This is a genomic window from Sphingomonas sp. OK281 (assembly GCF_900115295.1).
In the GTDB taxonomy this organism is placed as follows: domain Bacteria; phylum Pseudomonadota; class Alphaproteobacteria; order Sphingomonadales; family Sphingomonadaceae; genus Sphingomonas.
On record NZ_FOVZ01000007.1, the window covers coordinates 1 to 57671 of the forward strand.

General features: G+C 61.2%; 40 protein-coding genes and 4 pseudogenes (1 of these 44 running past the window's edge). 21 read left to right on the forward strand and 23 right to left on the reverse strand.

The genetic code is table 11. The annotated features are described in order from the left end of the window. Positions 1–182 (forward strand): integrase core domain-containing protein (locus tag BM244_RS23645; RefSeq protein ID WP_254784626.1); only part of this gene is annotated, 182 nt, incomplete at its 5' end. Between the two features lie 137 nt (positions 183–319). After that, the gene (locus tag BM244_RS22780; RefSeq protein ID WP_139226978.1) at positions 320–1303 is read left to right on the forward strand and encodes a HupA family protein; all 984 of its coding nucleotides are present in this window, start codon (positions 320–322) and stop codon (positions 1301–1303) included. A gap of 326 nt (positions 1304–1629) precedes the next feature. Here the strand turns inward: BM244_RS22780 and BM244_RS23885 are convergent, their stop codons facing one another. Both BM244_RS23885 and BM244_RS19625 read right to left on the reverse strand, forming a co-directional pair. Continuing rightward, positions 1630–1746 (reverse strand): hypothetical protein, encoded by a 117-nt coding sequence (locus BM244_RS23885; RefSeq protein WP_368086095.1) that lies wholly within the window; start codon positions 1744–1746, stop codon positions 1630–1632. 242 nt (positions 1747–1988) lie between these two features. Beyond that, on the reverse strand, positions 1989–2258 hold the full coding sequence (locus BM244_RS19625; RefSeq protein ID WP_093400619.1) for a hypothetical protein: 270 nt from the start codon (positions 2256–2258) through the stop codon (positions 1989–1991). Between the two features lie 182 nt (positions 2259–2440). Between BM244_RS19625 and BM244_RS19630 the strand changes: the two genes are divergently transcribed. Together BM244_RS19630 and BM244_RS19635 are read left to right on the forward strand one after the other, a co-directional pair. Then, positions 2441–2776, forward strand: a complete 336-nt coding sequence (locus tag BM244_RS19630) for a hypothetical protein (RefSeq protein WP_093400620.1) — start codon at positions 2441–2443, stop codon at positions 2774–2776. Between the two features lie 3 nt (positions 2777–2779). Then, positions 2780–3439: an SOS response-associated peptidase family protein gene (locus BM244_RS19635; protein WP_093400621.1), complete on the forward strand. Its 660-nt coding sequence runs from the start codon at positions 2780–2782 to the stop codon at positions 3437–3439. Positions 3440–3460: 21 nt separating this feature from the next. Here BM244_RS19635 and BM244_RS19640 read toward each other — a convergent pair whose 3' ends face one another. The 4 genes and pseudogenes from BM244_RS19640 to BM244_RS23890 all read right to left on the reverse strand — a co-directional run. After that, a complete protein-coding gene (locus BM244_RS19640) occupies positions 3461–3805 on the reverse strand; it encodes a hypothetical protein (protein ID WP_093400622.1) in 345 nt (114 codons plus the stop codon). An 87-nt stretch (positions 3806–3892) separates the two neighbouring features. Beyond that, positions 3893–4420 (reverse strand): ion channel, encoded by a 528-nt coding sequence (locus tag BM244_RS19645; RefSeq protein ID WP_093400623.1) that lies wholly within the window; start codon positions 4418–4420, stop codon positions 3893–3895. 106 nt (positions 4421–4526) lie between these two features. Next, positions 4527–4679: a DUF4113 domain-containing protein gene (locus tag BM244_RS19650; RefSeq protein ID WP_093400624.1), complete on the reverse strand. Its 153-nt coding sequence runs from the start codon at positions 4677–4679 to the stop codon at positions 4527–4529. Between the two features lie 129 nt (positions 4680–4808). Beyond that, positions 4809–4973, reverse strand: a pseudogene (locus BM244_RS23890) (Y-family DNA polymerase); the annotation flags it as partial. Positions 4974–5885: 912 nt separating this feature from the next. Between BM244_RS23890 and BM244_RS19660 the strand changes: the two are divergent. Further along, on the forward strand, positions 5886–6800 hold the full coding sequence (locus tag BM244_RS19660) for a hypothetical protein (RefSeq protein ID WP_254784627.1): 915 nt from the start codon (positions 5886–5888) through the stop codon (positions 6798–6800). Here BM244_RS19660 and BM244_RS23270 read toward each other — a convergent pair. The 9 genes and pseudogenes from BM244_RS23270 to BM244_RS19700 all read right to left on the reverse strand — a co-directional run bounded on the left by BM244_RS23270 (position 6797) and on the right by BM244_RS19700 (position 18673). Continuing rightward, a complete protein-coding gene (locus tag BM244_RS23270; protein ID WP_175518316.1) occupies positions 6797–7249 on the reverse strand; it encodes a hypothetical protein in 453 nt (150 codons plus the stop codon). The two genes, BM244_RS19660 and BM244_RS23270, sit on opposite strands and share 4 nt — an antisense overlap. Positions 7250–7509: 260 nt before the next feature. Continuing rightward, entirely contained in the window at positions 7510–8013 is a 504-nt protein-coding gene (locus BM244_RS19665; protein ID WP_093400626.1) for a DUF4262 domain-containing protein, read from the reverse strand. A gap of 410 nt (positions 8014–8423) precedes the next feature. Then, positions 8424–9575, reverse strand: a complete 1152-nt coding sequence (locus BM244_RS19675) for an FAD-dependent oxidoreductase (RefSeq protein ID WP_093400627.1) — start codon at positions 9573–9575, stop codon at positions 8424–8426. Between the two features lie 339 nt (positions 9576–9914). Continuing rightward, positions 9915–11021 (reverse strand): serine hydrolase domain-containing protein, encoded by a 1107-nt coding sequence (locus tag BM244_RS19680; RefSeq protein ID WP_175518317.1) that lies wholly within the window; start codon positions 11019–11021, stop codon positions 9915–9917. Positions 11022–11357: 336 nt separating this feature from the next. Beyond that, on the reverse strand, positions 11358–11870 hold the full coding sequence (locus BM244_RS23410) for an alpha-amylase family protein (protein WP_217649171.1): 513 nt from the start codon (positions 11868–11870) through the stop codon (positions 11358–11360). After that, positions 11855–12441: pseudogene (locus BM244_RS23895) on the reverse strand (hypothetical protein). Before BM244_RS23895 ends, BM244_RS23410 begins: the two are co-directional and overlap by 16 nt. 180 nt (positions 12442–12621) lie before the next feature. Then, a complete protein-coding gene (locus tag BM244_RS19690) occupies positions 12622–13872 on the reverse strand; it encodes an ROK family transcriptional regulator (protein ID WP_093400629.1) in 1251 nt (416 codons plus the stop codon). Continuing rightward, complete coding sequence (locus BM244_RS19695) at positions 13865–15436, reverse strand: tryptophan halogenase family protein (RefSeq protein WP_254784630.1); 1572 nt, start codon at positions 15434–15436, stop codon at positions 13865–13867. The genes BM244_RS19690 and BM244_RS19695 overlap by 8 nt, the downstream gene beginning before the upstream one ends. Before the next feature lie 87 nt (positions 15437–15523). Next, positions 15524–18673, reverse strand: coding sequence for a TonB-dependent receptor (locus BM244_RS19700; protein WP_254784631.1), 3150 nt, complete (start codon positions 18671–18673; stop codon positions 15524–15526). Positions 18674–18962: 289 nt separating this feature from the next. Between BM244_RS19700 and BM244_RS19705 the strand changes: the two genes are divergently transcribed. Together BM244_RS19705 and BM244_RS19710 are read left to right on the forward strand one after the other, a co-directional pair. Continuing rightward, the gene (locus BM244_RS19705; RefSeq protein ID WP_254784632.1) at positions 18963–19913 is read left to right on the forward strand and encodes an ROK family protein; all 951 of its coding nucleotides are present in this window, start codon (positions 18963–18965) and stop codon (positions 19911–19913) included. Positions 19914–19995: 82 nt separating this feature from the next. Next, the gene (locus BM244_RS19710; protein WP_217649174.1) at positions 19996–23481 is read left to right on the forward strand and encodes a glycosyl hydrolase 2 galactose-binding domain-containing protein; all 3486 of its coding nucleotides are present in this window, start codon (positions 19996–19998) and stop codon (positions 23479–23481) included. 78 nt (positions 23482–23559) lie between these two features. Here BM244_RS19710 and BM244_RS19715 read toward each other — a convergent pair whose 3' ends face one another. Continuing rightward, on the reverse strand, positions 23560–24597 hold the full coding sequence (locus BM244_RS19715; RefSeq protein ID WP_175518318.1) for a cupin-like domain-containing protein: 1038 nt from the start codon (positions 24595–24597) through the stop codon (positions 23560–23562). Between the two features lie 445 nt (positions 24598–25042). Between BM244_RS19715 and BM244_RS19720 the strand changes: the two genes are divergently transcribed. Further along, the gene (locus BM244_RS19720; RefSeq protein WP_139226981.1) at positions 25043–25750 is read left to right on the forward strand and encodes a hypothetical protein; all 708 of its coding nucleotides are present in this window, start codon (positions 25043–25045) and stop codon (positions 25748–25750) included. A gap of 499 nt (positions 25751–26249) precedes the next feature. On the opposite strand, the gene BM244_RS19725 is transcribed toward BM244_RS19720, so the two are convergent. Both BM244_RS19725 and BM244_RS19730 read right to left on the reverse strand, forming a co-directional pair. After that, entirely contained in the window at positions 26250–27728 is a 1479-nt protein-coding gene (locus tag BM244_RS19725) for a S41 family peptidase (RefSeq protein ID WP_093400633.1), read from the reverse strand. A gap of 45 nt (positions 27729–27773) precedes the next feature. Beyond that, a complete protein-coding gene (locus BM244_RS19730; RefSeq protein ID WP_093400634.1) occupies positions 27774–28871 on the reverse strand; it encodes an AraC family transcriptional regulator in 1098 nt (365 codons plus the stop codon). Between the two features lie 268 nt (positions 28872–29139). On the opposite strand from BM244_RS19730, the gene BM244_RS19735 reads away from it, so the two are divergent. After that, a complete protein-coding gene (locus tag BM244_RS19735; protein ID WP_093400635.1) occupies positions 29140–29943 on the forward strand; it encodes a DUF3592 domain-containing protein in 804 nt (267 codons plus the stop codon). A gap of 235 nt (positions 29944–30178) precedes the next feature. Here BM244_RS19735 and BM244_RS19740 read toward each other — a convergent pair whose 3' ends face one another. Further along, positions 30179–30646, reverse strand: a complete 468-nt coding sequence (locus BM244_RS19740) for an NUDIX hydrolase (RefSeq protein ID WP_093400636.1) — start codon at positions 30644–30646, stop codon at positions 30179–30181. Between the two features lie 99 nt (positions 30647–30745). Beyond that, entirely contained in the window at positions 30746–33256 is a 2511-nt protein-coding gene (locus BM244_RS19745) for a TonB-dependent receptor domain-containing protein (protein ID WP_254784635.1), read from the reverse strand. 671 nt (positions 33257–33927) lie between these two features. Here BM244_RS19745 and BM244_RS19750 point away from each other — a divergent pair. Both BM244_RS19750 and BM244_RS19755 read left to right on the forward strand, forming a co-directional pair. Beyond that, complete coding sequence (locus BM244_RS19750; RefSeq protein WP_139226982.1) at positions 33928–35094, forward strand: hypothetical protein; 1167 nt, start codon at positions 33928–33930, stop codon at positions 35092–35094. Between the two features lie 269 nt (positions 35095–35363). Continuing rightward, a pseudogene (locus tag BM244_RS19755) lies at positions 35364–36109 on the forward strand (IS5 family transposase). Positions 36110–36529: 420 nt separating this feature from the next. Here the strand turns inward: BM244_RS19755 and BM244_RS19760 are convergent. From BM244_RS19760 to BM244_RS23900, 3 genes are all read right to left on the reverse strand, one after another. Then, positions 36530–37294, reverse strand: a complete 765-nt coding sequence (locus BM244_RS19760; protein WP_093400638.1) for a response regulator transcription factor — start codon at positions 37292–37294, stop codon at positions 36530–36532. Positions 37295–37438: 144 nt separating this feature from the next. Next, positions 37439–40483 (reverse strand): TonB-dependent receptor domain-containing protein, encoded by a 3045-nt coding sequence (locus tag BM244_RS19765; protein WP_093400639.1) that lies wholly within the window; start codon positions 40481–40483, stop codon positions 37439–37441. A gap of 828 nt (positions 40484–41311) precedes the next feature. Beyond that, a complete protein-coding gene (locus BM244_RS23900; protein ID WP_368086096.1) occupies positions 41312–41923 on the reverse strand; it encodes a GGDEF domain-containing protein in 612 nt (203 codons plus the stop codon). Between BM244_RS23900 and BM244_RS23660 the strand changes: the two genes are divergently transcribed. The 10 genes and pseudogenes from BM244_RS23660 to BM244_RS19815 all read left to right on the forward strand — a co-directional run. Continuing rightward, positions 41808–42248 (forward strand): hypothetical protein, encoded by a 441-nt coding sequence (locus tag BM244_RS23660; protein ID WP_254784636.1) that lies wholly within the window; start codon positions 41808–41810, stop codon positions 42246–42248. The genes BM244_RS23900 and BM244_RS23660 overlap by 116 nt on opposite strands. A 308-nt stretch (positions 42249–42556) precedes the next feature. Beyond that, positions 42557–42850 (forward strand): hypothetical protein, encoded by a 294-nt coding sequence (locus BM244_RS19775; RefSeq protein WP_093400641.1) that lies wholly within the window; start codon positions 42557–42559, stop codon positions 42848–42850. Beyond that, positions 42850–43566 (forward strand): cellulose synthase operon protein YhjQ/BcsQ, encoded by a 717-nt coding sequence (locus BM244_RS19780; protein WP_093400642.1) that lies wholly within the window; start codon positions 42850–42852, stop codon positions 43564–43566. The genes BM244_RS19775 and BM244_RS19780 overlap by 1 nt, the downstream gene beginning before the upstream one ends. Beyond that, positions 43563–47915: a UDP-forming cellulose synthase catalytic subunit gene (gene bcsA, locus BM244_RS19785; protein ID WP_093400643.1), complete on the forward strand. Its 4353-nt coding sequence runs from the start codon at positions 43563–43565 to the stop codon at positions 47913–47915. Before BM244_RS19780 ends, bcsA begins: the two co-directional genes overlap by 4 nt. Further along, positions 47912–51268, forward strand: coding sequence for a cellulose synthase subunit BcsC-related outer membrane protein (locus tag BM244_RS19790; protein WP_093400644.1), 3357 nt, complete (start codon positions 47912–47914; stop codon positions 51266–51268). The genes bcsA and BM244_RS19790 overlap by 4 nt, the downstream gene beginning before the upstream one ends. Positions 51269–51273: 5 nt before the next feature. Beyond that, positions 51274–51720, forward strand: a complete 447-nt coding sequence (locus tag BM244_RS19795) for a cellulose biosynthesis protein BcsD (RefSeq protein ID WP_175518319.1) — start codon at positions 51274–51276, stop codon at positions 51718–51720. A 22-nt stretch (positions 51721–51742) separates the two neighbouring features. Further along, the gene (locus BM244_RS19800; RefSeq protein ID WP_302847305.1) at positions 51743–52771 is read left to right on the forward strand and encodes a family 8 glycosyl hydrolase; all 1029 of its coding nucleotides are present in this window, start codon (positions 51743–51745) and stop codon (positions 52769–52771) included. 195 nt (positions 52772–52966) lie between these two features. After that, positions 52967–53262, forward strand: a pseudogene (locus tag BM244_RS23665) (integrase); the annotation flags it as partial. Between the two features lie 522 nt (positions 53263–53784). Further along, entirely contained in the window at positions 53785–56760 is a 2976-nt protein-coding gene (locus tag BM244_RS19810; protein WP_175518321.1) for a TonB-dependent receptor, read from the forward strand. Positions 56761–56931: 171 nt separating this feature from the next. Further along, positions 56932–57671: the start of a glycoside hydrolase family 127 protein gene (locus BM244_RS19815; RefSeq protein ID WP_093400707.1), read on the forward strand. 2074 nt of this gene lie beyond the right edge of the window; 740 of the gene's 2814 nt are visible here — the first part of the coding sequence; it begins with the start codon at positions 56932–56934; its stop codon lies off the right edge, out of view.

The following is a 57671-nucleotide window of genomic DNA, read 5'->3' on the forward strand; positions in this document are numbered from 1 at the left end:
AGTGTCTGAACGAACACCTGTTCCCCTCGCTGGCTGCGGCGAGACGGATCATCGAGGCATGGCGGACGGACTACAACACCGTGCGTCCGCACAGCGGTCTTGGCGGGATGGCTCCCGCCGAGTTTACGAACCGCCCCCGCCAGGGGCATTTGGACACCGAAGCTAAGTTATCAACGGCCTGAAAACGGGGAGCAGGTCAAATTCTTACCATAGCCGCGATTTGTAAGAGTCTTCGTATGACGGTCGTCTCCGCAACCGAAGATCGTATCCAAGAATGGTCGATGCGGAACGCAATCGACTAAATAAACAGGGGAAACCAATGCGACGTTCAATACTTGCCGTAGGAATGCTGGCGCTTGCCTCGTGCGGGTCAGGCGGTGGTAACGATCCGGGCAATGTAGCAGTCGTTCCTGGGCCGACCCCAACTCCCGCGCCTACCCCTGCACCCACACCGACCCCTTCACCCACACCGACCCCTACGCCCAGCGACACTAGTGTTACGCAATTTGATCAGCTGGTAGGGACGACGACGCTTCAGGCAGCCAACACCAGCACCTGGACAGAACGCAACCCTCCTCAGAACCTTGGTGTCAACGCGTTTGGCACCGCAATCCCGTACCAGTATAATCAACAGACAAAGGCGATCTCTGCGATAGACACAGGTGGTCTTCCGAAGCCGGTTTTTGTCGCTGGTGACCTCGATGCGACCGCGCCGGCGGGGACGATCCGTTACGCAAAGGCGAATGGCGAGCAACTAATTCTCGCTCAGCCTGCCCCCGGGGGCACCGGGTTGCGCTGGACCCGTTTCATCGAACATTCCTATACACCCGTTGGCCGCCCTACACGGGTCATCGCTATTACCGGTGTTCCGACACCCGTGAGCCAGATCCCTACTAGCGGGTCCGTAACTTTCACCCGTTCGATCGTCGTAGGCGATGCTTACGTACTGGAAAATAGCAACACGGTGGTGACCAGGTACGATCTAAGTCCAAGCATTCTATCTGCTTCAATTGATTACACGACGCGACGAATTAGCTTTTCTCTTCAATTAATAGGACGAGCAGCAGGCAATAGTGAAACGGTTTCTATTGTAACGTTTTCCGGAACGACCGACTTTGATGGAAGTACGCCGGCAGTAACTATTTCGTCGACATACTATGCGAAAGACCCTCTCTTTGCAATTGCAGCTGCGCTTTTCGGGACAAGGGCAGCTGAAGGAGCCGGCGTTTTTCAGTACGACGGAACGAGCGCTGACGCAAAAAGCTACCTGCGCCTGAATGGGCGTTTAGCGGTAGCAAATTGATCAGCGAATTATGAGAAGGCGTCTTCACTTTCTACTTTTGTCAAATTAGTTGCAAAATCCCGGTCTTGTAGAGACACCCTCTACAAGACCGAACGGCAGCAATTTCTAGCCGGACGCTACCAAATGCCTATGACCGTTACCCTCTTATCCGACCTCCTCTTGTAGAAAGCCTGTCTACAATACCGGCAGCGTGAGCGTGCTGCCGTCTTTGTCGCTCTGATCCCGCAAACGGGCGCTTAGCGCGTTGCAACCGAGACCGAACCGAGAACCAGCCGCCATAGGCACCAAGAGCAAGCCGTTCCGTTCCTTCGTAGAAGGTGAAACCGTCAGTGATGGCCGCAAGGTAGGCGTCGCCCATGCTGCACGACGTCCTCAAAGGCTTGGCGCTGACCGTGTTCGGCAACTGCCCGTCGGGCGGCAGCCCTCAACTGCTCCTGCGGCATCGTGAGCCCCACAAAAGCCTAACCTTGAGCTTGCTCGGTCAAATCCGCGATCCGCTCTGCGGTGATCACACTCGCCATCACGCCATTGTGTGGGGCGACGGGTAGCATCGCACGAACTCCGCCTCGATCGGCGCGGGCACGTTTCCGACGGCGGACCGTCCAACGAAAAGGGCACCCAAGTTTCCTCAGGCGCCCTTCCAGTTCGAGCTGTGCTTGGGAGCGGCTCGTTCTGTCTCGTGAAATCAGATACCGTTTGACAGGTTGGTGTCGGGATCGTTCGTCCGCATATCTTCGGCTTGGTTCTGACCGGTTGCGCGAACTGCATCCGCCTTGTTTTCAAGACTTGCTTCGGCGGCATCGTTGCCGACGTTGTCCGCAGCGTCTTCCAGGTTGTCTGCGACGGCTTCGGTGTTGGACTCGATGTTGTCTGCCGCCTGCTCACGTGGGCTGGAATTGCATGCCGACAGCGAGACGAGCCCTGCCGCCATCGCGATAACAATTGCCTTCTTCATTTTTTCATCCCTTTTCAATTAGAGATCATCAATAGCTGCTGCGCCGTTTAGTTCCCTACAGTCCCAACCAGCTGTCAGTTCTTTGGATAGACGACAGGCGGCGCGCGGTCCGACCTGTTACCCAAATACGTGCCTCAGCACGCATATTGCGCCGCACGACGAACCGGGCTTAGGCTCGCGCGATGGAAAACATCGCATCGCCACTCGACCTGTTCACCCTCCTTGAAATCGCGCTGGAGGAGCGCAACGAAGCCGCCGACGCCTTCGACGTGTTCAAGCAGGACGCCGTTATGGCACATGCGCCGGCTCCCGGCGAAGAGCCCGCGATCACAAGCGAAGACGCTGCAGACGCGGCTGCCGGCGAAGTCGATGAGTTCAGTGCGGAAGTTCGAGACTTGTTGAACAGCGCCTCGGACGCGGAACTAACTGGCGCCTATGAGCAGTCCGGCGGCGAGGTTGGGCACCCGGTGGCCGAGGCGTTGCTCGGCGAGATCAAGCGTCGCGGTCTCGGAAACTGATCAATGTGTAATCGCGCCCGGTTCGACGGCGAGCCTGAGACAATCACCGAACGTTTCGGCGCAGAATGGCTCGCCGACAAGCCCATGGACAATCGGTTCGATCCGAAGGAACTGCGCCCGTTCGGTCGGGCGTACGTTGTGCGGAACGAAGCTGATCGACGCGGGGTCGACGTGATGGAATGGGACGTCCTGGCGGGGCAGGCGAAGCAGGCCGGACGCAAGGTCGCACAGACGAACGTGCGCACCCTACACCTACCCCAGTGGCGATCTCTCGTCAGCGATCCGGTCAATCGGTGCCTGATCCCGCTAACAGAGTTTTGCGAATGGGCCCGCGAACCAACCAACCTCGGCGACGGCAAGAAGCCGATCAAGGGAGAGATGTGGTTTGGAGTGAGTGATCAGCCCGTGTTCGCGATAGCTGGCTTCTGGCGACTAGTCGGCGACCAGCGCTACTTCGCGATGGTCACCTGTGACGCCAACGAACTGGTGGCGCCGATACATCCCAAGGCGATGATCACGATCCTACGGCCGGATGATCACGAGCGTTGGTTGACCGGGAGCTATGACGACGTCCTGGCGTTGCAGCGTCCATATCCGGCGGACCAGATGACGGTCCGCGGGCCGCTATTTCCAACGCGTACGCCGACGTCTCGATTGATTTAAACATGGCCGGCCTGATCTGCCTCAGGTTTTAGTCAGACCAGGTTGGGCCGGATCGACATCCACCTCTGTGTCGCTCGGTTCAAAGCGGATCGTCCAACGGGGATACCCCTCCGGCGAAATTTCGATGTCAGGTAGGCCGATAGGATCAGTTCCAGTTTCCACCCAGCCGGCACCGTGGCACCGATCGCATGCCGTTCGCTTGCATCGGAAGCTGACGAGATCGATCTCGGTATTCCACTGCCCTCGGCCCTTGCAGACCGGACACATGGCATCGAGGCTGCCGTTGCGGGGCTGGAGAGGGACGATGTCGAACGCATGCGGGCTGTTAGGACCGTCGCAGTAAGCGATATTGCTGGCGTGGGGCATGTGATCTCATTTCTAAGTTTCGGACTCTAACGCCGGGTTTCGCCGAGTAGGTCCCGCTACGCTGTCATCTACCGTCGGAAAATGGTCTCATCTATCGCCGTCTGAATGTTGTTCAGCTTCCGCCCAGGGTGTCAGAGCCAGCCGTTGCCGGAACTCATCGAGGCATTGGGCGCGACGGGCCGGCTCCTCATCGTGTAGGTAGCGCCGCATGTCGGCCTCAAGTCGGGCTGCAGCGGCAAAGCTCCCGTCTTTGGTCGGCGTTATCATTCCCCGGATCGCCGCGATGTCCTCCTTCAGCTGCTCCTGCTCACCGTGGGTGAATGCATCGCTGTCCACGATCAACTTGGCCGACATGATTGCCGTCATCATCGGGAATGCGAATCCTGGACCGAAGTGCATGAGGAAGAGCGCCACGGCCCGACCGGTTTTCGTAACGGGGTAGATGTCCCCATAGCCTGTGGTGGTCGCTGTCGTGAATGCCCACCAGAAAGAGTCCACCGCGTCATACTTACCCTCGGCGATTTCAAATATGATCGCTGACGTAGTGACGGTGACGAAGTAGATGACCGCGACGAGGAGAAACGACCGGCCCATTAGCGATGCGAGTTTCTTCATAGCCCACCCTCGTTGACGCCCGCCCCCGGACAGCTGCGGTGAAGCGTATCGCTGTTCGCGTCATTGATCCACCAATGTCGTGGACATGTGTTTGAAGGGGACGCGATTAGACCCGAACCGTCGGGACCTGAGCAATGTCCGTCGTCCACGCCGGCGAGCGCATCTCCGACCGCATCTTCCATTCGCGCTTGAACCCCTGCGACGCCGTCACGGCCGTCCAGGTACCGAACCTGCCATTGATCGCGTCGAAAGCCACCATCAGCCGATCGCGCTTCGCCGTATCCTATTCGAACAGCGTTCGAGGCCGCTTGTCCTCGAAAAGCAGATCGTCGAGCATGATGCCGGCCTTCGCGTAAGTAACCGTCACGCCATGCCTTCTCCGCGCCTCGCCCATGTAAATGCCGAGCGCCTTGGCTTCCGCGGATCGGGCAATCGCGCACGCGCCGTTATTCGACAGGACAATGACCGGCACGCCGACCAAGCTCGCGTCGAGACCGCGCTCGCAGGAAACGTAGTAGTTGTTGCAATCCATCAGGGCGATCGGCGTGCTCATCGGCGATGCGTAGTGCCCTACATAGCGCCGCGAGGTCGCAAGCGGCATCTCGATCGAGACCGGGGCAGTCTGATCGACTGCAGGGCCATGCGCGTAGCTGAGCACCCGACGCATAAAGAGCTTGCCACTCACGTCCTGCCACACGACGGCGAACCGCGCTTCGCCGTCGAGCCGTTCGGGTTGCCCCTCACGCCGGGCATAGAAACGATGGCGTCCGGTCAGGATCGCGCCGAGCCCGAGCACCGGAACATAGGACAGCGATCCTGCGACCAATTCGCGGCGCACATGCACCCCCTTTGTGCCGCAGGGGCCGTTCGTGAACGATGCGACGACCGCATCGCGCAAGATAGTGGCGCCGGTCTACTCGACGTCAGGAGCAAGGGTCGCTTCCATACGCCTGCGGTCGCACGTGTTGAACGCTACCCAGAAGGCATCGTCCGCCGTCCTGACGAGTTGTTCGGCGGGAACGGGAGCGGTAGCAGGGGGATGCGTACCAAGCAGACTGCTTGCGAACATCGCTATCAGATGAAGCATCGACGGTTCTTCCCGCGGCAGCTTGGCCTGCCCAGGTTGTATTACTTATATAATACACGAGGGCTGCCAGGAGACAAACGAATGGTCAGCTGGAGCGAGCGCGATCCCCGATTGGGAACGGAAAACGAGAACGGACGTCGCGTTTGCGAAACACGTAAATATGGCGGTTCTGAAAAGACGACAATGATGGTGATCTCCCCCAAGTCGGCGTATGAGTACGGATAACGCTGCGCCAGACCAGCACCCGGTCGTTCGCGCACATGAACAGGGGTTTCTATGGCGGCCCAGACCGGTGATGGCGTCGTTCGCCGACATATCGCCGCAAGCATTGCGCCCTTCATCATAGTCGCGCTGGCCGGATTAGCGGTACGGACGCCGTTGGCGACCGCCTATCCGTTCGCAGCGCTGTTCCTGTTCCTGTGGGTAGTCGCGGACACGCTGATGCTGTCCCTGTTCGTCCGATCCGCCGGAAGGCCGGCGTGGAGCGCCGTTTTGTGCGTGCTGGCTAGTACCGCGTTAACCGTCTGGCTGGGTTCGCCATCGGCGATGCGAGAGACGCTGTTCGAGACGCCGATCTTGGCTCTGACGATGGCGGGCGTTGTTCTGGGCCATGTCGCTTGGGCCACAGCCCGAGCGCGCAGAGCGGTAGGCAGGGAAGGCATCGACCGGAAAGAACGCTGGGTGTCGGCCGCATCGGAAATCTTCCCGCCGGCGCTGGTCCGTCTGGCCGCGGCGGAGATGACGGTGATCCACATGGCGCTATTCCGCTGGGGCGGACCAGCGGACGTGCCAGCCAACGCTCGCGCCTTCGCCTATCACCAGCACCTGACGCCGATGTGCGCGACGTTGCTGATCCTGTCGGGGATCGAGATCGCCGTCTACCATCTGCTCGTCGGGCATTGGAGCCGCACCGCCACGCTGGTCATGTTTGTCCTGAGCGACGTGGGATTCGTGTATCTGGTCGGTCTCACCAAGTCGTTCCGGTTCAGGCCGGTGCTGTTAACGCCCGAGAGCGTGCGCGTCAGGGCTGGCTTCCTGATTGACCGGCTAGTGCCGCTCGACGCGATCATTGCCATCGAAGACGGCTTCACCGGCGAGGAGGTACGCGATCCCGCGACCCTCAATGCCGCGCTGCTTGCCTGGCCCAACATCATGTTGCGGTTGGATCGCCCTCTGCATCGTTACTCGCTTCTGAAAAAGCGAGGTCCGTTCATGCGCGTCGCGTTCCGTCTGGACGATCCAGAGCCATTCATCCGCCTCCTCACCTGGCGGTTAGGTCAGCGCTCCAGCTAAGCTGCGCAGCTCAGCACGTACGGGTCGTCATCACTGGCGGCAGGACCTTTGGTAGCCTTGGTGGACCGAGTGCGGCGCATTCTGCGGCACCCAGCACGCGCGCGGCGGATTACCTTGGAAGGAGGCAACTTCGCTTCCCCTCCACTCCAGCTTGACCAAGCGAGAGTTGCGACAGCCAGAATGTCGGCAAAGCAGCTGATTTCGAATGTAAGAACCCAACCTAATGTTTCAGGTCCAGCCATACCCAGCACGCGCAATGCATCGCCAGCTTCTAACCAGAGCAGTACGCTGACCAAGAGAAGCCCTCCGGCCAGCATGACAAGGTTGGCTCTAGACACACGGTTCAACCGATCAGCCGGCCATTCCACCATCCAATGAGAAAGCATCCGACCAATTGGGGTTTTGGGCGCAAACCAAAGCATCGACCACAAACCGAAAAACGCTGCCACAAATGTCATTATAGCCAATTCCCCAACTCAGGAGCCGAACTTACCGCGCATCACGAGTATCCGCTACAGCCTCATCACGACGCGGGCAAAAACTACGATATTCGGCATGACTTTGATCGTATGATCATCTTATCAAAATTAAGCGCAGTTCGTCGAAAGTCAGAGACGAGATGATGCCGTCGGGATCGATTTTGGGAAATGACCAGGTCGGGGGGAAAGCGGACGGGCAGCTTCTGAGGCCTCCCCGATGGGAAGCGGACTCACCGCGTAAGTGCTGACTTCCACCCATTCTCGGTAAGGTCGATCTGGTCGGTTGCGAAAGCCGTGTCGAATCCCTGTTCCCATGGGAAAATGCCGTTCCGATCCGGCCAAACAATTTGAAGGCAAGGGAACTCGTCGCTACCGTAAAACCATCGGCTCCAGCCAAGGTGATCTTGGTAGAACCGCTTCGCCACCGGAAAGGCATAGGCAAGAAGGTTTTCAAACGCTCTATCGGTTGGCTCGCCTACCGGCAGTGGCGACCCCGCCTTAGCTTCTCGGAACAACTCCCAGAACACGTCATGGGCGATCTCACGCTTCATACCGAACATGATCAATTCTGGCTGACCGGCGTTCGCCCACAGCCCCGTGGTAAACGAGAACCCCGGCCCTTCGGTGTCGCCAAACACTGCGGTATCGAACCACCCATGCTCTCGGACCTTGGCTACAAACGCTCGCTCGGCATCATCCAGAGCCTCAAAAGGCGCGTTCAGGGCAGTTCGCATGAGCGGTAGCTAATCCGCCCGCTGAACGTCCGCAATCAGGAAGCGCCACAGCCATCCTGAATGACCTAATTCTGCGCGGAAGCGGCTATGATCCCGCCACAGGCAGGTCGACCTTAACGGCGTGCGTCTGGATCGGCGTCACCAAGAACACTACTGCGTTCAACAGGCCAATGATGCCCCACGCATACCTCCGTGCGCGGAGGTCGATGACCGCTTTCCCTATGCAATAGATGCCGGCCGCCAGGACCGCGATGTTCCAAAGGAGAAAGGTCCATATCGCGAGACGCTATCTTGCGTTGCTAGCGTCGGCAATGTCCGGTTTTCAGCAGCTCGGATTGCTTCTCGAACGGCAGAAACTGGGTGAAGGGGCCCCTGCCCTACGGCTGCCAACCAGACCCATTAGCAGCCGTTCATGGCGGGATCAGCGCTCGCGAAAACCAGAGATCCGTTCGTCGGGTCGCGAAGAGGTCCACTACGCTCATCGGCGCGTCCCGCCCAAAGAAACGCGCAAGGTTGCTGGCGCTGAGGTGCGCGACCGGATAGCTGCGCGCGAACAGCTTATTCTCATAGGCTGACAGGGCCACTTCATCGCCATCAGAATGGCTTATCAAGACCTGCGCGAGTTCGGCGCCATCGAGCATGGCTAGGTTGGCACCCTCGCCGGCGAACGGTGACATGAGGTGCGCCGCGTCGCCGAGCAGTGTCACCCCTGGCGCCCGCCGCCATGTGAGCAACGAGGGCAGCGCATAGATGGGACGGATGATAGGCACCCCGTCGGTGTTTGCGATGAGCGCGCGAAGTGTCGGCGCCCAGCCGTCGAACAGAGCCGCCACGCGCGAGGACGCGGTCAGCACGTCCGCGCTTGCCCAACCCTCGGGCCGGTTTACTGCGACATAGGTGTGGATGCTGCCGTCGGCGTTGCGGTGCGCCAGGATCCCCTGGCCGGGCGCCACAGCCATCAGCGTACCCGAGCCGATCACCGCCGCAGCAGCATGCGCGCGCGGGTCGTCGGCGGCGAGATGCAGCTCGAGGAAGCTGGTGCCGGTGTAAGCTGGGCCAATATCGGTAAGGAGCGGGCGCACCCGCGACCATGCGCCGTCCGCACCGACCAGCAGCGTTGTCTCTACCGCCGAACCGTCCGCGAACGCCACCGTATGGCGACTGCGCCCCGTCGTGCGCACCGAAGTAACCTTATGCCCCCACCGCACGACACACTGCGGCAACGCGTCCAGTAGCAACCGGCGTAGCTCACCGCGATCAACCTCCGGCCGGGCCGAGGCAGGATTGCCCGGACGGTCAAGCAGCACCGTGGCCTGATAGTCCACGATCCGCTTTGCGTCCTCGCCCGGCCGCACCAGCGTCAGAAATGGTTCGTAAAGGCTCAGATCGTGCAGAGCCCGCTGTCCGCTGTGCTCGTGAAGGTCGAGCAGCCCGCCCTGACCCCGCGCATCCGCCGACGCTTCCCCTTCGTACACGGCGATCTTGATTCCGTGCCGATGTAAGATACCGGCAAGCACCAAGCCGCCTAGCCCTGCTCCGACGATAGTGACGTCTTCTCGCATTTGTCCGCGCTCCTTGTTCCAGCGGGCGTGCCCGCATCGACATCAGTGGAGCCGCTGACCGGCGATTGACCGGCGTGTGCGCGGCGGTGGTCTCAACCAGACCGCCGTTTTTCGCAGCGATTTGGTCTTAGGGCGACCGCATAGATCGCGCAACACTATGCCTATTCGGGGGGCTGAACCCACATCCGGCTACTGAAGGCTTCTCGTTCATAGCTCCGAAGTGGACGCCCGTTCATGTACACCTATAGCCGGAATGGGCTGCGAGACACTGAGAGACAGGGCTGCGACCCTAAACGGCTACCCAAATATCGTGAACGGATCCCAATGAGCCGGTCAAGGTCATTGCAGCCATGCAAACGCATCGAACTCGCGTGCAAAGACAGTGCGGGCAGCACGCTCGTAGACTTTGCGCCCAGCGTCGCCGTTGGTGAGGACCACGACCGCCGCGCCAGACGCGAGGTCCACGACGAACAGGTTCGCGACGCCGTCGTTAGCACCCCAGTGCCAAGCAAAACGCCGCTCGCCGCCACTCTCCATTCCCCAGCCCAGGCCCCAGTCGAGCGTTCCCTTCACCCGAGTGGTCCTCGTCGAAAGCGCCGGGTAGCGCTGCGCAAAAGCCAGGAACCGCGCATAGTCGCTGGCCGTGGTCCACAATCCGGCGGCCATGTTGGGCATCATGAATATTGGCATCGCCGGCTTGCCAAGTGCGATCGCCGCCTTCTCCCGGTCGGCTAGCGTCCAGCGATCAACCGGCTTTGGCGAGCCAGCGTCGCGGCGCATCACGTAGCCTGCCGGGCCTTTGTCGACGAGTACACCACCACCACCGTCGTGCGCCCAAGCGACCGCGGGCTGGGCTTCCCGCACCCATCCATAGGTGCTTCGGCCCATTCTTGCCGGTCGCAGGACCCGCGTCTCGACCACCTGCGTAGCGGTCTGGCCCGAAACTGCCTCGACCAACCGGCCTAGCAGGACGAAACCCTCCCCGGAGTAGCGGAACCGAGTGCCGGGAGCGAATGCGCTTGTTAGCGGCTCGCCCGCTTCATCGCGCCAATTGGGCAGGCCGCTAGAGTGAGAGAGCAGGTGTCGAGGCGTGATCGATCGCGTCGCGGCATCTTCGGTGAACGCGACATGCTCGGCCACCGGTCGATCCAGGTCGATCGAGCCCTCCCGCACCATGTCATGGACCGCGACCGCCAGAACCACCTTGGACAGCGATGCCGCTTCAAACAGAGTTTCGGGTGTCGCAAGTACCGTATTAGCCTTTGCGTATCCGACCGCACCGGACGAGATTGCGCCGGAGCCGTCCAGCATTGCCCAGCTCGCGCCCGGTACGGACGCCAGGTCCATCCAAGTCGGCAAGTTGGCAAGGGTGCCGGGCGTCTTCGCGGTTGCCGCACCTGCCGCCACGGTTATGGCGAGCGTCCCGAGGCACGGGGCAGCAAGCATTGTCCGCCTGGACACCAAATCCATCATCAACTCCGTTAGCGACCTGATTACCGGCATACAGGTTCGACGCGACTAGGCTAGCCGAGACCACCGCCGCGGTAGACCGCCGACCGATCCGCGCTAGCGACGACCCAGAAGCGGACGCTCAGCGTCATTCTTGCGCTTCCCAAGTTCAGACATTCATTCATGGTTCGCAACTGCACAGCAACGCTGATGAAATGGCAAAGTGACGGCTTTGCTGCTGGGCTTAACGCTACCCCTCGAACGGGAGGTTTGATACAAACTCCCATCCGGCGTTTGTCTGACCCGCAACGCGTATTGAAACCGGTGGCGCGATCAGGGGGTTACCTTGACCATAACCACCCCATGCGCCGGTACCAGTGCGGCGTATCGATCAGAAATCCTGCCTATCGACCGATGGCTCAACACGTCGCGTACGTCTGCACGTACCGAGGGGGTCAGACCTATTTCCGGCCAATTGACCGCGATCTTGGCAGGGCTTTCGGAGCGATTGAACAGTATCACGGCCCGGCTTCCATCACTCAACGGCTTCGACCAGACCTCTAGATCGCCATCATCGCGTAAACGACGACCTTGCTGACCCAATGGATCCTGGTTGACCACGATTACCTCCTTGTTCAACAAGATGTTACGCGTCGCTGCGCTCATATTGCTAATATCGTTGCCGGCAATCAGCGGTGAGGTCATCATAGCCCACAGACTGAAATGCGAGCGATACTCGGTATCGGACGGTCCGCCGTTGCCGACCTCGAGCATGTCGGCATCGTTCCAGTGCTCAGGCCCGGCATACGGATAGAGCGGCTCGTTCGCGTCTACGATGTCGACCATACCGATCGACCATTTGTCCCGCCCCTTCTAGGCATCACGAATATCGCTGGTCGTGCGCCACGAGTTGCCGATTTTCTTGCCCCATTCCCACAGGCGATTATTGCCCCATTCGCACATCGCCAGAAGCACAGGTCGCCCCGTGGCTTTGAGGGCATCGACATGAGAGCGTAGGCGCGTTCAGCATTCAACGTGCCAGTCGAGCACCAGTCATACCTTAGGTAGTCAACGCCCCACCGGGCGTATGTGAGCGCGTCCTGATACTCATGTCCAAGGCTGCCGGGCTTGCGACCACAATCTTGGCGCCGGCATCGGAGTATATCTCGAATTTGAGTCCGCGAGCATGGACGTAATTGGCCAGTGCCTTCATGCCCGACGGAAACTTCTCTCGACTTTCGGTATTGAAACCGTTGGCATCGCGTTCGCCGTGCCAGCAGTCGTGTATGACGACATACTCGTACCCGCATCGCGCATTCCATTCGTTGCCTTGGTGTCGGCGATACGACGCACCGTCTTCACATCGATGTTGCAGCCGAACTTGTTTCAGCTGTTCCATCCCATCTGCGGCGTTCATGCCAACCCATTGGCCTTGCGATTTGGGTCCAACGAAGGACGCAGCCTGTTCGGATCGACAAACTGATCCTGCGCGCTCGCGACGCCGACCGCGAACGGCAGAAATGCAAGTACAGTTAGATGCGTCAGCTTCTTGAAAAGCATTTCCTTTCTAAAGCAATCCGTCTGATCCTTCGCTTGGCTAAGCAGATTGCGTCTTGATGAGAATCCCGTCCGACGGCAGGATGCGGTCGAGAAAAGGCAGGATCGCGGCGCCTATTGCCGGACTATCTCGCGAGAGGCTCGCCCGAGCGATCGGCGCAATTATAGGGATATTGGGTGCTGCCGTTCGCAGTTTTCGGTAGGTATCGGTAGCGAGCTGATCGAGAATATCGTCCGGCAGCCGCCCCCCAAAGAGCACAATCGCCGGATTGACTAGGCAGTTCACAGCCGTCAGCGCTGGAAAAAGCGCGTCCGATGCGTCCTCGAGCCAAGCGGCGACATGCGGCTTGAACGCTGCGGGAAACGGTTGCGTGGGATCCATGCCCGCCGGGTCTAGTCCTGCAGTCTCCAGATAGCTCGACAATGCCGACAGGGAGACGACATCCTGGAGCACCTTGGTTGGATCACTGGCGAGCGGCAGGAACCCGATTTCCCCGCCGCGGGCGTTTGCGCCGCGGTAATAAGCGCCGTCGATCACGACTCCACCGCCAAGCCCCGCGCTGATGAGAAGATAGAAGAAGTTCGCGTGGTGCCCGTCGCCGAACTGGGCCTCGCCGATGGCCGCTGCAGCAGCATCGTTGTCGATGTGGATCGACCAGGGGACGATAGGTGCGAGCATCGCCTGGATATCGACGTCGCTCCACTGCTCGTACCCGGGCGGGCGATGCGGCAGGTCGACACGCCCAAGGTCGTCGGGAAGTGCCACGCCCATCCCTAGGACCCGATCCAAGCGTATCGCATCGGTACCAACGATCGCCGCGATCCCTTTTTCGACGACCCGTACGACGTCGTCGGGCGATGCGAATGCAATCTGCCGGGTAAATCGAGAGCGCACCGTGCCAGCGAGATCAAGCGATACCAACGTAACATGATCGCGATCGATGTTGAGGCCGATGGCATAACCCCCTTCCGGATTTATCTGGAGGCGGGTCGCCGGTTGCCCTCGACCGCCCAGGCGTCGTCCGGCATCGATCACCAGCTCGGTCTCGAATAATCGCCCTACGATGTTAGCGATCGTCGGCGGGGTCAAATTGGTCATCACCGCGATTTCGTTTCGCGTGATGTCCGGATTGCGCCGAATGATCTGCGTTACGACGCGCTGATTATAGTCACCTGCACGTTCCAGGTTCGTGCCCGACAGACTCGGCCCAAGCCTGACAGATCGGTCGTCCGCGGTAACGCTGCCGCTCGTCGCTTTTCCAGAAACGTTGAAATTCGAGGGCCTATCCATTCGCCGCAAGGCTCATCGCCTGGAATGCCGGAAGAGCCGTTGCGGGGGCAAAGGACTTGAGAAACGTCTCGTGCGGTTCGGCAAGCGCAACGGCGTCACGTATCGAACCCTTCATCCGTTCGAACGCTGCCTCGAGATCTGAAACAGAGAAATGATCTGCCAGCGGATCATGTGCCGCGGCGTCGATGCCGAAACCAGCATACATGGAAAGCCAGCTCGGATCCTGGAAGGACTCCCATTCATACCGGACGAGGTGACCACGCGCCTTGAACAATCTCAGCTTGTGCGCCAGTCCCTCGGGCAGCGCGGTGTCTCGACACCGATCCCACATCGGCTGATCTTGCCGGTCATTCGCAAAATAATGCAGGATCAGAAAGTCGCGGATGCGGACATATTCGAGGCCGGTTGTCCGATTATATTCCTCGGCCAGAGCCGGATCGAACCCGCGATCGGGGAGCAGGGCGAGAAGCTTCTCGATTCCGGTCTGGATAAGCGTGATGCTGGTCGATTCGAGCGGCTCCATGAACCCGGCGGCCAACCCAAGCGCCACGCAATTACCTTTCCAGAATGCAGCGCGACGACCGGTGCGAAAGCGGATCATGTTCGGCTCGGCCAGCGCTTCGCTTTCGAGCCGGCCTTTCAGCGTGGCGACCGCCTCGTCATCCGAAATATTACGGCTGGCATAGACATAGCCGTTGCCGACCCGGTGCTGCAGCGGGATCCGCCATTGCCACCCGGCGGCCAGCGCGGTGCTGCGCGTATAGGGAGACAGCGGCCCGGCACGTTCGCACGGCATCGCGACGGCGCGATCGCAAGGCAGAAGGCTGGTCCAATCCTCGTACGGTACGCCGAGTGCGTCGCCGAGCAACAACGACCGAAAGCCCGAGCAATCGATGAACAAGTCGCCGTCGATCGGCTTGCCGCACTGGGTATCGACTCCTGCTACGAACCCCGTAGCGGGATCGACGCGGACATCGGTGATCGTAGCATCGACCTGCCGGACGCCCCATTCAGCCGCCTTTTTCGCCAAGAACCGGGCAAACAAACCAGCGTCAAAATGGACCGCCCAGTCGAAGAACAGGAGGTCGTGCACCGGACTGTCGGTCGGCGGCATGAAGAGGTTGCGCTCAGCAAGGGCGGTGGCGAGACAGAAGTCCGAGAGCGGCGTGGGGTGCCCTGCCGCGTTCATCTTGCGCCAATATTGATGGAACGCCACGCCCCGCGACCGCATCCCATACAGGCCGAACGGATGGAAGAACCGCTCGCCCTCGCGCTTCCAGTCGACGAACTCGATGCCGAGCTTCACCGTGCCCTGCGTGGCGGCCATCACCTCCTGCTCGGTAACGCCGATCTCGCGGAAAAAATCGCGAATACCCGGGACGGTCGCCTCGCCGACGCCGACTGTGCGGATGTCGCTCGACTCGACGACCGTGATTGTCACGGATTGACGATCGAGCCGGCGCGCTAGGAGCGTCGCTGCCATCCATCCCGCCGTGCCACCGCCGACGATCACGATCGAGCGCAGCGGTCCCCGGCCCCGCGTTAATTCTGCTCCATCGGTCACGATCAATTCCTCATCCTGTACGTAAGCGCGCAAACGTCCGCCACCTCAAAGACGGGATGGCGGGAGTTCGCGATTCTTACCCGCAGATCAGAACTTGAAACGTGCGCCAGCCATGAACCGGCGTTCATAGATGTTGTTGTACGCTTTCTCATCCGGGAAGGTGAGATAGTATTTTTCATACTCACCGGTCAGGTTCGATCCTTGCGCGTACAGCGTCAGATTTGGCGTGAAGTCGTAACTGATAGACGCATCGATGTAGTTCGTCGGCTGCTGATACAGTTCGAGGCCTTGGATTCCGCCAAAGTCCTGCTGGACCGCGCGCTTCGAACGATAATTCCAGGCGACACGAGCCTGGAAGTGGTTGTCCTGATAGAAGCCGGCCAGGTTGGTCTGGATCTTCGAATTGTCCTGAAACGGAATCGAGTCGCCCTTCAAATCGACCGCGCCTGAATCGGACGGCGAATAGGTGATGTTCGCATCTATACCGAAGTTGGAGAGCACCGTCGGAATAAAGCCGAAGTCGTTGAACGACAGCTTGGCACCCGCTTCGACACCCTTGAGCGTACCACCGTCACCCTGAACCGGGGTGCTGATCGACACGGTCCGGTTGCGAACCACGCCGTCGTTGTCCGGCAGGTCGGTTCGCACAATGTTGCCAGACTGGATGAAGCTGGCGACGTCGATGTAGAAGGCACCCACGCTCAGCAGGCTGCTGCGTCCGATATAGTATTCGAGCGAGCCTTCGACGTTCGTGGCGCGCCAGGGATCCAGCTGCGGATTGCCGTTCGAACTGCCGCCGGTGACGCGGAAGACGGGCGATCCCGGGTTGCTCGTGTCGATCGCGTAATTCGGATTGAGCCCGCCACCCCATTGGTTGAGATCCAGCAGCGTCATCGTCTTGGAGTAAGCGAGGCGCAGCTTCAAATTGTCGGCGAAGCTGAACGCGAGGTTGAACGCCGGCAGCAGGTCCGTGAAGCTCCGCTTGGTTTCCACCGTCCCGTTGACCGTGTTGGCAACGCCGTAAGGGCGCGGCGAACCCGTCACGAACTGCGTGATGTCGAGCCTGGTGTTGATGACCTTGAGGCCGGCATTACCGGACACGGGAATACCGAACACATCGCCCTTGACGTTGAGCTGCGCATAGCCCGAGATCTGCTTCACGCCGACATTGAACGACGCACCCGGATTCTGCACCTCGACATTGCCCGGATAGAAGCTGTTCTGGAAGGCCAGCGCGTTATCCATGACCTTGGGATCGAGCACGTAGATCGGCGGCAGGCCGGCACCCGGCAGGTTGAACTGCTTGACCTGGCCGTTGAAGATCGGATCGCTGGCCTTGCGAACGACTCCCGATGTGTAAGGCCTGAAGTTCGCCGTCCCGAACGTGCCCGTACCCGCATAGCAGGAGGCATCGTTGAGCGGCACGTCGAACGCCTTCCACTTGACCAGGCAACCGCCTGGCTGCGACGCTTGACCCGCATACAGCGGTGCTGCGCGATCGAATTCAAAATCGTCGACCGAGCGCTCGCTGTACCGGCCACCGGCGCTCAGGCTTACATTGTCGTTGGCCTCGTACGAGACGTCGCCGCGGATCAGCTTCAAGTCGCCCTTGCGGCGGTAATTTCCTTCCGACGACGTCGTCTTCATCGCGTAGCTGTCGATGTTGCCGAGCGCGTTCGTCAGCTGCGCCGGGAGCGTAAACACTGGCTGGTTGCCGGTGAAATCCACGGTTGCCGGCAACGAGGCCGTACCGGCGATCGTGTTGACGGCATAGCCACCCGGATTGAACGCGACGTCGCCGGTCGGATAATGGCCGATCCCGCCAGGCTGCCACTGCGCGCCGTTGGACGGGCTGAACTGCAGATAGCTTTGGTCGTAATTCGAATAGGCCTTACCGTAGACGCCGCGCAGGCTGGCCTTGAACCGGCCGCCATTGTCGTACTTCAGCTCGGCATTGTAGTTCTGCGACTGCGACTTGAACTTGTCGTTCTGCGCATAGGAATCGAAATTGCCGAGGTCGTAATTATAGACCTGCGTCGTATTCAGATCATAATCGCGTGTCACACCACCGTTGCTGAGCGAGACGGTCGAGCCGGTATTGCGCGACTGACCCGGGACGAATTCACCAGCCTGCCAGTTGACGTTCTGCATCTGAATGCCGGCGGTGCGGTCGTTCTCGTTCTGGCGCGTGAAGAATGCGTCGGCATTCAGCGTCAGTGCGTCACTGATCTCCCACTGCGCCGAAGCATTGATCCCAATCCGCTCGCGCTGGTTGACTTTGTCCCAGGCGGTGAAGCCTTGCGGGACGATGAAGGCGTCGTTCGCATCGCCGTCGCCGTTCACGTCGCGGCCGGTACCGACGATCGTACCCTTTGGCCGGTTCGATGGCGAGAAGCCGTTGCTGAGATTGACGTCACCGGTCGGGTTGGCGGTCGTGTTGAACTGCTCGTTGTGCAGCGCTGCGCCGTACCCTTCCTGGATGCCGTTGTGCGAATTCGACAGGTGCACGTTCGAATAGGCGCCCGACACCAGGAAGCCGAACCGCTCGCCGTGGAAACCAAACAGGCCGTTCAGGTTCGGATCGAACTCCTTGGTCTTGTCGCCATACGCGCCCTCGGCAGCGGCAGCGACGGTGAAGCCCTTCTTCAGATCAAACGGGCGGCGCGTACGCAAGTTGACCGTACCGGTGATGCCAGCGTTGAGCAGGTCGGCCGTGCTCGACTTGATGACGTCCGCGCCCGCAAACAGTTGCGACGGGATATCGTTGAAGTTCGGTTGGATCGTCGTGATCGACTGAGCACCGAGGTAAGCCTCGCCGTTGAGCAACGTCGTAACCTGCGGCAGGCCACGAATGTTGATTGCCGCGCCCTCCCCGGCATCACGGCGGATCTGCACGCCGGGGATACGCTGGAGCGAGTCCGAGATCGTCACATCGGGCAGCTTGCCGATGTCTTCGGCCGAGATGGAGTCGGTGACCGACGCGGCGTCGCGCTTGAGGTTGACCGCGCGCTGCTGCGATCCGCGAATACCGGTAACGACGATGTCCTGCGTTTCAGCAGCCGCGTCGCTCGCGGGCGTGGTCGGGTTCTGAGCTTCGCTTGTCTGATCGGCAGCAGCCGCCGACGGCGATGCGGCTTGATCGGTAGGTGCGTTCTGCAGCACCCCTTGCGTCGTAGACGTTTGCTGAGCGAGTGCGGTGCCGCTACTCACCAGCGCCGTCACGGAAGCCGCGACCATCAACATATTCTTGGAACGTGCACGCAACATTTCGACCGTCTCCCTCAGCACCCGAAATCGCCAGGAACTGGCGAACGTTTTAGCATGCTAAGATCGAGCCGATCGGCGACTCATCGCCCCACCCTCTCCTGCCTGCCAGTCGCAACTTTCCGTTGTCTCGACATCGCGTGTTTAATCGTCCGGTGGATCGGGTCAATAACAAAATCAATTTGCGTTTATAACGATCGCTGGCATGCTTGGTTGAGGATGGCCGAGCAACGGTCACGCCAGTAAAGAGGGGAGTATTGCCTTGCAAAACAGTTTCGCTGCTCGGGCTATCGAGCCGCAGCCAGCATCTGTACCGGCTTTAGGTATCGACTTTGGTGGCACCAAGATCGAAGCCGTCTTGCTAGGTGCAGACGGTGAGACGCTTTGGCAGCAGCGGGTTCCCAATCCCGGCACGTATGATACCGCGGTAGCTGCGATCGCCGAGTTCGTCGTGGCTGCCGACATCGCGGGGGGCACGGCATGTACCGTCGGCATCGGCGCACCCGGATCGCCGTCGCCACGTACCGGCGTGATGCGCAACAGCAACTCTCTTTATCTGAACGGTCGATCGTTCTCCGAAGACCTCACTTCTGTTCTCGGCCGACCGGTGCGGCTAGTCAACGACGCGAACTGCCTCGCGCTGTCCGAGGCCACCGATGGCGCAGCGACCGGTGCGCGCAGCGTGTTCGCGCTGGTGATAGGTACGGGCGTCGGTGGCGGCATCGCACTCTCGGGTGCGTGTCTCGACGGCGCCCACGGCATTGCCGGCGAGATTGGCCACTTACCTCTACCCTGGCCGCGCAGCGACGAACTGTCTCCGCCGCCATGCTGGTGCGGCCTGACGGGATGTATCGAAAGCTGGGTTTCCGGCACGGGTTTCGCGCGCGCCGCCAGGACAGAACACGGTCTGTCGCTCAGCGCTCCCGAGATCGTTGCAGCCGCCCGCGCCGGGAATCCCGCCGCCCAAGCTGCACTGGATGCGTATATCGATCGGCTGGGACGCGTACTGGCCATGGTTGCCAACCTGCTGGACCCCGAGGTCGTCGTATTGGGCGGAGGCATGTCGAACGTCGCCGAGATCTATGAAGAACTTCCGTCCATCGTCCGCCGCTATGCCTTCTCGGACCTATGGGAGGGTCGTATCGTGCCCGCGCGCTGGGGCGACGCTTCAGGCGTGCGCGGCGCTGCACGACTGTGGACTGGGGACGCCTAACCGACCCAAGGTCTGGCACGACGAACATAAGAACCAACCGGCCGGTAGATTATCGAGCCAGGAACTCAGGAGAGGTCTATCCATGCGATCGTTGCCACTAACAGCCGCCCTGCTGCTCGGTGCCGCATTTTCCTCCTCGCTGGCCGCCCAAGCTGTGGTGCCGCCCATGCGGCCGGCGATCGCGAATGCCGGCCCCTACAATGTTGCCATCCTAGAAGGCGGGACCGGGGTGGAGCGTGATCTGACCGGCGCCGACGCAGCCGTCCAATCCAATACCCCCTGGGCGCTGTCCACTTGGGTTCGCCCAAGCGAAGCCGGGGCGGACGGTTTGCTGCTGGCCGTCGGTAATCCGCTGAAAACCTGTCGCTGCCTCGACCTTACCAATGGGCATGCAACCGCCGTGGACGGAGCGACCCGGGTAACCGGCGGACCGACGTTGGCCGCGGGCAAGTGGACACATGTCGCCGCTGTGGCGAACGGACGGACACTGACCCTCTATGTCGATGGTCGCGTCGTCGCCTCCGTCGCGAACCACCCGAGCGAAGTCGTCTCCCACCTAGCCGTGGCACCAGTGACGAACGGCGCTAAAGCGCTTCGCCATTTCGGCGGATCGCTGGTCGCGGCGCAGTTTAACGGCGCGGCGCTTAGCGCCAGCGAGATCACGGCCGCGATCCGCGCGCGGCCGGATTTCGACCTCGTGCAATTCTGGCAGGTCGGCGTCGGCTGGCCATTTCAAAAGCAGGCCAATATCGGCCTTACCCAGCAGCAGGATGCCTGGACCTTGCCGAAGGCCCGCGTGAGCGCGACTACGGCCCCGATCATACACTTGCCCCTGCCCCCGACGGGACTGGCGCGCGAAAGCGACGGCCGCTGGTTGGTCAACGGCTGGCAGCTCGCCGCAGCCCCCGAGGTCCGTGAGGATGCCGCCACCCTGTCGCGTCCGGGACATGCCACCGGCACGTGGCGCGAGGCGACCGTGCCGGGAACCGTCCTCACGACGCTGGTCGACCGCGGCGTCTATCCCGATCCATATTACGGGCTCAACAACCTCGAGATTCCCGAGAGCCTTGCACGGCAGGACTATTGGTACCGCACCAGCTTTACGGTGCCGGCAGCCGCCGCGGGCAAGCGCCTGACATTGGTTTTCGGTGGGATCAACTATGCCGCTGACGTCTGGGCGAACGGCCGCAAGCTTGGCGACACCCACGGCGCCTTCATCCGCGGCCAGTTCGACCTCGTCCCGGTCGCCGGCGAGAATGTCGTCGCGGTCCGCGTCTCACCGCCACCGCACCCCGGCATTCCGCACGAGCAGTCGATCAGCGGCGGCGTCGGCGAGAACGGGGGGCAGCTTGCCATCGATGGCCCAACCTTCGTCGCAACCGAAGGCTGGGACTGGATACCGGGTATTCGGGACCGTAACACGGGGCTGTGGCGGCCCGTGGAACTGCTCGCGCATGGGACCGTCCGGCTGCTCGATCCGCATGTTGTCACCGACCTGCCTCTGCCGCGTACGGACAGCGCTGACGTCTACATCACCGTACCGGTCGAGAACGCTGGTGCGACAGCCGCAAGCGTCACCGTGCGGGCAGCGTTTGGCGGCGTCCGAGTGGAGAAGACGGTCATCGCGCCGCCCGGTGAGACGAAGGTCGTCTTCAACCCTAAGGAGTTCGCGCAGCTTCACGTCGCCAATCCAAAACTCTGGTGGCCGAACGGCTATGGCGAGCAGGCTCTCTATCAACTGTCGCTGGAAGCGCTGGCCGACGGCCAGCTCTCGGATACGCGCACTGACAAGTTCGGTATTCGCGAAGTCAGCTACGACCTGTCGCTGTTCGATGCGGCGGGGGCCCTGCGCCGGGTCAACCTCCAGCTCACAAATGGCAGCCTGCGCGGCGAGCGCCTGATCGATGTTCGCCATCAGGCCATCAAGCAGTCCCCCAACGGCTGGGCGGAATCGCTGACGCCGCAGGGCGAGCGTTCTCCGGCCGTGACCCAGGTCAAGGTGACGATGCCCGAGCCGCATCTGACGATCCGCGTGAACGGCGTGCAGATCGCCGCGCGCGGGGGCAACTGGGGCATGGACGATGCGATGAAGCGCATCGGACGAGCCCGACTCGCGCCCTATTTCCGTCTCCAGAAAGAGGCGCACATGAACGTCATCCGCAACTGGATGGGCAACAATACAGAAGAGGAATTCTACGACCTGGCCGATGAAAACGGCATGATGATCCTCAACGACTTCTGGCAATCGACCCAGAATTTCCAGGTCGAACCGGAAGATCCGGCACTGTTCCTGAAGAACGCCGACGACGTGGTTCGCCGCTACCGCAATCACCCGTCGATTATCCTGTGGTTCGGCCGCAACGAGGGGGTGCCCTACCCGGCGTTGAACGAAGGCCTCGACGACCTGATCGCGCGCGAGGATGGCACGCGGTGGTTCACAGGAAGTTCCAACGTCGTCAACCTGCAGGGGTCGGGGCCGTATAACTATCGTCCGCCAGTCGGTTATTTCACCGGCCTCGCCACCGGCTTCTCCGTCGAGACGGGAACGCCGTCGCTCTCGACGCTCGAATCTGTACGGGCCAACATGCCCGATAGCGAAACCTGGCCGCTCAGCGACACGCTGGCCTATCACGACTGGCATTTTGCGGGGAACGGCGACACCAAGACGTTCATGACCACGCTCGACACCATGTTCGGGCCCGGTACCAGCTTCGCCGATTTCGAGCGCAAGTCGCAGATGATGAACCTCGAGACGCACAAGGCGATGTACGAAGGGTTTCTCGGTCATTTGTGGACCAAGAACTCGGGTCGACTGTTGTGGATGACGCATCCTGCATGGCCGTCCAACACGTGGCAGATCTACAGCTGGGACTATGACACCCAGGCCTCCTATTACGGTGCGAAGAAGGCCGCGGAACCACTTCACGTCCAGCTCAACCTACCGGGCAACGAGCTGGTCGTTCTCAATACGACCCGCGAGGCGCAACCGGGATTGCGAGTCCGCACGCGTGTCGTCGGGCTCGACAACGCCGAACTCTTCACGCGCGAAGACCGAGTCGATGCGGGTGCGAACATGGCGACGCCGCTCGCAGCGGTCCCGCTCGATCGCCTGTTCGCGTCCAACCCAATGCTCCTGGTCAAGCTCGAATTGATAGACCCGGCGGGCAAGACGGTCGCCGACAACTTCTACTGGCGCGGAAAAGACGAAGCCGCTTACCGGATGCTGAATACGCTGCAGAGCGTTGCCCTGACCGGCTCCGTCGCGGCGCAGGCGGTCGACGGCGAGGACAACGTCGTGACGGTGACGCTGACCAATCGAACCGCGGTTCCGGCACTGAACGCCAAGCTGACGCTGGTCGATGCACAGGGCAAACGCGTCCTGCCCGCATTCTACAGCGACAATTACGTCGCGCTCCTGCCCGGAGAGGAGAAGCGCATCGACATCCGCTATCCCAAAGCCACCGGCCAGACGGCGGCCGCGCTGACGCTGCGCGGATGGAACGTCGCGCAGTCGGATCGCTTCATCACGCTCGTACCCCAGACCGTCGTTACCGGGAAATCGCAGTAGCGACCTGTCGGCGCAACCTCGGTTGCGCCGAACTCGCAGGCTGGGTCATCCTGACGGCACCCTCGCTGACAATGCGCTTCAGCTGGGTTTGCGCGCCGCAGGCATTGACGGCGGACGTAGGGCGTCGGCGATCTGTGCCGTAAACCGGGCATTTCGTAGTTCGGACGGCGGCGCGAGCACGCCCAGGGCATGCGCTGGCAGGTGATCGCCGGCGTCCGACGCCGTGTCGTCGAATACATAATGCTCGAACCAGCGACGCCATGCCAAGCGCTGGGCTGGCGCGAGATCGCGGATTGCGAGGACGGCGTGGCTCAGCGCGCCCATCGGCGAGAGCGCATGCGGCTCGGCCCACCAGTAATTGACCATCACGTTGAACGCGGCGGTCGCCTTGACGCTATGCCACCAGATCGGCGGAATGAAGAGCGCATCGCCAGGGTCGAGATCGGCAACGAGCCCGTGGCCCATAGCGTCTGCGAATTTGGGATAGCGTTCGAGGTCCGGATCTTCGAGATCCACCATGCTGACTGGCGGCCCCGCAATCGTGAAGTGGAACGGGCCGACATAGAGGTTACCGACCTGTTCGGGCGGGAACAGCGTGAAACGTCGCCGACCCGCCACGACCACCGCGACATTGCTCGCCTCGTCGAAATGCGTAGCGACATGCGTACGATTGCCGACCCATATCCTCGGCTTGGCACCCGGCAACTCGAACGACAGGGGATTGCCTGCGATCCAAGCGGACAGGTGATCGTCCGCGGCGGCAGCGCCGGCATATAGCGCAACGGGCTCCTTTTCCCCACGAAGCGACAGCAGCTTGTCGAGAAGTCCGCTGAGCGAGCCGAACCGCTTTTGGAAATTGCAGGCCTGCATCGACGCATCGTAGAAGAATCGACCATCGATTTCCGGGGGACCGATCAGCACTTCGGCCGGACGTCCGCGGTCCATCGCCTTCATGTAATCGACTAGTGCCTCGTCGGAGCGGAGCCCTGCCGCAACGGCGGTCCACCGTCTCGCCTGACCGCGCAGCACGATGGGCCGGTCACGCGTCGCGATTTCGTCTGCGAACTGGGCCGCATCGACCGGGCCGGTTTCCTCGACCTTGGCGTGAATCGTCATAACCGGCTCTCCTCGCTGCCTTCTAGCGTCGGTTACCTCGAAGCTGAAGACCGTTCGCAGCGCCAATGCGCATGTCAGATTTGCGAAACGCCTCGTCGTTGCCACCGCATAATAGCAGATGGGACTGCTGGCTGCATGCCAACTGGTCATGCGCTTCTTGGATGATATTCTGTGGCAAAGACATCGCGACGGTCAGCGCCGCACGTCAGGGATAATGCCGATCATGAAGCTTCTGCTCTACACCGCCCTCCTCGCTGCCACCGCAACGTCACCTGCGGCCGCACAGCTCAAGCTGCCTCGTCTGTTCAGCGACCACGGCGTGTTGTAGCGTGATCGGCCGCTGCACGTCTGGGGCTGGGCGCGTGCGGACGCGAACGTTGCCGTGTCGTTGCATGGCCAACGCGTAATCGCAGTCGCCGACCGACTCGGCCGATGGGATGCGTGGTTGAAGCCCGAAGCTGCTGGCGGACCCTATGTCCTTGTCGTCGATGGAGGCGCAGCAGAGGGGAAGGTCCAGGCACAGGATGTAATGCTCGGCGACGTTTGGTTCGCCTCGGGCCAGTCGAACATGGAGTTCCCGCTCAAGGGCTTCGATGGTGAGCCGCTAAGGAATGCCGCTGCGCAGATCGCGGCAGCGACCGACCCGCACGTTCGGCTCCTCCGCATCGAACACAAGAGCAGCTCCATCCCGCTACGTGATATCGATGCAAACTGGACGACCACCACGCCCGCGACTGCCATCGACTTCTCGGCGATCGGCTATTTCTTTGCCCGCGAGATCGCCGCGCGCGAACACGTGACGGTAGGCGTTATCGACTCGACCTGGGGCGGCACACCTGCTGACAGCTGGGTGTCGACCGACGCGTTCGCGACCGACGCAACGCTGGCGCCGGCTATCGACGCGCGTGCTCGATTCCAACAGGACCAGACCGACGCCGACCTCGCCACCGTCGCCGAGGCTCCCGAGGATGCTGCCATCCTCGCGTCGGGCGGCAAACCTCCCCCGCACCCGTGGCACCCCCCCGAGGATGCGCACCGGCCGTCATCGCTGTACAACGCAATGGTCGCGCCGTTCACCAGCTACGGCATCAAGAGCGTTATTCATACTCCTGAATATGTGCAAAGCCTCCACTGTGACATTGGGGGTAGCTAGGATTACTGGTTCAGGGGCATTACTAAGCCTTTGATCTAAATAGGCCGCTCTTGCCACCGACCCTGTAGCCAAGCAGACTATATCTAGTGTATCGCAAGCAGATTTGTCATCACCGACAAAACTATATTGCGCACTTAAGTCGAGATTAGGATCGGTATGATTTAGATAGATTGCTATAGATTTGGCATCAACTGACCTATCGTCCATATAGCGAACGCATGCTGAGACGCTGTAATCTGCCACTTGCCTCGGTATTTCATAAGCCGCTAAATTTGAAAGCGAATGCGAAGCCATAAATATGAGCAACCTGTTTCGCTCATCGTCTTCCAAGGACTGGAACTTTTCGTGATCGATGACTGCCAAGCCGGCCTTCCATTCCTCACTACTCACTTGCGAACTCCTAATTACGCCACGTGGTACCAGGCATCACGATCGCGAGATAGTATTAGCTTAAGCGGCAAAGTCCCGTATCTCGATCCCAGTCGGGAAGGCTGATCGTTCAACTTACCACGACGACCGCCCGCGTCAGCGCGGTATCCCGTTCGGCTTGAATATCGGCAATCCGGGCCGACACGGTGATATCGGGCATGATTCCAGCATCCGGCTGCTGCGTTTCAGGCCAATAGGCGATCAGCGGCAGATCGACCTCGACACCTGATGCCGGCAGCCCGACGAAGAAGAAGGCACCGCCGTTGATGCCACGGCGGTTGCCGCCGGTCTGCTCACCAATCAGCGTTCCCAGCCGCTGACGCTGCATGAGGCCTGCGAAACCGAAGGTGGCCGACGCGTTCTTCGGGCCGATGAGAACGGCGATTCTCCCGGCGAACCGGCGACCCTTGGGCTGGATAGTGTCGGTGTCGGAGGCGTCGCCGGGACGGGTAAGCGTGTAGAAGCCGGCCGCGTCAGGACCAATCGCCAACGCTCCCCAATCCTTGAAATGGCGGTCCCAGGTCTTGAGGTAGGGAGCCAGCCGGTCGGGTATCTTGCGATAACGCACATGGCGGGAATAACTGTCTGCGGCCAGGGGCGCTTCGATCAGGCGGGCGACGATCGCCGCCCCGCAATCGAGGCCTCCCCCGTTATCGCGCACGTCGATAACGATGCCCAAGAGCTGGCGATCGACCGCGGTATCCAGGCTGGCGTCGATGAAGCCCTGCCAATCCCATTTTTCATGGAAGACAGCCCAAGTCGGCATGGTCAGGACGCCGACCTGGCCGCGCACCTCGAACGTCCAGCCATAGGGGGAATCCTTGGAGGGATGCCGCAACGCCGCGTCGCGCGCTGCGACCGTGATCGAGGAGCAAGCGATCGCCTCGGCTCTGCCGGCGATTCTCACCACGACACGGGCCGAGGGGCCCGACGATGGGAACAGCAGCGCCCGGAGCACGTCGAATGTCGGCTCGCCGGCATCGCCGGGTATGCCGAGGTCGGCCACCTTCCGCGCATCGTTGCTGCCGTCCGTGCGGGCATAAGGGAGCATTTTCGCCAGTATGTTGCGTGCGCTGATACCGTCGATCGCGACGACCTCGCTTCCGAACGGCAGATGATGCCCGCTACCTAGATCGGCAGTGACGATCATGCGCTGGTCTTGCCATGTGAAGGCGAAGGGTAGCCGGTCGGGCTTCCCGAACAGCGCCGACGAGACAGCCTTTGACTGGTTGGCGGGATTGGGAAAGCTATGGCCGCACCGGATGCTGGCGGTGAAAACCGACAGCGCGAGGTAAAAGTCCCCCAAGGTGCGAGCCGTACTGGCGAAGCGGTTGAGCCGCCGGCATTCTTGCTGGAAACCCGCCGGGGTCAGATAGCGGTAGAGGCCGGGATGAAGACTGACATAGGCGTCCGACAGGATGCCAATGTCCGCCCGCATCGCCTCAGATGACAGCAGTTCGCCGGTCGCCTTTGCGGGGGCGGGTAGGAAGGCAGTGGCGATCAGGCCTGACGCTCCAGTCAGAATGTGACGGCGATCGAGGTGTATCATCGTATTGCTCCGAGCAGGTATGCCCCGAGCCGATGCCGATGCAAGTCAGGCTTTGCGCTGCAAATCCCGGCGATCCGCGTTGTTTTTGTCGGTTGAGACGTGGCGATAAGCCGAGGGCGTGATGCCGAACCGATCTTTGAAGACGCGGTTGAAGGTCGCTTTCGACCCGAAACCGGCATCGATCGCGAGCGTCAGTATATCGCTATTGGAGCCGTCCCGCAGCTGGGCGGCGACGTGCTCGACGCGAAGACCATTGATCGCTTCCACAAATCCTAGCCCCAGCCCCTCGTTGAGGCCACGGGACAGATAGGCGGTATTGGTTCCTAGCTTGCGGGCGAGTTCAGCAAGATCAAGATCCGGATCGCGCCACCATTCATGCGCTTCGATCCGGTCCATCCATCTGGCCGCGACCGGCCGCCAGTCGCGCTCGATCGGCTCCACGATCGGCTGCAATCGGGTGTCCGCCTGCCGCCAGCCCTCGATCGCCAGATAATTGCCGACGACAGCCAGTACGACATAGAAGCCGAACATATCGAGGTAGGAGAGCGGAGCGATCAATGCATCTGCGATCAGGTACCCCGTTCGCACTGTCACGATCGCGGCATAGGCGACCAGCACCCCTTGGACGCGCCTTGCCGCGGCGAGGTCTGATCGGCGCGCCAGCAACCAGCCTCGATGGCGGCGCAGGGCGCGGAGCCCAGCAACAGCATATCCGATCATCGACGCGAGCAGCAGCGCCGCCAGGATCGGATCGAGCCAAGGGCGTTGAACCTCCCGGTCGAACGCTCCCCGCAGATCGAGTGGCAAGCAGAAGGCGATGGCTTGATAGGCGAACTGGGCCAAGGGCAATGCGGCGTGCCAACGCGGTATCGGTCGATCGAAGATCAAGGTGTTCAGGTGCGCGTACAGCAACGGCCCCATCGCCAGGGGAACGGCGAACGGTGCGAACGAAAGCCACGGCCAGCGATCGTAGAAGCCTGCATAACCGATAGCGAACGGCGTCAGTATACCGCACAAGACAGCCAGCAACGCACCGAGGGAGCGTCGCGCTGTCCCGTTTCGCCCGATTATAATGGCAGCCGCCAGCACCAACATCTGCGTCTCGAACAGACCGAGGATGAGGGACATGGGACCGATGCTCATGCGACTATCAGCCTCGCAACACCAGCAACGTCAATGGGTGATCGAGTTGGTTGTGCGGGGGCGCTTGGGCATTCCCGAAATATTGGTGTTGGACGGGTTTCAAGAATGCTCGGGCTTTATCTAAACTCGATAGTGAGGCGAGGAACTGGACGGCTTTAGAAAACTTGCTCGGCAGACGACGGTTGCGGCTTTTCCTTTGGGATGAGTTTATAGAAAAGGGCACAGCTCGTTCGAGCGGAACGGCCAGATCGTACATGGAACCAGACCATTGCCATACGCCTCGGACCCCCTCGGCAACGCCTTTACCCGGAACTTCCAGGAGGAGGACGATCTGATCTACTTCGCTCCGCCGGGTTCTCGCGAGCGCGTCGCGGTGCCTCGGTCTGACTTCGAGAGCGCCGTATTAAACCAGCAGTCGATCGCAAACGTCGCAAAGACGGCAAGTCTTGCTGTTTTGGGTATGGCTTGCCTGACCGTGGGTTGGGAGTTTCTGTTCGGGGGACTGGGGATTTGGGCCTACTATGCCGTCATTCCAGCGTTCTGCGTGATGTTGGTGCTCAACTTTCTAGCCGTGCGCATCCCCATGCGACCGTTCGTCAGTCGGTATCGCGATCATCTTCGGCACGACCTAGGCTGGCGTCCCGAACGACGACGCATCCCTCAAGTGGCCTTGCTGCCGACCATCTTCCTCGTGATGGGCCTCGTCTCGGGAGAGATTGCGCTGGATCGCCGCACGAGGAGGCTCCAAGTGATTGAGAAAGGAGAAACCGTGCTGGCGACGGTCAGCCGTTCGGACGACCGCGACAAGGGCAAATGTTTAGTCAAATACCAGTTTGAGAGACTTGGCATGGTGTTCAATCGTTCTCTGCTCGGCTGCGATGCCATGCAGAAGTTTCCCGTCGGGTCACGGATACCAGTACGCTTCCTGCCGAGCGATCCTCATCAGTTCGTCGCAGCGGGCGAAGGGCCATGGCCGGACTTCTGGCTGTTCTCCGTTATAGAGGTCGTCGGCGGCGCAGTGATCATTGCGCTCCTGGTGGCAAATTCAGGTCGACTGATGCCTCCCAAATAATCAAATCATCGAACGGAAGGTATCTACGCTCAAGCGAATGGCCCTCAAGGAAAGCCGACCATGTGAAAATTGCGCTAACGCTTTGCTACCGGCGTAACCAATTTCTGGCTCGAGGCGGACTGGACTTACTGACCCACAACCGGTCATTCCCACGCGAATTTCGGGCTTCCAACTTCCGCAATCCGTTTATGTCCGCTGCGGCCTGAAGCCAGTCTTTATGCGATAGCGTAACCGATCAATCACCGGGGGCCGCGGTCCACTCCCCGGTTTCGATGAGCATATGGCACAGATTTTCCGGCCAGACCTGTTCGGCGGTAGCCTCAAGTTCCGCTAGGCTCCACCACCGGTGGACGGCCATCACCGTACGCTCCATTTCGGTCCAGTTGGCGGTGGACACGGTCCGCTGATGGACCCGAACAACGAAATATCGCTCGTCGGCTTCAACCATCTCGCCGGTAGGCAGTGCGAAGGATGCAAGCCGCTGCGCGACTTGGCGGCCCGCTGTTTCGACCACGACACCTGTTTCCTCAAACAACTCGCGGATAGCCGCCTGTTCAAAGGCCTCCCCTTCGGCAAGGCCACCTCCGGGCGTAGCCCAGAAGGTTTGCCCCATCAGAGCGCCCTTCTTGTGCTCGAAGCGAAACAGCAAAACGCGATCGTCTGGATCAAGAACCAACAATCGGGAGGACGGTCGTCGAAGCACATCGTCATCTAAAGGCGCAAGAACCGATCCGACAAGCTAGAGCCGCGTCAAACACCCACCGTTTACCCACCGTTTGTCGCAATCCGCGAGGCGCACGTCTCAGAAGAGCTTGCGCAGACCGAGCCGGACGGAGCGACCTAGCGGATCGATGTACGCGGCCTGGAAACGGTTTGGGACGCGGTCGAGCCGATCGCGCACGTTGATCCGATCGTTCAACAGGTTCTCGATCGTGAACTGCAGCATCATAGTTTTCGCCCAGGGACGTTTGACGATCTGGTCAACCTTGAAAGATACGTAAGGCACGAGCCACGTCCGCCCCGAAAAGCGAAGGTCCGACGCCGCCAGGTCGCTGCGGATTCGGGTCGCGCCCTGCAACCGGCCGTACAGCCCGATGTTCGCAGCTCCGAGCGATCCACTCAAATTCAGTTCGGTTTCCCAGCGGGGCCGCCCGCCGGTGCCGGTCAGCGTGTCGCCATCCAGCAAGTCCAGCGGCGGTAGATCGCTCCGCAATGACAGGCGATCGTCGAGCCGCCACGTCGTGGTCATCGACACGTAGATTTGCGGCCTGGGCTTGGGCGCAGCAGGCGGCGGGCTGTCTTTCGCCGCGGTGCCGACGGGCGGCTGCGGCCGGGGGGTACGACCGATCGGTGTCGACAGGCTGAGCGTGACCTGCATCTTCTTTTCGCGTTCGCGCGCGATATTGACCGGCCTCAGGTCGGCACTGACGAGTTGTCCTGCCGCATTGCGCTGAAACGCGTCGGCAAACGCGGTCTGGAATGCCGCGGTAGCGCTGCCCAGCGTCGCCGTCTGATTGCTGATGCGCGTTTCGAGATAGTTGGCGGTAAGCCGCAGATCCTTTGCCTTGATCGGTGATACGGCCACGCCCAGCGTGACGATCCGTCGGCGTTCCGGAACCAAGGCAGGGTTGCCGCCGGCGATCGTCGTGACGAGCACACTCGTACCGGTCGTGAGGTCGAAAAAGGGCGTGTTCGGCGTGGTGATCGTCGGATTGGTCAACAGCGCGATCGCCGGTGGGGTCTGCGCGTCGTTGACCGACGCGATCAGCTGGATCGGTCGCGCCGGCGACCATGTCAGGCCATAGTTAGAACTGACCAGCCGACCGTAATCGGATACGTCCGAGACACCGATCATGCCGTTGACCGACAGTTGCCCGAGAAACGCGAGCACGTCCTGATTGGCGGAGGCAATCGGCAGATCCGCGTTGACGCTTGCCCCCTTCGTCGTGCGCGTGAGATCCAGCGTCGATTGCTGCAGACCCGGCAGGCTGCCCGAACTGCTCGATCGTGCGTAATCGCCCGACAGCGTGATCTGCGCGTCGCCGGCCGGCAGCTTGACCAGCGGACCGTTCGCGACCGCCTTCGTCAGCAATGTGCCCGTCACGGTCCGGCTTCGATAGTCCTGACGCAGCGCGGACGCTTCGGGGCTCAGCATCGCCAGCGGATCGCCGCCCGCATCGACAGAGGCCTGCAGGTCGTCGATCGGGACGCCTTGTTGCGACCGAGCCAGCGCCCGCACCCGGTCGTAGCTGGTCGTTACGTTCCACCCCCAGCGTCGGATACTGCCCTGCACCAGGCCAGAACCGTGCAGGGTCAGGCTCGTGTTCCGCTGCCGGAGGACCGCGTCCGGCAGATAGCGGTAGAGCAGGACATCGCTGGCAAAGGGCAGTACGCCGCTCCCTCCCGGTACGCTCAGCAGCGCGGGCGCCAGACCGTTCAGGCCAGTGCTCCGCTGCGCTTCCATCGACAGGTTGAGCGATCCGCTCATCGACTTGCCGATCGGCGCCGCGACGGTGCCGTCGACAGAAATCCTGTCGTTCCGCTGCTGGAGCGAGCGATAGCGCCCGACATCGGTAACCGCGGGCACCCCTGCGCCGGCGACGTATCCCGCCAAAGTCCGCCGACTTGCCGCGTCGTTCGGCACCGCGGCGATCGTAACCGGATTACCGACCAGAGCGTCGAGCGCTGGATCGATACTTCCCCCGCCTATCCCCGTGATGTTGCCGCCAAGCGCATACAGCGTGTCCGGATCGGGCACGATCGCCCGTTCGCTTTGCAGGATCGGGTTGAGCCGCAGATGCGACATCGTCAGCGTTGCGCGGCGCGGCCCGTCGATGCGGGCGGCGGTTACCTCGACATAGTTCGTCTCGCCGCCGCCTTCCGTCGTGGTGCCGGTGGCCTGCTGGTACGTGACCGCACGAAAATTCTTTTTGGTAATGAAGTTCATTACGCGAACGGTGGCAGGAAAGCCGAACCGTGCAGCCTCGGACTCGGGCAAGACCTCGATCTTCTCCATCGCCTCCTGCGGCAGGCTATAGAGCTCGTTCATGCTCGACATCCGTCGGCCATTGAGCAGATAGACCGGATCCCCGCCGCTGGCCGACGTCGTGAGCGTTTTCAAGCGTTCGAGCAACGTCTTCAGATCGGTCGCGCCCAGCGCCTGGATCGCCGCCTGGTCCAGGGTCGCAGTCGGATCTACAGCACCAACCGCGCTACCGGCGGTCCGTTGACCCGTGATGACGATGTCGTCCTTGGCGGACGATGGTGCCTCCGGAGGTATCTCCTGAGCCGATCCAGCTCCCGGAAATGCCACGCTCCCCGCAAGGCAGGCCAGCATTGTTCCAAAAGGGTAAACCTCCAACCGATACGTCACGAGACGCAGATCACGATGGCAGGGGTGTCGATCATCGTCACGGTCTCGCAAGTGGGTCGATTAGGAGTGGAGCGAGCTATCGTGTCCGGAATACGGCGCTTTTTGGCATCAGGAGTGGCATAAGCAAAGTTTGGTTCGTTCTCGATACAGTTGCGGACGAAATCTCGATCTGCCGGCTGTCCTCTAGTGTTCGTTGACCTAGCCACCTTCGCGAGGTGGCATTCTTTGCAAACAAATGCAGAATTCTGCTAAGGCGCGATCGTCGGGCGGGCACGGGTGGGCCGGCTTCCGATATCACAACTCGGTAATCGCCCCCGAGATGTCGTTGCGAGACCAGACGTCATGGAACAGGCGGCGCTCACCCCCCTTCCGCTTTCTATTGACCCGAAGTTTACCGAGATGAGCCTATGTTCTACCTCCTTGAAGCGGTTTTGGAGCAGAGGCGGTCGAGACAAACTGAAGCCGACTAGACGGACGCTGAAAGTGGATCCATCCTAGGCATCGTGTTTATAAGGAACAGCGGAATGAGAGTGGCGATAGGGCTGGCGACAATCGTTGCCACGCCGCTTTGGGCGCAAACGCCCCCGCCCAGTGGCTCAGTAGATACTGCCATGGCTGCGTACGATAATGGTCGTTATCTAGAAGCAACGGACAAACTTGCCGCTTTGGCGTTCGATACGCATGGCAAGAGCACTGACGATTTCGCGTTCCAAATGTGGAAACAGGTTAGCTCGACGGTCACCAACGAGCTCGATCTCGCAACGCTCGACACGTCTCGGTCGCCTGCACCCGCCAACACTGACTGGGACAAAGCAATCGCCCGCTCAGCAGGACGTGATGCAATTGCGGAAATCGTGCGTCGCGCACGAAGCACGGGAATCGTGATTCTAAACGAAGCGCACAGCAGCCCGCGCGATCGCGCCTTTGCGTGGCGAGTCGCGCAGGCGTTACGCCCCTTGGGCTATTCCGTGCTTGCGGCAGAGACGTTCGACAACGAACCACCTTATGGCGGCAAACCAACCGTTGTGGAACAACTCGCCCAGGATCGCTTTGCCAGGATTGGTACCGGCTTCTACACCCGTGATCCGGTCTACGCCGCGTTCCTGCGTAACGCGATCGCGATAGGCTATCAGCCCGTTTCCTATGAACAGAATAGCCTGCAACGGCCCGACGGGGATGTTCCACGTCGCCGAAGTATCGAGGCGAGGGAACAGTCCGAAGCGGATAATCTCATGAAGATCCACCGGCGGCTGCCTAAAGCCAAGCTCCTGATATATGTCGGTCACAGCCACGTTGCCGAAGCGGCGATCGATGAAGAAGGCGGCGGTAAGATTGAATGGATGGCTGCACGGTTAAAGCGCATGACCGGCATCGATCCGCTGACAATCGATCAGACCACGGTGACAGACGTTCCGGCCTCTACTCGCCAGTCTTATTACATGGCAGCTGCTCGAATAGCAGATAGCGATGGTATCCTGTTTCAGGGCGATCGGCCGCTTGTGCTCGGTCAATATGCCGGGGCGGTTGATCTGCAAGTCGTTCACCCTCAACGCACTTACCGCTATGGCCGCCCAGCCTGGCTTGCCGAGCTCGGTGGCCAACCGTTACCCATCCCCAAGTCGCTCATTCCAACCGGAGGACATCGGCTCATCCAGGTGTTTGCTGCAGCCGCGCCTGCTGATGCGGTTCCACTAGATCAGCTTGTCGTCCGAGCCGGATCTCCCCCCGCTATGCTAATTGCTCCCCGGGAGCCGGTCCGCTTCGTCACCCAGCCATAACAGCAGCGGATCGGCTCACGTTTCTGCACGGGCTCGCGGACTATCATTCTGATACGGTCGGCAGGAACCTTGAACCGTCATTCATGACGCCTTGCCCGCTTCAGCTTCGGACATTCGTGCATTAGGGTCCAAGCAACCGCCCCACGCTACACGAGTTCGAGCCTTCGACATCCGAGGGTCAGGACCCATTGATGTGGGAGGCACGATCTGATTCAGGCTCCGTGAGGAGACTGAGGATGAGCGACCCGTACTGGCTGACGGAGGAGTAGATGCCACGCCTGCGGCCATTTTTCCCAAAGAGCCACGGCAAGCCGCGAGTTGACGACCGGCGGGTGTTGAGCGGCATCGTTTTCGTAAACCGCAATGGGCTGCGCTGGCTTCATGCATCCAGCGACTACGGCCCGCACAAGCCTGTCCTGGGCCTGCCGAAGGGACGCTCTACAATAGCTGGAAACGATGGGGTGAGATGGGTGTGTTCCTTCGCATGATGGAGGGCTTGGCTGCCGCTGATGCCGACCCAAGGACCGTCATGATCGACGCGACGTATCCGAACGCGAAACGCACGGCATCGAGCGGCGGGTTAAAAAGGAAATCTCGCGCGCCTGATTGGCCGCACCAACGGTGGCATGAACACGAAGCTCCATGCCGTGACCGACGCAAACGGCCGTCCGCTCAGCTTTTTCATGACCGCCGGACAGGTCAGCGCCCATATCGGTGCGGTCGCATTGCTGGACGATCTGCCCGAGGCGCAATGGCTGCTCGGCGACCGCGGATACGACGCCGATTGGTTCAGGGATGCCTTGCAGGCCAAGGGCACCCGCCATGCATCCCATGTCGGAGGTCTCGGCTCGAGCCCATCACATACGACAAACGCCGCTACAGGCGCCGTAGCCGTATCGAGATCATGTTCGGACGGCTGAAGGACTGGCGCCGCGTTGCGACCCGCTACGATAGGTGTCCGACGGTCTCCTTGTCCGCCATCGCCCTCGCTGCCACCGTCGTCTTCTGGCTTTGATCAACGGGTCCTGACCCGAAGCCATCGCGCAAGCCGCGTAGCATCGGGCGCGCCATACCAGGGGGCGCTCACCGAATGCATACGGCGAAACGTCCATTCGAGTGCCTATGTGGCCACGTTCTCGTTACCGCCGAGCAACGAAAAAACTGTAATTGTCTCGGCGCCGCGGATCACACGAGACCTTGTCATGGGCTAAACTCGATCTGGCGGCGAAGGTTCGTTGTTCGCATAGGGCACAGCTCATCTTTTTACATGGCAGTATGCTTAGACACTGCTCGCCCGAGCCTAACCGTTGCAGCCCTGGCAATTACAACAAGCGCATTGAGAATGCCAAATGTGCTTGCTGCCGTTCTGCCAAGCGCAACCGCCAGATACCATTACTTTCTTACGTTCAGCCGAAGCCGCATAAACGAGCTTTAGTTACACTGCCTCGACAATTGCCGTGAACACGTAGCCCTTTCCTCGAACCGACCTTATAAGTTTACAGCCCTTTTGCTCGTTGACAAACTTGTGCTTTAAACGAGAAATCGAAACATCGATCGATCGAGGAGAGTATTTTTCCTTGCCGCTGCTAATAGCAGCGTGCAACTCGTCACGAGTCTGTGGAACCCCGGAATATCGAATAAAATGGGTTAGCAACCTCACTTCGCTCGAGGTGATAAATACGTTTTGACCCGACGGCGCACTTAACTTTAGTGAAGCAGCATCAAAAGACCAATCATTAAACCTGATTTTGGATGAAAGCTTGACAGCAGGCCTACTTAATTCGCGCTCAACTGCGAAAGCCGATGAGGTCCGGCGGATGATCGCTCGTGCTTGCGCAACCACCTCCAACGATCTGGCGGTTTCAGCCAAATAGCTATCAGCACCAACCTCAAGCGCCAAAATCCGAGACAGGAAATCCTCAGATTTCCCGATGACAATAATTCCGGGCATTCTAGGTAGATTTGACAATAATCTAATTACAAAAACCGTATCAATATGCGCGTCATCATTGCTGATGATGAATACTCGGCAATCGACGCTGTTGGAGTCGTCGATTGCGTCGTCAATCACAATGATCTCGATGCCGTGGGCTGAGAAGGCGCGATGGAGCCCTTTGATCCTGTTCATCACAGAGCGGAATACAGCGACTCGCTCGATCTGAGTGGCAGGCCCGCCATCACTTTTTTCGACCTGGGTCATGCTGGCATTCCGTCGACAATCTCGATCCTGCTCGCCCGAAGAAGCCGTGAGCAAGAAGCGTCATCATGCAACCCTCAATTATGCGATCTAAATGAAAGGGCCTCGATTACTCGAGACCCTCTCAACACATCATGAGTAGACAAATCAGAATTTGAAGTTGGCGTTCGCAAAGAACGAGCGACCAACATAGTCGTACCCCGAATACAGAGGCGCGTTGCCAATCGTCGTAAAGCCAATAGCGCTAATGCGTGGAGGCGCCTTATTGAACATATTACGAACACCAACCGTGAACTGATACTTTCTTTCTACATTAAATTGAACGGACAGAGAGTGCAGAAAATAGTCATTCGCCTCTAGGTAATAGCTATCCTTGTATTCCTGAAGTAGATCCGGATCAACAGCGCCAGTAAGGTTGTCATACGCAAAGTACTTGTACGTCTTGCTGTGATCGCCGTCGATCCAGTCGAGACCGTATCGAACCGTAAATGCGCCCGATGTATAGGTTGCGTCAAAGTTGCCGGTCCAGTCGGGCGACGTCACAATGCCGTTCGAGTCCGTCAAGAACTCCTCAGGAAACAGGCGCGTCGATTGTTCCGTATATTTTGTAACGCTTGCGTTGAGGATAAAGCGCCCCCCGAACAGATCGTGCGCATATCGGCCGTTGAACTCATAGCCCTTTACGATATTCTCCGAAAGATTGACGAAGCTGCTGACGACCGAGAGCCCCTGGTTGGCATCGCGAGTAACAAAGCGGCAGAAGCCCGCAGTCGGATCGAAATTAGCGGCCGAATAGCACCTGTTTAGGATCGTGCTGGCGTCAAGGTCTGAAACACCGTTTTCGACCTTCACGTCGAAATAGTCGAGCGACAACGATATGGAACCAAGTGCTTCAGGCAACTTAGGGCTGATAACGGCGCCGAACGTCAGGTTCTTTGACGTTTCTGCACTGAGCCCCGCCTCGGCCCCACCGACACGGAACGTCGTAATGCCGCTACGCTGTTCGAAGTCTGCTGGCAGTCCGATTGCCGCACAATTACGCGCGACGATTTGTTGATTTGGCGATTGATCGCCCGCAACGGGAAGCGCGCTACACGGATCCAAATTCGAACCAAGGAAGCCAGTCGTTGCGCCGAGATACTGCTCTGCAAGGGCTGGTGCGCGATAAGACGTACCGTAGCTGCCGCGAAAACCGAAGCCACGGAACGGCTCCCATTCACCGGCGATTTTGTAAGTCGTATCTGATCCGTAAGAGGCGTAATCCGTATAGCGGGCCGAGCCGGTCAGATTAAGGCGGTAGAAGAATGGCGTGTCGGCCAGGAGAGGCACGAAGATTTCGCCAAATCCTTCTTTGACGTTATCCTTACCCACGGTCGGCGTAGCGGCCGTAAGACCAAAAAGATTGCCGCTGATTGAGTTGGCATCTGGCTGGTCGTTGATCTTCTGGCGGCGGTACTCTGCGCCCAACGATAGCTGAACGTCGCCACCGGGAAGTGCAAAGAGTGGACCGTCGATATTGAAGGCGAACGTTGTTTCGCGAAATTTCGTATTTCCGATGGTGTTCGCGACGATATAGTTGCGGAAAGCTGTCGGCAGATTACCGCCGATTACTGCCGCGCTGAGGGCCGGTGCCGCTACGCACGTGGGGTTCGCTGCTGCAGTAGCGCAACTAAACGTTCCGTTCGCGTTCGCAACAACATTAAGCGAGTTCGCCAGCCGATCGCTCAAGAACGACTCCGCCGTGTATCGGGCATCGTTCCACGATTTACCGACATATGCGTCGTAGCGCCATTTCGGGAAGAAGAAATCACCCCGAATACCACCCGATGCACGAACATAATCAACCGTTTGGTTCGATGACGTAAGGCCATAACCGATGAATGCACGCGCTGCGACATTCTTACCGCTGGAAGTTACGGTCGGGTTGGCGAAAAGACCATTCCGAATATCTGCTGGAAGCAGCGGACTGCCCTGAAGATAATCAAGAGAAAGTTGTCGATAAAGCGGCGATCCCGACTTTCGGCGGGTACCTAATAGCTCGCCATATATTTCGGCGTGACCCAGACCATCAAGCTTGTAGGTGCTGGACAGATAACCTGTGTATGTCTTCACACCGGTAATCAGAGGCTCGTTCTCTTGATTGGGATCGAATGTGTCACGGTCATATGTTCCCACCCCTAGATAACCGGGAAACGGACCGGACGTAACACCTGGCGCAGGAACAAAACGGTTAAACCGACCGACTACGCCACTCGTCCGACCGATTGCGTTACGCGTTGGTAGACCCAGCGTATTGATGGTCACACCACCGTTGTCCAACGTGAAGCACGCCCTAGGATCATCCGGCGAGAAATTGTCGCCTGAACCGAATGCCGAGCCTTCGCCATCGAGAAAGCCGCCGATCGGGCATTTGAAAAACGGTACGTCATTACGTGCCAATGCTTCACGTTTGCGATATTCGATCGAGCCGATGATGCTCAAGCGGTCGGCCTGTACACCAAACGTCGCAGCGGCACGGCGATCGATGCCCGCCCCAACCTGTGGAACGTTCGTTTGAAGGTCGAGCTGAAGGCCTTTCAGCTTCTTATCGGTAATAATGTTTACGACACCGGCAATAGCGTCCGATCCATACACCGAAGAGGCGCCGGCCTTCAGAATTTCGATGCGGTCGATGATCGCCGTCGGCAGAACGTTAAGATCGGCAGCCAACACGGAACCGCGTGATCCGCCGGGAGCAAGCCGACGGCCGTTTAGGAGGATAAGCGTACGCGCTGGTCCGAGCCCGCGCAGCCCCAACGTATTCGCGCCGGTGCCGCCGTCGGTAACAAAGCCGCCATAGGCATTGTTAATCTGGGACGTCCCTTGCGTAACGGCATTACTCTGCAGTGCGTCGGCAGCACTATTGAAGCCAGCCTGAGTTATCTCTTCTTTACCGATGACGGTGATCGGCTCTGCAACCGAATATTCGTCACGGCGAATGCGCGAACCGGTGACCGTGATTTCGCCGCTTGTGCTGCTACCAGCCTCATCGGCAGACGGAGCAAGGGGATTTTTCGCGTCATCGGGGACTTGAGTGGGGTCTGGCCGTGGACTCGTTTGATCAGACTGCGAGATCTGAGCCCCCGCGATCGTGGGAATAGTGACGAGAATACCGACCAGCGCCGTCGCGCCCAACAAACTCTTCATATCCATATCTAACCCCCTTGAAGCACCCGATAATTCCGGTCTGCTTACTGACCTACTTTCAGCCCCAACCGAGGAACGGCGCAAGGGTCAGATGACATCAAGATGACAGATTATGGAATTTTATGACAACGATGTTGCTAATGTGCAACGAAGGAACCGGAGCGGGAATAAAATCGTCGGTTTGTTGCAAATCAGGACTACAGGGGGGGCAACAGGGTTTGATCGCAGACGGTCGTTCGCGATGACCTGCCGTGGATAACCCCTTGCTCCGCGTCAGTCGTTCTCCGCTGCGACGCCCCGCTCATCATCTGCGCCGAAGCTCTGCATGCCGTGATGCGAAGACTCTACGAACACGCGTGCGGTTTCAGGCTTCTAGGCCAAATCTTACCGCGCTCGTGCCGATCAGGGGCGCGAAGGTCCTGTCGTTGCGCCTGCTCGTAGTGGGTGGAGATGCCCATTGGCGGGACGCGGCGGATCGACTCCGTCCGTAGACATTGTAGTTACCGTCGATGCGCGTAATTATCGTTTGAACGCTGGGTCGATCTCCGCTCGGTCGTACCGTGACTCACATGCCTCACTCTGATTTAAGAGAAAGACCCTGTTGGGTAATTTAGGGGTAAGCGGTGTACTTAGAACACGGCGATCCAACGCATGATTTCGCCGACGCTGTTTGCGTAATGGCCATGTGCTAGGCCGATAAGGATTGCCGCTAAACAACCGATGTTGGGCGAACAGTCCCCTGCCCTATGCCTGCCGGCCGGACCCAGATGCTGACGCTCAAGAGGCTTTCGCCCTCGCCAACATCGGACACTCATTCATCTTCATGCTGGCGCGCTAAACGACCAGATACGAAATAGCATCCACACGTCGCCTCGTTAAGATCCAGCAGGTTCGGCATGCGAGTACCCTTTGGTCTGCACCGCCGGCTAGGCTGACGCGCCCAGCACAAGACCGGTCGATACCCGGGTTCGTACGTTGCTCTTGGCTTGGTACAACGCGCGATCGGCGGAGGCGATAAGGGCGTGGGGCATGTTTGCGGACCCACCTTCCCGCCAAAGGACCGTTGCTGCTCCGATGCTGATTGTCAGTGTCCCATCCGCCGTAGGGCGGTTGCCTGTGTGGAAGCTGCAGACAATGCACCGCGTCGCACGCCAGCCCTGCCATCTCCACCGCCTCCGCGGCGCACGAGCGGTGTAGGATAACGGCCAGTTCCTCGCCGCCATACCTCCCTACGACGTCGCCCGCTGCAAGAGGCAGTCCTTGAAGCGCTGTCGATATCGCACGGAACCAGGCGTCCCCGGTCTGATGCCCGTAGGCGTCGTTGAACTCCTTGGAAAAGTCCACGCCGATTAGCAGCAGCGACATCTGGGTTCGTGATAACCGTACCTCCAACCATGCGCCCGCAAGTGCAATGTCGAAGGCACGCCGATTGGCAAGGCCGGTCAAACCGTCCTTCATGGCCATAGAGGTCAAAACATCCTGCAATGCCTTGCGTTCAGTGACATCCCGTATCACAACAGCCCGCTCACCGAGATCCGATGAAACAGGTTCGCCGATGGACCGGGATGTGATCTCGGCCCACGCGATCGTCCCGTCTCGATGCTTCACGCGCATGGTGACGATCGCGCTTCTGATTAAGTCCGGCGCGAAGTTGCGCAGTCGCAGCTCCAATCATCAGCACGTCGTCGACCACGACACATCGGCGACGGCGCGACCAATCACCAACCCCATTGGCCATCCAAGGATTCTCATTACGGACGACGAGATGTAGCGAAACCTCATGTCCGGCCCAACCGAAGCGGACCCGTCGCCGCAATGCTCTTTCAGCGACCGCAGATTGCGAAGCTCATGATCTGCGTCGTAGGTCATGTCGACTTCCCATCGGAAGGCGTGAAGTCCCCTAGGAGGACCAATTTGTGTGTGCGCACCGGGTCTTCGCACGGAGCCTGAATCCGCTTGTACCTGGCACACCAACAAGTCCTGAGCCCTAGTGCATAGCACCTATTGGAAGAAAATTACCGCCGGTATTAACCAATTGATCTTCAATTTAGGCGAGGGTTCGGAAACAAGGAGTTCTCGATGCGACCCGATGCCAAGGCACTATTAGCAAGATTGGGACAGCGTGATTTCCAGTATCGCCAGTTCGCCGACCCAATTGCCGACGTCGAGCCGTGGCCGTTATTTGCGGCATTGCTAGAGGATGAGCGCGTCGTTGGCCGCGCGGAACGTGCGACAGAGGAAAGGGCACCCGCCAAGAACTTCTTGAGCGATTACGATGACTTGTCGGTACGCGGCGAGCCCGGTCAGCGCCAGGGTGGTAGCCTGCGAGCGTTCCTGTCCGGGCTTTCCGACGACAATGCGGAGCGCCGCTGATGCCGTTGATCTTGTGCCACTCGCCCGTCGGCGGCGTCGGAACCACGTTCCTGACCGCGCGTCTCGCCCTTGGTCTCGCCGCTCGAGGCCACGACGTCTCCGCGATCGATTTCACGCACGCCGACGCATTGAAGCTGTTCTTCGGGATGCTGCCCGCGCAAGAAATCCCTGCGATGACGGATGCCACTACCGAAGGCATCGTCGTCGACGGGGTCGAATTGCTGTCGGGCTATGCCGCCGTCCAGAGCGGCGCGTTCGGACGCCTGATCGCGCGGTCGGCCGCGTCGCCGTTTGATAGCGAGCGGATCGTGATCGCCGATGTCGCCTCTGCGGACCTTGCACTGAAAACCAGCCTGTTGCCGCACGCCGCGCTGCACCTGTGCACGCTCGTGCCGCAACCGACATCGCTCGCGGCGTTGGCGAAGGTCCAGCCGGGCACGTCGACGATCGACCTCGAACAGACCGTGTTCGTGCTCAACCAGGTCGACGACACGCGCAAATTGTCGCGCCATTCGCAGATCTTCCTGCGCGCCCTGTTCGGCGATAATTTGATCGCGACGGTCCGCCGCGACGAGGCGGTGAACGAGGCGCTGGCGTCGTTCCAGCTGATCGCGCGCTACGCCAAGCAGAGCGTGGTGCTCCCCGATCTCGCCGCAATGACCATCGCGATCGAGGCGCGATGCGGCCTCGTCGCCGCCACGGAGCCGGCGGAATGACCCCCGGATCGGTCCGCAAGGCGTTTCGCGCCGATACGCTCGGCATCGTCGTCGCGGCGCTGTTGACGCTGGTCGTCGTGACGGTGCCGCTCGACCTGAAGTCGCAGTGGAGCTTCGCGGGCGTATCGATCCTTGGCGCGATCGTGCTCGGCCGGTCGAAGTCGCGTCGCGGGACGCTGGTGCTCGCCTTGCTGTCGCTTGTCGTATCGACGCGCTATCTGTTCTGGCGGACCACCGCGACGCTCGAATTCGAAAGCGCGCTGGGCACGGTGCTCGGCATGGGTCTGTACCTCGCCGAACTCTATGCGTGGATCATCCTCGCGCTCGGCGTGCTTCAGACCGCGTGGCCGCTCGATCGCCAGTCGGTTGAACCGGAGGGCGAGCCGCACGAATGGCCGACCGTCGACGTCTACATCCCGACCTATAACGAAAGCCTGGAGATCGTGCGGACGACCGTGCTCGCTGCGCTCGACATGGATTACCCGCGCGATCGCTATCACGTCTACCTGCTAGACGACGGTCGCCGCCCTGAATTCCGCGCGTTCGCGCGGTCTGTCGGCTGCGGCTACATCACGCGCGCAGACAACAACCACGCGAAGGCGGGCAACCTCAACGCAGCGATGTCGAACACCGAAGGCTCGCTGATCGCGATCTTCGACTGCGATCACGTCCCGACGCGCGCCTTCCTGCAGATGACGGTCGGCTGGTTCCAGCGCGACAAGAAACTGGCGCTCGTCCAGACGCCGCATCACTTCTATTCGCCCGATCCGGTCCAGCGCAATTTGGGCTCGGTTCGTGATCTGCCGGGCGAGGGCGACCTGTTCTACGGCGCGGTTCAGCGCGGCAACGATCTGTGGGATGCCGCTTTCTTTTGCGGGTCGTGCGCGATCATCCGCCGCGAGGCGCTTGCCGACACCAACGGGTTCGCGTTCGAGACCGTCACGGAGGATGCGCATACCGCGCTCCGCCTGCAACGGATGGGCTGGTCGACCGCGTATCTCGGCATCCGCCTGTCCGCCGGACTCGCGACCGAGCGACTGGTGCTGCACATCGGCCAGCGCATCCGCTGGGCTCGCGGGATGACGCAGATCCTGCGCATCGACAATCCGCTGTTCGGTCGCGGTCTCAGCCTTCAGCAGCGGTTTTGTTACCTTAACGCAATGCTGCATTTCCAGTTTCCGCTGCCGCGCATCGCCTTCCTGACCAGCCCACTGGCGTATCTAATCCTTGGCGAGAACATCATCCATGCGTCTGCGGGCATGATCTTCGCCTACGCCGCTGCGCATCTGTATTGCGCGCAGGTGTCGGGTGGGCGGTTGCAGGGTGGCGATCGCCGGCCGTTCTGGGGCGAAGTGTACGAGACGATCCTCGCGTTCCACCTCGTCAGGCCGACCGTCGTCACGCTGTTCCGTCCGCACGGCGGCAAGTTCAACGTCACCGACAAGGGCTCGCTGCTCGACAAGACGCATTTCGATACCGCGACAGCACGCCCGCACCTGATCTGTATCGCGCTGGTATTGTTCGGGATCGCCTTCGGGTGCGTCAAATACTTCTTCTTCGCGCATCTGTTCAACATCCAGGGCGATACGCTGGTGTTGAACACAGTGTGGGCGGTCTTCAGCCTCGTCATCCTGCTCGCTGCGGTGTCGGTCGCACGCGAGACGCGGCAGGTCCGTGAATATATCCGCATCCCCGTCCAGTTGCCGGCGACGCTCTATTTCGCCGATGGCCACGTCGTCGATGCGGAGACGATCGACCTTTCGATGGGCGGGCTCGCGATCACCGCGCCCCCCGGCGTGATACTCGCCGACCGCGAGGTTACCCACGTCGCGCTGCCGATGGGCGACGAAGTCCTCACGCTCCCCGTCCAGACGCAACGCGTCGACAAGAACATGGCCACCATGCGGTTTCTGGAACTCGACATGCTTCAATTACGTCAACTCGTCCGTGCCGTCATGGGCCGCAACGATGCCTGGGAACCCGAGGCACCGCGCCGTCCCGTGTCGACCCTGCGCTCGCTCCGCGACATCCTAGTGGTCGATCTCGTCACGCTGAAGCGCCTGCTCGGCTTCAATCGCGCGGAACGCCGGCGCGAGCGTACCCGGCTGAAGGCCGCGACCGCCGCGCTGGCCGCCGCCGCGTTGGTGATGAGCGTCGGCCTACCGCAGCCGGTCGCCGCGCAGGCGCCCACCGTACCGGTGTCCGCATCCGAAGCACCGGGCGGCATCCGCCAGGAGCGCCTCACACTGCGCGACCTGCGGATCCGCAGCGCGATCCGCCTTGCCGGTACCCGCGGCGAGATCGCAATCCCGTTCGGCCTTCGCAGTAACGAGGTCGTCACCGCCGCCAATCTGACGCTCGCGCTCGCCTGGTCGCCCGCCTTGCTGGCCGATCTCAGCCAGTTCGTCGTGATACTGAACGGTGAAGTCGTCCGCACCGTCCGGTTGACGCCCGACGGTGCCGGCGGCCAGCAGCTTACGATGGCGGTCAATCCCGCGCTGTTCCTGCCGGGCGACAACCAGCTCAACCTGCGCTTGATCGGTCACTATACCCGTGATTGCGAGGACCCGTTCCACAGCTCGCTCTGGGCGAACGTCAGCAATACGCGCTCTGCGCTCGACCTGACGATCCAGCGCCTGCCGCTCGGGCCGGACCTTGCACGGCTGCCGTCGCCATTCTTCGATCGCGCCGACAATTTGCCGCTCAACCTGCCGTTCGTGTTCGGCGCGGCGCCGTCGAATGGCGAACTCGAGGCCGCGGCCAGTGTCGCATCCTGGTTCGGACGGCTGGCCAGCTATCGCGGGTTCGCGTTCAAGCCGAGCTATGGCCGCATCCCGCGCGGCAATGCGATCGTGTTCCTGCGTCCCGGCATGCGCGTCGGCAGCTACGTTCCGACCATCGCCGGGCCATCGGCACAGGTAATCCGCAACCCGTTAGACGGTTTCGGCCAGCTACTGCTGGTAATGGGCCGCGACGAGCGCGAACTGAAGCTCGCCGCTGCGGCGCTCGCCACGGGCCGCGGTACAATCGGTGGCGCCGCCGCGTCGTTCGACGGTGTCCGCATCCCGACCTATGCGCGCTACGCCGCACCCCGCTGGCTCCGCTCCGACCGTGCCGTCAAACTGGGCGAGATCATGGACCCGCGCGCCCTGCAGGGCGTCGGCCTGCCACCGGGGCCGCTCACCGCGGCATTCCGTACCGCACCAGACCTGTTCTTCTGGCCACGCGGCGGCGCGTCGCTCGACCTGCGCTATCGCTATCCGTCGGCGTCGTGGCTCGATCGGCGCGCGTCGCGGCTCGATATCTCGATCAACAACCAGTATCTGCGGACGCTGCCGCTCGCCGGCGCGGCGTGGTGGAACGCGCTGATCGGCGGCCAGGACGGCGCATCGTCGAGCCAGGCTCGCGCCAAGGTCGAACTGCCGAACTACAATCTGTTCGGCCAGAACGAGCTGATCTTCGATTACAATCTGATCCTGGGCACCAAGAAGAAGTGTGAGGGCACGCTGCCCGAGAACGTCCATGTCGCGATCGACCCGGACAGCGCGATCGACCTGACGCACGCCTATCATGCGCAGCGGATGCCGAGCCTCGCGACCTTCGCGAACGCAGGCTATCCCTTCACGATCAGTCCCGACCTTACCGAGACCGTCGTCGTCGTCCCCGCCTCGCCCGACCTGGGTATCGTCGAGGCGTTCCTGGCAATGATGGGCCGCTTCGGCGACTCGACCGGTGCCGCGACGACGGGCGTTACCGTCACGCAGGCCTCGGACGGCGACCGGCTCGAAGGACATGACGTGCTGGTCATCGGTATCCCACGGACGGCCGGCGCGACCGCGCTGTTCGCCGGTGCGCCGGTGCGGATCGAGAACGGCAACCTGCGGGTCGTCGAACGCAATCCGATCGAACGCGTCTTCGGCCTGATCTCGCCTTATGGCGAGAGCGACGTCGGCGAGACCAACGCGTTCCTGACCACGTCCGAGCGTTTTAACGGGTTCGTCAGCTTCCGTTCGCCCTATGATGCGGCGCGAACGGTGGTGGCGGTGATGAGCACCAATACCGCCGACCTGCCCGAACTGGTCCAGGGTCTCGCCGAACAGCGGATCAACGCGCAGGTCCAGGGCGACCTGTCGGTGACCAACGGCGAGGGCATGCGCAGCTTTGCGGTCGGCCAGACCTATTGGTCGGGATCGCTGCCGGTGTGGATGCGGATCGGCTGGTGGTTCAGCGAGCGGCCGTTGCTGATGGCGCTCAGCGGGCTGCTGATCGCGCTGCTGCTAGCAGGGCCGCTGTACCTGCTGCTGGTGCGCCAGCAACGTCGCCGGCTCGGGTCGGAGGACGCGGCATGATGCGCTTCACCACGCTCGCGCTGCTGACCGCGGGCATCGCGTCGCCGCTCCTCGTCCAACCTGCGGTGGCACAGGTCGCCGGTGTCGACGCGCTCGTCCAGCAAGGGCGGTATTGGCAATCACGGGGCCGCGCCGACCTCGCGCGGACCGCCTATCGCCGCGTACTCGCGATCGATCCCTCGAACGCGGAAGCCCGTCGCGCCTTATCGACGTCGAGTGCTCCAGCCCCGGCACCTGCCGCCCGACCGAGCAGGGCGCCAGCGCAGGCTCCGGCGGGCATGACCGGGCCTGCACCGACGCCCACAACCGCGGCGCGTGCGGTTTCGGTACCAGCCCCGGCACGTCGTTCCGTATCGACGCCATCCGACCGCGGCGGCGATTCCCGCTCGGCAGGCTTCCGTTCGCTAGAACAGGGCGATCTCGTACAGGCGCAACGCCAGTTCGAGGCGGCGCTGGCCAACAACCGCAACGATGTGGACGCGGCAGGTGGCCTCGGCGTCGTCCGGCTACGGCAGTCGCGCTTCGCTGAGGCCGCCGAACTCCTCTCGCGCGCTTCGGCACGCGGCAACCGGGCGCGCTGGTCGGAAGCCTTGGCGTCCGCGCAATTCTACGCCGGGCTCGACGACGCCCGCGCGCGGCTCGCGGCCGGCGATGTCGCTGGCGCACAGACCCAGGCCGAAGCGCTCGCACGTACCGGCGTCAAGGATCGCGGGCCCGCATTGGCGTTGCTCGCCGACATCTACGAACGCCAGGGTCGCTATGCCGACTCGGCCGATCTTGCACGGCAAGCAGGATCCGCCGGCGGCAGTGCAGCCCAGCTCGAAAGCCGCGTGATGCGCAACGATGCGTTGCAGGCCGCCACGCACGGCGACCCGGCGAAGGCAGATGCCCTGTTCCAACGCGGGCTGATGCTCGACCCGGCGGACCCGTGGATCCGCTACGAGTATGCGCGGTACATGATCGGGCAGGGCCGTACGCCCGAGGCCGAGGCGCTGATCCAGTCAATCCAGACGATCGGTACCGCCGACGCACTGTACGCCGCGGCGATGCTCCACAACGAGCGCGGCCGACAGGCGCAGGCGACATCGTTGCTGTCGCGACTGACCGAAGCGCAGAAGACGCCCGCAATTCGCCGGTTCGAGGCACAGATCGCCGTCGATGCCGCCGTCGCGCGTGCCAAGGCGATCGCAGCGCTGGGCCGTGGCGGCGAGGCGATCGCAACCTTGCGCCAGATCGGCATGACTCCGACGCTCAGCGCAGCGTCGCTCGCGTCGATCGCTGGCGGTCTGAACGATCTGGGCGATCAGGCCGGCGCCGTCCCGCTTGCCGAGCGCGCGCTGGCCGCAAGTCCGGCGACGGCGGACTATGAGCCGATCGTCCGCGTATTGGCTCGTACGGGGCAGGATGCCACGGTCGCCAGCGCCATCGACCGCGCGCGGACCGCATCGGCGGGGTCCGCGTCCGCCGCGCCGGCGATTGCCCGGCTCGAGGGGATTGCCGCGTCGTCGCAGGCGGACCGGATGAGGCTCGCAGGCCAGAACGCGCAGGCATTCGACCTCCTGCAACAGGCATGGACCGCGTCGCCAGGCAATGCCGACGTGCTGGGGGCGCTCAGTCGGCTGTACCAGTCGGGCAACATGCCGTCGCAGGCCGCTCAGACCTACCAGATGGTGCTCGCCGCAAATCCACGGGACAAGGGCGCGCTGATCGGCTTGATCGGCAGCGCAGGCGCAGGCGGCAACCACGACGTCGCCACCGCGACCGTGGACCGCGCGCTGGCTGCCTATCCAGACGATTACGAGATCTACGCCGCTGCCGGTCAGATGGAGCAGGCCCGTGGCGACCGAGGGGCAGCGAAACGCTATCTGCGCCGCGCCGAAACAGCCTATGCAGCGCGCTCCGGCACCGGTGCCACGCTAAGCGGTGCCAACCCGTTCGCCGCGAGCATGGGCTCGGGCAATCCCTTCCGCCAAGCCGAACAGGCGCCAGTCGTTGCCGCAAACCCGTTTGCATTGAGCGCCGGGCCGATCCCGACTTCCAAGCCCGGCCGCTCTTCGACGCCGATGGCCTTCACCGTGGCGCCCGGATACGGCGCAGGCACACCCGGTGTTCCGGCACCAACGGGCTTTTCGTCGGGCAGCTACACATCCTCGAACGGCGCCGTACCCCAGGCCGGCGTTGCAAGTGGCGATGCAACGCTCATCCGTCTACGCGACGATATCGCTCGCCTAAGCGACGACACCGGCCCCCGTGCGGAAATGAAGCTCGGCTTCCGCGAGCGTTCGGGCGAGACCGGCCTGAGCGAACTGCGCGAACTGTCGGGTACCGCAACGCTCTCCACCGGTGTCGCCGGTGGTCGCGTCTCCGTCTCCGCCACGCCGGTCGTGATCGACTCCGGCCGCCCGACCGGCTCCGCGCTCGCTCGGTTCGGCCGCAACGCTACGCCTGAGGCGCAAGGGATCGTTAACGCATTGCCGTCCGCACTCGTTCAGGCGGATACGCAGCATGCGTCCGGCGTCGCGGTCGCGGCATCATACGACAGCCCCGGCGTCCGGATCGAGGTCGGATCGACGCCGATCGGGTTCGATAATACCGAAGTCACGTGGGGCTTCACCGCCAAGCCCAAGATCTCGCGTACGGTTTCGGCGCAAGGCTGGGTCAAACGCGAGCCGGTCACGGACAGCGTCGCGTCCTATGCCGGCACGCGCGATCCTGTCACGGGTGAACGCTGGGGCCAGGTCATGCGGACCGGCGGTGGCGCGTCGCTGTCGTGGGACGACGAGGGAACGGGCGTCTACGCCGATGTCTCCGGCTATCGCTATACCGGCGAGAACGTCCGACAGAACCGCGGGTACCAGGCGAATGCCGGTGGCTATCTGCCTCTCTACCGTGACGGGCATTCGACGCTGACCGGCGGTCTCAACCTCAACTGGCAGGCGTTCGACAACAACCAGAACTACTTCACCTACGGGCACGGCGGGTATTTCAGCCCGCAGAGCTTCCTCAGCATGAGCCTGCCGATCCGCTACGCGTATACTTCGACACGGTGGGAGGGGCGCCTGGGCGTCGCGCCGGGCTATCAGAGCTTCGAACAGGATCGTGCGCCGATCTATCCGACCGATCCGAATGCGCAGGCCGAACTCGATGCGTTGAAGGCGCGGAACACGGACGTCCGCTCCTACTACGACAGCCTGAGTAACACCGGTTTCGCCTTTTCGGCGGACGGATCGTTGTTCTATCGCCTGAACCCAAACACCCGGATCGGTGCTTCGGCCAGCGCCAACACGTTCGGGACCTATGACGACTACCGATCGACTTTCGAATTGCGCCAGTCCCTGGGGGGAGCCAAATGAACGCGATGAGTGAATGGTCCACCGACAACGCGACCGAAACCACTGCCGCCTCCTTGTTGCTGGGAAGCATCATCGCCGAAGTCGGTGGCGGCGCCACCACGGCGCAGCGACGCGCGTTCTTTCGCGCGGTCGGCGCACGGATCGCAGGCGCGCATCCGGTCGGCGACGCGCAGGATATCGCTGCGCTCGCCGCTTCGATCAACCGGTTGTGGCGCGAGCATGACTGCGGCGAAGTGCGGTTCGAACTGGCCGAGGACGGCCTGTTGATCACGCATACCGGCTTTGCCCGTCGGCTGGCGCCGATCCTCGGCGGTGCAACCGAACAGACCCTGCGACCGTTGCTGGAAGGGGCGTACGACGCCTGGTTGCATACGCTGGGCAGCGGGGCCAACCTAACGACACGCACCCTGTGGTGGAGCGATACGGAGGCACGACTGAAGCATGGACGTTGATCGTCGACACGTCATGGCGGGAATGGCCGGTCTGGCTATTGCCGGATGCAGCAAGGCGCGTTCACCAGACGATAGGGCAGTCGCTACCGAGAAGAGCGCGGCAATCGAGCCCCGGGCCCTGCCCGCGACTGGTGCTGCAAACGGCGTGAACTGGGCAAGCTTCAAACAGCGGTTCATGGCCGACGACGGCCGGATCGTCGATAACGGCAATGGCGGCGTCAGCCACAGCGAAGGCCAGAGCTATGGTCTGCTGCTTTCGGAGGCGGCGGGCGATCGCGCCGCGTTCGACAAGATTCTTGCCTGGACCGAAGCTAAACTCGCCCGGCCGGACGTCGCGCTCTACGTTTGGCGCTACGATCCGCGCGCGGCCAATCCCGTCGCTGATCGCAACAACGCGACCGATGGCGACCTGCTCATCGCCTACGCTCTCGCAAAGGCGGCGAACCGGTGGCGCGAGCCCCGTTATGCGGCGCGGTCGCGAGCGATCGTCGATGCTATCGCCAGCCGTCTCGTTAAGATGGTGGGCGGGCGGATGCTGCTGTTGCCCGGGTTGGACGGGTTCTCAACTGCGGCACGCACGACGATCAACCCCTGCTATTACGTCTGGCCGGCGCTCGACCTGTTCGCGAAGACCAGCAATGCGGCTGTCTGGCGGCGGATCATCACCGACGGCGAGGCGTTGCTAAACGCCGCCCGCTTCGGCGCGCATCGCCTGCCGACCGACTGGATCGACGTATCGAATACCGGCGCGGTTGCACCCACCGCGGACAAGCCGCCACGGTTCGGCTTCGACGCGATCCGCGTTCCGCTGTTCGCCAGCGTGTCGGGCCGGAGCGCGCTGGTCGAGCCAATCTGCTCCTGGTGGCGATCGATGCCCGCGGAACAAATCCCTGCCTGGACCGACGTTGTGTCGGGGCAGTTTGCCGAATACCCGCTGTCCGACGGCGGACGCGCAGTGGTAAGTCGCACGCTCGGTATGCGCGCACCCAATACGCTTTCGACCGACTATTATGCGGCCGCGCTGCAATGCCTCACCGCGGCCTTTCCCTGAGCCTCCAGCGGTTAATTTACGGCAGCGAGCGAGACGAGCCGAGATATCCGTAAAACTAAAGGGTACCTCCACAGAACGATGACTGGCGCAACTTTGCCGCTTGTTCACCGGGATCGGCGCCAACCAAATAGAAACGAGTAATTTACCTTCATCAGTGTACTGAGCAGCGATAGCTCGACACCGTGGAGATATGCGATGGGGCACTCATCGTTAGATCCAGTTTCTCATGAACTCCGCCCCTGCAACGAGGTTCGAGTGCAGGGCGCAAAGCGCGCCCTCAAACCTCAGCAAGTTGGGCCCTTCGATTTTGGCTGGGCCAGCACCGGCATCTCCGGGCCCGAGCGCTTTTCGACTTTGCGATCGATAGCAAGCTGCGCGGCTGCGACGTCGTTAAGGAGCGCATCGGCGACATAGTCGCCGGCGGCCGGATCCGAAATGGCGCGGTTGGAGTGCAGAAAAAAATCAAGCGCCCTGTGCAGTTCGAGGTCCTCGAACCGGCCGGCAGGGCGTTTGAGAGCGAACATTGAGATGAAGCTGCCGTTCTTGAGAGATATGTCGAACGGAAGGGCCTTGTCAGACAGGGCTTCGACTTCTCGCCAGTGATTAGTCTCCAGCGGTTTTGTTGGCCCAATTCCGTCGCAGAGCAGGCCGTTCTTCACCATTCACGGAAGCTAAGAAGGTAAAATCATGGGGAGGAAGACGGCTAATCAGTTTGCGCCCGACGTCCCGGCGAGCGGTACGGATGGTGTCTGATCATGAACAAGATCGCCCATCGTTATGGCCGACGGGTATCGATGGCGAAGATGGTCGGCTGCAGGCCACAAACGCTTCATGAGTCATCAAGAACGCTGAGGTTCACAGCGCCGCGATCGCTTGCCGACATCAATCTCCTTGCCGTGAGACCCACACTTTTTGCCAATAGTACCCTGAGTAAAGAGTTGACAGCACCCGTAACAAGATAAAGTATACCATATATGATACGGGGAATCGCGGTCATTTTAAGGGGGAAGATCATGTTGCAGCGTGAAACGATAAGGTTGTTCGCGATGGGCTCGGCCATGGTGGCGCTTTCTATAGGACTTGCCGCTACGGAAGCGCTAGCTGCTCCGATACCAAGCCAAATACACGACCCCGAAGTGAAGCAGACGCGTGCTGAACGCAGCGCGAAGCGCAAGGCTGTGCGGGAGACGCGCCGCTCGGCGCGCGCTGGTAAGGTTGCCGCTCATACTCGTCGCATCGAAGGATCCCCAACTGTCGCCGGTGGCGACATCATCGTCACCGGTATCCGGCAGAGCGTCCAGAACTCGATCGATCGTAAACATCGTGCGCGACAGATCGTCGATGTCGTGACCGCGGAAGATGCGGGCAAGCTACCCGACAATAACGTCGTGGAGGCAATGGCGCGGGTAACAGGCGTCACCGTAACCCGCAGCCAGGGCCGCGCCAACGGCTACAACATTCGCGGTCTCGATGGTGTCCAAACGACCGTGAACGGTGTCGAATCTTCGACCGCACCGCTTCCGGGCGGCGCCGGCCGCACTCTGGCGCTCGAAAGCGTTCCCGCAGAACTGGTCAAGTCGATCGAAGTCTACAAGACCCGCACAGCTGATCAGATCGAAGGCGGCATCGGCGGATCGGTCAACATCGAACTGCGCCGCCCGCTCGACCTGCGCAAAGGCTGGACCGTAGCAGGTGGCGTGAAAGAACAATATGGCGAACTGGGCAAGCTGTGGAGCCCCTCAGGAAGCCTGCTTGTCGCCAAACGGTTCGATACCGGAATTGGCGAGATGGGGTTCCTGATCAACGGCGCCTACAGCAAGCCTAAATACCAGGAAGCCTATAACTACAGTGAGTCGCCCGATCTGGTCGGCTGCCCGACCTGTACGATCCGACAGAGTTTGCCAGCCGGCCAACGCGACACCGTGGTCACGCCCTATAGAGCGGCCTATGGTGAAAACAGCGGTGAACGCGAACAAAAGTCGCTTAGCGCAGCGGTGCAATGGCGACCCAGCAGCAAGCTGAGCTTCGTTCTAGAGGGGTCATATTTCGGCGAGGAGTCGAGCGATCAGTTCAATTCGCTCTTCCTGCGGACGCGCGAGGATTACTACACGCTTCGCAATGTCCGGGTTTCGCCCGGCGGCGCGCTACTGGGATATGATATCCTCAATCTACCTACTGCTACCGGATCGATCGCAAATTTCGGCAAGGTAAACGCGGGTTTCACCGGCGGCCGATCCGATGGAAAGGCCAATACGTACCGCACCAATTTCGAAACCCACTTCGAATCTCCCGGCATCAGGATCGACTTCACGACTCAGTATCAGTGGAGCAACAACCAATATTATTCCAACGGCCATGTTGGCACGTATCTCGGCCTGACCTCGGCACGAGTCGACTTCGACTCGCCGGCGGTGAAGGGCAACGGTCCGTTCTTCGCCTTCAATGTCTCGCCGACGGACCCCGCCCTTGCCCGGCTGGAATCGCTTAACGACAATATTGGCGCGGGAGAAAATACGCAGTTCTCGGCACAGACAGACCTTTGGAAAGAGTTGAGTTCCACTGGGTTGTTCCGATCGGCGAAGTTGGGCGCACGTTTGACGCGTAACACGTACGGCTATAACAGCAGCTATCGATTTGCCGGCTGGTTCGATCCCGTGCGGCAGCCACTGTTATCCGCTCTTCCGGGCGTCAGCGCGGTTACGATCACGCCGGAACTTCCGGGCGGCTCACCGCTGTCCTGGGTACAGCTGAACAGCGATCAGCTGTACAACAACTGGCCCGCGGTGACAAAGTTCATCACAGCCAACAATCCGGAATTTCTTGACGGCATCGGCAGGGATGCTGGCGTAGCATCGTTGTTCGGTACGGATCGTCCAAATGCCGACGATATCGTCTATTCCAGCCAGTCTAAGGAAAACACGTTCGCGGCGTACGCCACCGTGGATTATGCTTTCAAGGCGGCTTTCCCGATCGACGGCAACGTCGGTCTGCGATACGTCAACACCTACGGCTCGATAACGGGCCGGAACCTGCAGCTCGGCGCTCCGATCCTGAATCCGGCCGGCCAGCCCACGGGTGTTTTCGGACCAGATGTGGTGCAGGACACGGCGGTGAACCGCAATTACGTCGACCTGCTTCCCAGCGCGTTTGCGACGGTTCACTTCACGGACAAGGTGCAGCTTCGCGGCAGTTACAGCTACAACGTGCAGCGTCCTAGCCTGTTCGATCTACGCAACTGGCGGCAGATCGATTACCGTAATCCAGGGTCCCCCGTGTATGCGGGCAACCCTGCGCTGGTCCCGACGACGACCAACGACTATAATCTGGCACTTGAATGGTATTTCGGGAAAGGCGGCATCATCTCGCTGACCGGCTTCTCCAAAAGCCAGAAGGGCTTCATCTATAACACTCGCCAGCGCGAGTTCGTGCCAGAACTCGGAGATACCCGCGACGTCTACAAAACGCGCAATGCCGGCCCGGGCAAGACGCAGGGGCTGGAGTTCCAGGCGACCGGTTTCTTCACCTTCCTCCCAGGCTTCCTGCGCAACTTCGGCGCAACCGCCAATGCCACCTGGATCCCCACGGCCGATCTTTCGCTTCCGGTGGAGGCCGCGATTCAGCCCGTTGACGGCCCGACCGCGTACGATCTGGTCAAGCGACGTGCGCCCTTCGCATCACGCTGGTCCTACAATCTGATCGGTTATTACGAAACGGCGATGTTCAGCGCGCGACTGGCGTATAACTGGCGGTCGGAATACCAGACCGCCGTCGATGCTGTAAACCAGTCCTACATCATTTCGTCGAGGGCGACGGGACGGCTGGACAGCGCGGTCAACCTCACGCCGATCAAGTATCTGACCTTCACAATCGAGGCGCAGAACATGCTCAACGCGGTCGACAAGAGCTTCTACTTCATCAATCCCGATTTGCCCAACGGCGTACGCGCCATGGGCCGCACGGTAACGGCGGGGGCGCGCTTCCGCTTCTAGAAGTCAGGTTGCGAGTATAGAAATCCGTGATCGGCCGGGATGCCCCCTACCCGGCCGATTGCGCGTCCAGCGTGTGATCTCAAGGAAGTCCCTATGCATCATCGTCCTGTCGCTGACTCGGCAACCCAATCGAATGATAGCGCTGCCGAGCAGGTAACGCCCGACCGCCGCATGATCTTGAAGGCAGGTGCCGGAACAGCGCTGGCGGCAATCGCGGTGCAGGGCTTCGCTGCGTCACCGGCTGATCCTGCGAAGGCCAAGGTCGCTAGCGTCAACCTGGCCAAGGTCGCCATCCCGAGCGGCGCCCATGTTTCGGGCGACACCAGCTTCGCGGCTTTGAACAATGGTGCAGAGCCGACGAGTTCGGCGGATGCAGCCCATGGCGCGTACGGAACATGGCCCCGCACGGACCCGCAGGCGATCGAATATCGCTGGACGCAGCCGGTTTCGACCGACGCAATCGAAGTCTATTGGTGGCAGGACGGCCAAGGTATCGGGCTGCCTCGGTCGGTACGGATTCTGTACTGGGACGGATCATCTTTCGTACCCGTGCGCAATGCGAAGGGCGCCGAACCGAGCGCTGATCACTTCAACCGCACCAGCTTCGCGCCAGTTACGACCGACCAGCTGCGGCTGGAGGTTACCGGTGACGGCGCTAAGTCGATCGGTGTGCTGCAATGGCGCGTGTGGAGCGTCGGCGCGGTGCCGAGCTTCGCGCCGGTGGTCGCGGCCGGGATCGATCGCTCGGTGGTACTCGGTGGCCAGACCTATCTCGCGGGCAAGGCAGATTGGCTGCAACGGGCGCCCGGCGACATCGTCCGCTGGAGCAAAGCGAGCGGTCCCGGCACCGTCGCGTTTGCCGATGCAACTTCACCCGTAACGCGCGCCACCGTGTCGGCGCCGGGCGATTA

What these genes read in the sequence shown, in the direction of transcription:
- BM244_RS19760 (WP_093400638.1), bottom strand. Translation starts at nt 37,294, where the DNA reads ATGACCCAGGTCGAAAAAAGTGATGGCGGGCCTGCCACTCAGATCGAG.
- BM244_RS19640 (WP_093400622.1), bottom strand. Translation starts at nt 3,805, where the DNA reads ATGCCCCACGCCAGCAATATCGCTTACTGCGACGGTCCTAACAGCCCG.
- BM244_RS19625 (WP_093400619.1), bottom strand. Translation starts at nt 2,258, where the DNA reads ATGAAGAAGGCAATTGTTATCGCGATGGCGGCAGGGCTCGTCTCGCTG.
- BM244_RS19780 (WP_093400642.1), top strand. Translation starts at nt 42,850, where the DNA reads ATGCCGTTGATCTTGTGCCACTCGCCCGTCGGCGGCGTCGGAACCACG.
- BM244_RS19730 (WP_093400634.1), bottom strand. Translation starts at nt 28,871, where the DNA reads ATGAGCATCGGTCCCATGTCCCTCATCCTCGGTCTGTTCGAGACGCAG.
- BM244_RS19765 (WP_093400639.1), bottom strand. Translation starts at nt 40,483, where the DNA reads ATGGATATGAAGAGTTTGTTGGGCGCGACGGCGCTGGTCGGTATTCTC.
- BM244_RS19665 (WP_093400626.1), bottom strand. Translation starts at nt 8,013, where the DNA reads ATGCGAACTGCCCTGAACGCGCCTTTTGAGGCTCTGGATGATGCCGAG.
- BM244_RS22780 (WP_139226978.1), top strand. Translation starts at nt 320, where the DNA reads ATGCGACGTTCAATACTTGCCGTAGGAATGCTGGCGCTTGCCTCGTGC.
- BM244_RS19775 (WP_093400641.1), top strand. Translation starts at nt 42,557, where the DNA reads ATGCGACCCGATGCCAAGGCACTATTAGCAAGATTGGGACAGCGTGAT.
- BM244_RS23410 (WP_217649171.1), bottom strand. Translation starts at nt 11,870, where the DNA reads ATGGTCGACATCGTAGACGCGAACGAGCCGCTCTATCCGTATGCCGGG.
- BM244_RS19675 (WP_093400627.1), bottom strand. Translation starts at nt 9,575, where the DNA reads ATGCGAGAAGACGTCACTATCGTCGGAGCAGGGCTAGGCGGCTTGGTG.
- BM244_RS19715 (WP_175518318.1), bottom strand. Translation starts at nt 24,597, where the DNA reads ATGACGATTCACGCCAAGGTCGAGGAAACCGGCCCGGTCGATGCGGCC.
- BM244_RS19690 (WP_093400629.1), bottom strand. Translation starts at nt 13,872, where the DNA reads ATGGATAGGCCCTCGAATTTCAACGTTTCTGGAAAAGCGACGAGCGGC.
- BM244_RS19790 (WP_093400644.1), top strand. Translation starts at nt 47,912, where the DNA reads ATGATGCGCTTCACCACGCTCGCGCTGCTGACCGCGGGCATCGCGTCG.
- BM244_RS19795 (WP_175518319.1), top strand. Translation starts at nt 51,274, where the DNA reads ATGAGTGAATGGTCCACCGACAACGCGACCGAAACCACTGCCGCCTCC.
- BM244_RS19725 (WP_093400633.1), bottom strand. Translation starts at nt 27,728, where the DNA reads ATGATACACCTCGATCGCCGTCACATTCTGACTGGAGCGTCAGGCCTG.
- BM244_RS19650 (WP_093400624.1), bottom strand. Translation starts at nt 4,679, where the DNA reads ATGGTGGCTTTCGACGCGATCAATGGCAGGTTCGGTACCTGGACGGCC.
- BM244_RS19630 (WP_093400620.1), top strand. Translation starts at nt 2,441, where the DNA reads ATGGAAAACATCGCATCGCCACTCGACCTGTTCACCCTCCTTGAAATC.
- BM244_RS19700 (WP_254784631.1), bottom strand. Translation starts at nt 18,673, where the DNA reads ATGGTCGCGGCTTCCGTGACGGCGCTGGTGAGTAGCGGCACCGCACTC.
- BM244_RS19635 (WP_093400621.1), top strand. Translation starts at nt 2,780, where the DNA reads ATGTGTAATCGCGCCCGGTTCGACGGCGAGCCTGAGACAATCACCGAA.
- bcsA (WP_093400643.1), top strand. Translation starts at nt 43,563, where the DNA reads ATGACCCCCGGATCGGTCCGCAAGGCGTTTCGCGCCGATACGCTCGGC.
- BM244_RS23885 (WP_368086095.1), bottom strand. Translation starts at nt 1,746, where the DNA reads ATGCCGCAGGAGCAGTTGAGGGCTGCCGCCCGACGGGCAGTTGCCGAA.
- BM244_RS19800 (WP_302847305.1), top strand. Translation starts at nt 51,743, where the DNA reads ATGGCCGGTCTGGCTATTGCCGGATGCAGCAAGGCGCGTTCACCAGAC.
- BM244_RS19710 (WP_217649174.1), top strand. Translation starts at nt 19,996, where the DNA reads ATGCGATCGTTGCCACTAACAGCCGCCCTGCTGCTCGGTGCCGCATTT.
- BM244_RS19645 (WP_093400623.1), bottom strand. Translation starts at nt 4,420, where the DNA reads ATGAAGAAACTCGCATCGCTAATGGGCCGGTCGTTTCTCCTCGTCGCG.
- BM244_RS19810 (WP_175518321.1), top strand. Translation starts at nt 53,785, where the DNA reads ATGTTGCAGCGTGAAACGATAAGGTTGTTCGCGATGGGCTCGGCCATG.
- BM244_RS19680 (WP_175518317.1), bottom strand. Translation starts at nt 11,021, where the DNA reads ATGCTTGCTGCCCCGTGCCTCGGGACGCTCGCCATAACCGTGGCGGCA.
- BM244_RS19750 (WP_139226982.1), top strand. Translation starts at nt 33,928, where the DNA reads ATGGCTGCGTACGATAATGGTCGTTATCTAGAAGCAACGGACAAACTT.